Annotated in this window: 51 protein-coding genes, 1 tRNA gene and 2 pseudogenes (2 of these 54 cut by a window edge); 40 read left to right on the top strand and 14 right to left on the bottom strand. The window is 72.1% G+C overall.

The window, feature by feature from the left end; genetic code table 11:
- The 10 genes and pseudogenes from infC to IF20_RS28450 form a co-directional block, all read left to right on the top strand.
- Nucleotides 1-534, top strand: a pseudogene (infC, locus tag IF20_RS28495) (translation initiation factor IF-3) (it extends 116 nt beyond the left edge of the window).
- A 124-nt stretch (nucleotides 535-658) separates the two neighbouring features.
- Nucleotides 659-853: a 50S ribosomal protein L35 gene (gene rpmI / locus IF20_RS28490; RefSeq protein WP_030251934.1), complete on the top strand. Its 195-nt coding sequence runs from the start codon at nucleotides 659-661 to the stop codon at nucleotides 851-853.
- 101 nt (nucleotides 854-954) lie between these two features.
- Complete coding sequence (gene rplT, locus IF20_RS28485) at nucleotides 955-1,338, top strand: 50S ribosomal protein L20 (protein WP_052868221.1); 384 nt, start codon at nucleotides 955-957, stop codon at nucleotides 1,336-1,338.
- Between the two features lie 117 nt (nucleotides 1,339-1,455).
- Entirely contained in the window at nucleotides 1,456-2,310 is an 855-nt protein-coding gene (locus IF20_RS28480) for a TrmH family RNA methyltransferase (protein ID WP_052868220.1), read from the top strand.
- Nucleotides 2,311-2,348: 38 nt separating this feature from the next.
- The gene (locus tag IF20_RS28475; RefSeq protein WP_052868219.1) at nucleotides 2,349-3,509 is read left to right on the top strand and encodes a sensor histidine kinase; all 1,161 of its coding nucleotides are present in this window, start codon (nucleotides 2,349-2,351) and stop codon (nucleotides 3,507-3,509) included.
- Between the two features lie 140 nt (nucleotides 3,510-3,649).
- Complete coding sequence (gene pheS, locus IF20_RS28470; protein ID WP_052868218.1) at nucleotides 3,650-4,777, top strand: phenylalanine--tRNA ligase subunit alpha; 1,128 nt, start codon at nucleotides 3,650-3,652, stop codon at nucleotides 4,775-4,777.
- Complete coding sequence (gene pheT, locus IF20_RS28465; protein ID WP_052868217.1) at nucleotides 4,777-7,302, top strand: phenylalanine--tRNA ligase subunit beta; 2,526 nt, start codon at nucleotides 4,777-4,779, stop codon at nucleotides 7,300-7,302. Before pheS ends, pheT begins: the two co-directional genes overlap by 1 nt.
- Before the next feature lie 256 nt (nucleotides 7,303-7,558).
- Entirely contained in the window at nucleotides 7,559-8,872 is a 1,314-nt protein-coding gene (locus tag IF20_RS28460) for a PP2C family protein-serine/threonine phosphatase (protein ID WP_110944618.1), read from the top strand.
- Between the two features lie 72 nt (nucleotides 8,873-8,944).
- Nucleotides 8,945-10,282: a hypothetical protein gene (locus IF20_RS28455; protein WP_052868216.1), complete on the top strand. Its 1,338-nt coding sequence runs from the start codon at nucleotides 8,945-8,947 to the stop codon at nucleotides 10,280-10,282.
- 50 nt (nucleotides 10,283-10,332) lie between these two features.
- A complete protein-coding gene (locus IF20_RS28450) occupies nucleotides 10,333-10,863 on the top strand; it encodes an NUDIX hydrolase (protein WP_052868215.1) in 531 nt (176 codons plus the stop codon).
- A 67-nt stretch (nucleotides 10,864-10,930) separates the two neighbouring features.
- Here the strand turns inward: IF20_RS28450 and IF20_RS28445 are convergent, their stop codons facing one another.
- Both IF20_RS28445 and IF20_RS28440 read right to left on the bottom strand, forming a co-directional pair.
- Nucleotides 10,931-11,188 (bottom strand): hypothetical protein, encoded by a 258-nt coding sequence (locus tag IF20_RS28445; protein WP_052868214.1) that lies wholly within the window; start codon nucleotides 11,186-11,188, stop codon nucleotides 10,931-10,933.
- Between the two features lie 488 nt (nucleotides 11,189-11,676).
- Nucleotides 11,677-12,534: a 3-hydroxybutyryl-CoA dehydrogenase gene (locus IF20_RS28440; protein WP_052868213.1), complete on the bottom strand. Its 858-nt coding sequence runs from the start codon at nucleotides 12,532-12,534 to the stop codon at nucleotides 11,677-11,679.
- Nucleotides 12,535-12,692: 158 nt separating this feature from the next.
- Here IF20_RS28440 and IF20_RS28435 point away from each other — a divergent pair, with 158 nt between their 5' ends.
- From IF20_RS28435 to IF20_RS28420, 4 genes are all read left to right on the top strand, one after another.
- The gene (locus IF20_RS28435) at nucleotides 12,693-13,988 is read left to right on the top strand and encodes a glycoside hydrolase family 10 protein (RefSeq protein WP_052868212.1); all 1,296 of its coding nucleotides are present in this window, start codon (nucleotides 12,693-12,695) and stop codon (nucleotides 13,986-13,988) included.
- Nucleotides 13,989-14,131: 143 nt separating this feature from the next.
- Nucleotides 14,132-14,329, top strand: coding sequence for a DUF1918 domain-containing protein (locus IF20_RS28430; protein WP_052868211.1), 198 nt, complete (start codon nucleotides 14,132-14,134; stop codon nucleotides 14,327-14,329).
- Nucleotides 14,330-14,431: 102 nt separating this feature from the next.
- Complete coding sequence (locus tag IF20_RS28425; RefSeq protein ID WP_110944617.1) at nucleotides 14,432-14,947, top strand: GNAT family N-acetyltransferase; 516 nt, start codon at nucleotides 14,432-14,434, stop codon at nucleotides 14,945-14,947.
- A gap of 53 nt (nucleotides 14,948-15,000) precedes the next feature.
- Nucleotides 15,001-15,570, top strand: coding sequence for a histidine phosphatase family protein (locus IF20_RS28420; protein ID WP_052868210.1), 570 nt, complete (start codon nucleotides 15,001-15,003; stop codon nucleotides 15,568-15,570).
- Between the two features lie 30 nt (nucleotides 15,571-15,600).
- Here IF20_RS28420 and IF20_RS28415 read toward each other — a convergent pair whose 3' ends face one another.
- Nucleotides 15,601-16,560, bottom strand: a complete 960-nt coding sequence (locus tag IF20_RS28415) for a D-2-hydroxyacid dehydrogenase family protein (RefSeq protein ID WP_052868209.1) — start codon at nucleotides 16,558-16,560, stop codon at nucleotides 15,601-15,603.
- A 259-nt stretch (nucleotides 16,561-16,819) separates the two neighbouring features.
- On the opposite strand from IF20_RS28415, the gene IF20_RS28410 reads away from it, so the two are divergent.
- Nucleotides 16,820-18,043: a beta-ketoacyl-[acyl-carrier-protein] synthase family protein gene (locus IF20_RS28410; RefSeq protein WP_110944616.1), complete on the top strand. Its 1,224-nt coding sequence runs from the start codon at nucleotides 16,820-16,822 to the stop codon at nucleotides 18,041-18,043.
- A 269-nt stretch (nucleotides 18,044-18,312) separates the two neighbouring features.
- A complete protein-coding gene (locus IF20_RS28405; RefSeq protein WP_052868207.1) occupies nucleotides 18,313-19,599 on the top strand; it encodes a bifunctional class I SAM-dependent methyltransferase/N-acetyltransferase in 1,287 nt (428 codons plus the stop codon).
- Nucleotides 19,600-19,743: 144 nt separating this feature from the next.
- Here the strand turns inward: IF20_RS28405 and IF20_RS28400 are convergent, their stop codons facing one another.
- Nucleotides 19,744-20,670: a TIGR03564 family F420-dependent LLM class oxidoreductase gene (locus IF20_RS28400; RefSeq protein WP_052868206.1), complete on the bottom strand. Its 927-nt coding sequence runs from the start codon at nucleotides 20,668-20,670 to the stop codon at nucleotides 19,744-19,746.
- A gap of 270 nt (nucleotides 20,671-20,940) precedes the next feature.
- Here IF20_RS28400 and argC point away from each other — a divergent pair, with 270 nt between their 5' ends.
- The 5 genes from argC (at nucleotide 20,941) to IF20_RS28375 (ending at nucleotide 25,921) form a co-directional block, all read left to right on the top strand.
- Nucleotides 20,941-21,969 (top strand): N-acetyl-gamma-glutamyl-phosphate reductase, encoded by a 1,029-nt coding sequence (gene argC, locus IF20_RS28395; protein ID WP_052868205.1) that lies wholly within the window; start codon nucleotides 20,941-20,943, stop codon nucleotides 21,967-21,969.
- Nucleotides 21,970-22,057: 88 nt separating this feature from the next.
- Nucleotides 22,058-23,209, top strand: coding sequence for a bifunctional glutamate N-acetyltransferase/amino-acid acetyltransferase ArgJ (gene argJ / locus IF20_RS28390; protein WP_052868204.1), 1,152 nt, complete (start codon nucleotides 22,058-22,060; stop codon nucleotides 23,207-23,209).
- Nucleotides 23,206-24,156, top strand: coding sequence for an acetylglutamate kinase (argB, locus tag IF20_RS28385; RefSeq protein WP_052868203.1), 951 nt, complete (start codon nucleotides 23,206-23,208; stop codon nucleotides 24,154-24,156). Before argJ ends, argB begins: the two co-directional genes overlap by 4 nt.
- Complete coding sequence (locus IF20_RS28380) at nucleotides 24,153-25,373, top strand: acetylornithine transaminase (RefSeq protein WP_052868202.1); 1,221 nt, start codon at nucleotides 24,153-24,155, stop codon at nucleotides 25,371-25,373. Before argB ends, IF20_RS28380 begins: the two co-directional genes overlap by 4 nt.
- An 8-nt stretch (nucleotides 25,374-25,381) precedes the next feature.
- Nucleotides 25,382-25,921 carry an arginine repressor gene (locus IF20_RS28375; protein WP_052868201.1) on the top strand — a complete coding sequence of 180 codons (540 nt, stop codon included), beginning with the start codon at nucleotides 25,382-25,384 and terminating at the stop codon, nucleotides 25,919-25,921.
- Nucleotides 25,922-25,967: 46 nt separating this feature from the next.
- Here the strand turns inward: IF20_RS28375 and IF20_RS28370 are convergent, their stop codons facing one another.
- Nucleotides 25,968-26,558 carry a pyridoxamine 5'-phosphate oxidase family protein gene (locus tag IF20_RS28370; protein WP_052868200.1) on the bottom strand — a complete coding sequence of 197 codons (591 nt, stop codon included), beginning with the start codon at nucleotides 26,556-26,558 and terminating at the stop codon, nucleotides 25,968-25,970.
- A 154-nt stretch (nucleotides 26,559-26,712) separates the two neighbouring features.
- On the opposite strand from IF20_RS28370, the gene IF20_RS28365 reads away from it, so the two are divergent.
- From IF20_RS28365 to secD, 3 genes are all read left to right on the top strand, one after another.
- Nucleotides 26,713-27,129, top strand: coding sequence for a globin domain-containing protein (locus IF20_RS28365; protein ID WP_052868199.1), 417 nt, complete (start codon nucleotides 26,713-26,715; stop codon nucleotides 27,127-27,129).
- Between the two features lie 131 nt (nucleotides 27,130-27,260).
- On the top strand, nucleotides 27,261-27,656 hold the full coding sequence (locus IF20_RS28360; protein WP_052868198.1) for a hypothetical protein: 396 nt from the start codon (nucleotides 27,261-27,263) through the stop codon (nucleotides 27,654-27,656).
- Between the two features lie 192 nt (nucleotides 27,657-27,848).
- A complete protein-coding gene (gene secD / locus IF20_RS28355) occupies nucleotides 27,849-30,212 on the top strand; it encodes a protein translocase subunit SecD (RefSeq protein WP_052868197.1) in 2,364 nt (787 codons plus the stop codon).
- 87 nt (nucleotides 30,213-30,299) lie between these two features.
- Here secD and IF20_RS28350 read toward each other — a convergent pair whose 3' ends face one another.
- From IF20_RS28350 to IF20_RS28330, 5 genes are all read right to left on the bottom strand, one after another.
- Nucleotides 30,300-31,781, bottom strand: coding sequence for an amino acid permease (locus IF20_RS28350; RefSeq protein ID WP_052868196.1), 1,482 nt, complete (start codon nucleotides 31,779-31,781; stop codon nucleotides 30,300-30,302).
- Nucleotides 31,782-31,941: 160 nt separating this feature from the next.
- Nucleotides 31,942-33,057, bottom strand: coding sequence for an alanine dehydrogenase (gene ald / locus IF20_RS28345; RefSeq protein WP_052868195.1), 1,116 nt, complete (start codon nucleotides 33,055-33,057; stop codon nucleotides 31,942-31,944).
- A gap of 102 nt (nucleotides 33,058-33,159) precedes the next feature.
- Nucleotides 33,160-33,357, bottom strand: coding sequence for a DUF397 domain-containing protein (locus IF20_RS28340; RefSeq protein ID WP_052868194.1), 198 nt, complete (start codon nucleotides 33,355-33,357; stop codon nucleotides 33,160-33,162).
- The gene (locus tag IF20_RS28335; protein WP_052868193.1) at nucleotides 33,354-33,554 is read right to left on the bottom strand and encodes a DUF397 domain-containing protein; all 201 of its coding nucleotides are present in this window, start codon (nucleotides 33,552-33,554) and stop codon (nucleotides 33,354-33,356) included. The genes IF20_RS28340 and IF20_RS28335 overlap by 4 nt, the downstream gene beginning before the upstream one ends.
- The gene (locus IF20_RS28330; RefSeq protein WP_052868192.1) at nucleotides 33,551-34,372 is read right to left on the bottom strand and encodes a helix-turn-helix domain-containing protein; all 822 of its coding nucleotides are present in this window, start codon (nucleotides 34,370-34,372) and stop codon (nucleotides 33,551-33,553) included. The genes IF20_RS28335 and IF20_RS28330 overlap by 4 nt, the downstream gene beginning before the upstream one ends.
- A 246-nt stretch (nucleotides 34,373-34,618) precedes the next feature.
- Between IF20_RS28330 and IF20_RS28325 the strand changes: the two genes are divergently transcribed.
- From IF20_RS28325 to IF20_RS40585, 3 genes are all read left to right on the top strand, one after another.
- Nucleotides 34,619-36,298, top strand: coding sequence for an AMP-binding protein (locus tag IF20_RS28325; protein WP_052868191.1), 1,680 nt, complete (start codon nucleotides 34,619-34,621; stop codon nucleotides 36,296-36,298).
- Between the two features lie 159 nt (nucleotides 36,299-36,457).
- Complete coding sequence (locus IF20_RS28320; RefSeq protein ID WP_052868190.1) at nucleotides 36,458-37,792, top strand: ammonium transporter; 1,335 nt, start codon at nucleotides 36,458-36,460, stop codon at nucleotides 37,790-37,792.
- A 262-nt stretch (nucleotides 37,793-38,054) separates the two neighbouring features.
- Complete coding sequence (locus tag IF20_RS40585) at nucleotides 38,055-38,183, top strand: hypothetical protein (protein WP_267881144.1); 129 nt, start codon at nucleotides 38,055-38,057, stop codon at nucleotides 38,181-38,183.
- Nucleotides 38,184-38,263: 80 nt separating this feature from the next.
- On the opposite strand, the gene IF20_RS28315 is transcribed toward IF20_RS40585, so the two are convergent.
- Nucleotides 38,264-38,337 (bottom strand) — tRNA-Pro (locus tag IF20_RS28315).
- A gap of 143 nt (nucleotides 38,338-38,480) precedes the next feature.
- Between IF20_RS28315 and IF20_RS28310 the strand changes: the two genes are divergently transcribed.
- From IF20_RS28310 to IF20_RS28285, 6 genes are all read left to right on the top strand, one after another.
- Nucleotides 38,481-38,849: a DUF488 domain-containing protein gene (locus IF20_RS28310; protein WP_052868189.1), complete on the top strand. Its 369-nt coding sequence runs from the start codon at nucleotides 38,481-38,483 to the stop codon at nucleotides 38,847-38,849.
- 115 nt (nucleotides 38,850-38,964) lie between these two features.
- A complete protein-coding gene (locus IF20_RS28305; protein ID WP_052868188.1) occupies nucleotides 38,965-40,161 on the top strand; it encodes an argininosuccinate synthase in 1,197 nt (398 codons plus the stop codon).
- 60 nt (nucleotides 40,162-40,221) lie between these two features.
- Complete coding sequence (gene argH, locus IF20_RS28300) at nucleotides 40,222-41,655, top strand: argininosuccinate lyase (RefSeq protein ID WP_052868187.1); 1,434 nt, start codon at nucleotides 40,222-40,224, stop codon at nucleotides 41,653-41,655.
- A 127-nt stretch (nucleotides 41,656-41,782) separates the two neighbouring features.
- Complete coding sequence (locus IF20_RS28295) at nucleotides 41,783-46,447, top strand: tetratricopeptide repeat protein (RefSeq protein ID WP_052868186.1); 4,665 nt, start codon at nucleotides 41,783-41,785, stop codon at nucleotides 46,445-46,447.
- 93 nt (nucleotides 46,448-46,540) lie between these two features.
- Nucleotides 46,541-47,092, top strand: a complete 552-nt coding sequence (locus tag IF20_RS28290; protein WP_052868185.1) for a TetR/AcrR family transcriptional regulator — start codon at nucleotides 46,541-46,543, stop codon at nucleotides 47,090-47,092.
- Entirely contained in the window at nucleotides 47,089-48,636 is a 1,548-nt protein-coding gene (locus IF20_RS28285) for an MFS transporter (RefSeq protein WP_052868184.1), read from the top strand. The genes IF20_RS28290 and IF20_RS28285 overlap by 4 nt, the downstream gene beginning before the upstream one ends.
- Nucleotides 48,637-48,887: 251 nt before the next feature.
- Here the strand turns inward: IF20_RS28285 and IF20_RS28280 are convergent, their stop codons facing one another.
- Nucleotides 48,888-49,568 carry a lysophospholipid acyltransferase family protein gene (locus IF20_RS28280; RefSeq protein ID WP_052868183.1) on the bottom strand — a complete coding sequence of 227 codons (681 nt, stop codon included), beginning with the start codon at nucleotides 49,566-49,568 and terminating at the stop codon, nucleotides 48,888-48,890.
- 434 nt (nucleotides 49,569-50,002) lie between these two features.
- On the opposite strand from IF20_RS28280, the gene IF20_RS28275 reads away from it, so the two are divergent.
- The 3 genes from IF20_RS28275 (at nucleotide 50,003) to IF20_RS28265 (ending at nucleotide 52,445) form a co-directional block, all read left to right on the top strand.
- The gene (locus tag IF20_RS28275) at nucleotides 50,003-51,151 is read left to right on the top strand and encodes a glycerophosphodiester phosphodiesterase (protein WP_052868182.1); all 1,149 of its coding nucleotides are present in this window, start codon (nucleotides 50,003-50,005) and stop codon (nucleotides 51,149-51,151) included.
- Between the two features lie 140 nt (nucleotides 51,152-51,291).
- Nucleotides 51,292-51,819 carry a sigma-70 family RNA polymerase sigma factor gene (locus tag IF20_RS28270; protein WP_052868181.1) on the top strand — a complete coding sequence of 176 codons (528 nt, stop codon included), beginning with the start codon at nucleotides 51,292-51,294 and terminating at the stop codon, nucleotides 51,817-51,819.
- A 122-nt stretch (nucleotides 51,820-51,941) separates the two neighbouring features.
- A complete protein-coding gene (locus IF20_RS28265) occupies nucleotides 51,942-52,445 on the top strand; it encodes a GNAT family N-acetyltransferase (protein WP_052868180.1) in 504 nt (167 codons plus the stop codon).
- A 75-nt stretch (nucleotides 52,446-52,520) separates the two neighbouring features.
- On the opposite strand, the gene IF20_RS28260 is transcribed toward IF20_RS28265, so the two are convergent.
- Nucleotides 52,521-52,964, bottom strand: coding sequence for a hypothetical protein (locus IF20_RS28260; RefSeq protein WP_052868179.1), 444 nt, complete (start codon nucleotides 52,962-52,964; stop codon nucleotides 52,521-52,523).
- The gene (locus IF20_RS28255) at nucleotides 52,957-53,325 is read right to left on the bottom strand and encodes a hypothetical protein (RefSeq protein WP_052868178.1); all 369 of its coding nucleotides are present in this window, start codon (nucleotides 53,323-53,325) and stop codon (nucleotides 52,957-52,959) included. Before IF20_RS28255 ends, IF20_RS28260 begins: the two co-directional genes overlap by 8 nt.
- 150 nt (nucleotides 53,326-53,475) lie before the next feature.
- On the opposite strand from IF20_RS28255, the pseudogene IF20_RS28250 reads away from it, so the two are divergent.
- The 4 genes and pseudogenes from IF20_RS28250 to IF20_RS28235 all read left to right on the top strand — a co-directional run.
- A pseudogene (locus tag IF20_RS28250) lies at nucleotides 53,476-54,149 on the top strand (HAD-IA family hydrolase).
- A gap of 424 nt (nucleotides 54,150-54,573) precedes the next feature.
- A complete protein-coding gene (locus IF20_RS28245) occupies nucleotides 54,574-55,629 on the top strand; it encodes a methionine ABC transporter ATP-binding protein (RefSeq protein ID WP_052868177.1) in 1,056 nt (351 codons plus the stop codon).
- Complete coding sequence (locus IF20_RS28240; protein ID WP_052868176.1) at nucleotides 55,626-56,408, top strand: methionine ABC transporter permease; 783 nt, start codon at nucleotides 55,626-55,628, stop codon at nucleotides 56,406-56,408. The genes IF20_RS28245 and IF20_RS28240 overlap by 4 nt, the downstream gene beginning before the upstream one ends.
- A 67-nt stretch (nucleotides 56,409-56,475) precedes the next feature.
- Nucleotides 56,476-56,971, top strand: the 5' portion of a protein-coding gene (locus tag IF20_RS28235) for a MetQ/NlpA family ABC transporter substrate-binding protein (RefSeq protein ID WP_052868175.1). Its footprint extends 356 nt past the window's final position; the window shows 496 of its 852 coding nt (coding positions 1-496); the start codon lies at nucleotides 56,476-56,478; its stop codon lies beyond the right edge, outside the window.

Below are 56,971 nucleotides of genomic sequence, written 5' to 3'. Positions count from 1 at the left end.
CTTGCCAAGGCCCTGGAGCTTGCGCAGGAGTACGACCTCGACCTGGTCGAGGTGGCGGCGAACGCCCGTCCGCCGGTCTGCAAGCTCATGGACTACGGAAAGTTCAAGTACGAGTCGGCCATGAAGGCCCGTGAGGCGCGCAAGAACCAGGCGCACACGGTCATCAAGGAGATGAAGCTCCGGCCGAAGATCGACCCGCACGACTATGACACCAAGAAGGGTCACGTCGTCCGGTTCCTCAAGCAGGGTGACAAGGTCAAGATCACGATCATGTTCCGTGGTCGCGAGCAGTCCCGCCCGGAGCTCGGCTTCCGGCTGCTGCAGCGGCTCGCGGAGGACGTCCAGGACCTCGGTTTCGTCGAGTCGAACCCGAAGCAGGACGGCCGGAACATGATCATGGTCCTCGGTCCGCACAAGAAGAAGACCGAGGCGATGGCCGAGGCCCGCGAGGCGCAGGCCGCCCGCAAGGCGGAGCGCCAGGGTGGTGCCCCTGCCGAGCAGGAGCAGGCCGCCGAGGAGCCCGCCGAGGCGTGATCCAGGGGCCCACGCCCCGGAGAGCGCCGGGGTCACCGCCCCGGACACCAATCGAGACATCTGACGCTCCCGTATGCCGGCCCACCGGCCGGCGGGAGCGCCACTGACGAGGAGAGAACGGCGCATGCCGAAGAACAAGACGCACAGCGGCTCCAGCAAGCGCTTCAAGATCACGGGCTCCGGCAAGGTGCTCCGCGAGCGCGCCGGCAAGCGCCACCTGCTCGAGCACAAGTCGTCCAAGCTGACGCGTCGCCTCACCGGCAACGCCGAGATGGCCCCGGGCGACGCCAAGAAGATCAAGAAGCTTCTCGGCAAGTGAGTCGCCGCGCCCCTGACAAGGCGGCGCGCGACCGAGACCGGGACCAGAATCGAACCGGGCCGTGTGCCGACCACCACGGCCCCGCTACAAGGAGTTAACAAGTGGCACGCGTCAAGCGGGCAGTCAACGCCCACAAGAAGCGCCGGGCGATCCTCGAGCAGGCCAGCGGCTACCGCGGCCAGCGGTCGCGTCTGTACCGCAAGGCGAAGGAGCAGGTCACCCACTCCCTCGTCTACAACTACAACGACCGCAAGAAGCGCAAGGGCGACTTCCGTCAGCTGTGGATCCAGCGCATCAACGCCGCTGCCCGCGCCAACGGCATGACCTACAACCGCTTCATCCAGGGTCTGAAGGCCGCCAACGTCGAGGTGGACCGCAAGATCCTGGCCGACCTCGCGGTCAACGACCAGAACGCGTTCGCCGCGCTGGTCGAGGTGGCGCAGAAGGCGCTGCCGAGCGACGTGAACGCTCCCAAGGCTGCCTGAACCACAGCCTGAGGCAGTCGTCGCGCGGACCCGTAGGCCCCGGCCTGCGGGTCCGCCGCCGTTTGCACCCCCGGTACCCCCTCCGTACGCACGTCCCGCAGAAGTGAGCCGCCGCCCATGGGCACCCCCGAGCTGATCTCCCCGCGTTCCGCACGCGTCGCCGCAGCGCGGCGGCTGGCCCGCCGCAACTTCCGCGGCAAGGAGCGCCGGTTCATCGCCGAGGGCCCGCAGGCGGTCAGAGAGGCCGTACGGCACAGCAGCGGCGGCGAGCCGACGCTGATCGAGGTCTTCGCCACGCCCGAGGCCGCCGAGCGCCACGAGGGCATCGTGGCCGCCGCCCGGGACGCCGGGGTGCGGGTGCTGCTCGCCGACGACGACACCATCGCCGACCTCTCGCAGACGGTCACCCCGCAGGGCCTGGTCGGCGTCTGCCGTTTCCTGGACTCGCCCTTCGAGGAGATCCTGGCCGCCCGCCCCCAGCTGGTCGCGGTGCTGGCCAACGTCCGCGACCCCGGGAACGCCGGTACGGTGCTGCGCTGCGCGGACGCCGCGGGCGCCGACGCCGTCGTCCTCACCGACGCCTCCGTGGACCTGTACAACCCCAAGTCCGTACGGGCCTCCGTCGGATCGATCTTCCACCTCCCGGTGGCGGTGGGCGTGCCGGTCGAGCGGGTCGTCGAGGGCCTGCGGGGCGCGGGCGTGCGCATCCTGGCCGCGGACGGCGCGGGCGCCGACGACCTGGACGCCGAGCTGGACGCGGGCACCATGGGCTCCCCGACGGCCTGGGTCTTCGGCAACGAGGCCTGGGGGCTGCCGGCGGAGACCCGGGCGCTGGCCGACGCGGTGGTCCGGGTGCCCATCCACGGGAAGGCCGAGAGCCTGAACCTCGCGACCGCCGCCGCAGTGTGCCTGTACGCCTCCGCGCGTGCCCAGCGGTCGGCCGGAGGGTGCCGCTCCACCGCCGCGGGCTAGTAGGGTTGCGTGCCCAGATCCCGGGAGGGGGTAGCGGGATGAATGTGAGGACTTCCGGCACACGGACATCCGTCGTGGACATCTGTCTCTCGGGTGATCCCGGCGAGAACCCTCCGCTCCCGTACAACCCGGCCGCCACGGCCGACGGGCTGGATCCGGACGAGCTCCCCGACGGCCTCGTGGTGGCCGACGAGACGGGCCGGGTGGTCTGCTTCAACGTCGCCGCCGCGCGGCTGACGGCCGTGGACCCCGCCGACGCGCTCGGGCAGCCCCTGGACGACGCCCTGCCGCTCCAGGACATGGAGGGCCGCCGCTGGTGGCAGCTCACCGATCCGTACGGCGGGCTGGCCATCCGTACCGGCCAGCCGGAGCGCAACCTGCTGCTCGGCGGGCGGGAGCTGCTGGTCTCCGCGCGGTACGTGCGCAGCCGGCCGACCGGACCGGTGCGCCGCCTGGTCGTCACGCTGCGTGGCACCGAGGCGCGCCGCCGTACGGAGCTGAGCCACGCCGAGCTGATCGCGACCGTCGCGCACGAGCTGCGGTCGCCGCTGACGTCCGTGAAGGGCTTCACGGCGACGCTGCTGCAGAAGTGGGAGCGGTTCACCGACGACCAGAAGCGGCTGATGCTGGAGACCGTCGACGCGGACGCCAACCGCGTCACCCGGCTGATCGCGGAGCTGCTGGACATCTCGCGGATCGACTCCGGACGCCTGGAGGTCCGCCGGCAGCGGGTCGACATGATCGCGGCGGTACGGCGGCACGTCCAGGCGCAGACGACGGCGGGGCAGCGGCCCGACCGCTTCCTGATCCGGATGCTGGAGCCGCTGCCCGAGTTGTGGGCAGATCCGGACAAGGTCGACCAGGTGCTGGGCAACCTGCTGGAAAACGCGGTGCGCCACGGCGAGGGGACGGTCACAATCGAGGTGGCGCCCTCGGCGCCCGCTCCGCCCGAGCGGACGAGCACCGGGACGACCGTCACGGTGAGCGACGAGGGCCCCGGCATCCCGGAGGATTCGATGAACCGCGTCTTCACCCGCTTCTGGCGGGGCAGCAAACGCGGCGGCACCGGCCTGGGGCTGTACATCGTCAAGGGCATCGTCGAGGCGCACGGCGGCACGATCACGGTCGGCCGGGCCCCGGCCGGCGGCGCGCAGTTCCGATTTAGCCTGCCCGTCGGCACCCCGGCCTTCATGGCCTGACCGGGTCCGACGGGCGCAGTTCCGATCGGGGCGCCGGTGAGGCGTGGCCGCGGCGCCCCTTAGACTTGACCTTTGGCACCTTTGGCACTCAAGCGTCGGGGGCAAGCCGCGCGCCAAGACCATCGGAAGCACGGGAAGAGATGTCGGCACCGAACAAGTCGTACGACCCTGTTGAGGTCGAGGCCCTGAAACCGGAAGAGATCGAGCGGATGCAGGGCGAGGCACTCGCCGCGTTCGCCGCCGCGAAGGACCTCGACGAGCTCGCCCAGGCGAAGACCGCGCACACCGGCGGGACCTCGCCGCTCGCGCTCGCCAACCGGGAGATCGGCGCCCTGCCCCCGCAGGCCAAGGCGGACGCCGGCAAGCGCGTCGGCCAGGCCCGTGGCCGGGTGAACCAGGCCCTCAAGGCCCGCCAGGAGGAGCTGGAGGCCGAGCGGGACGCCCGCGTGCTGGTCGAGGAGGCGGTGGACGTCACGCTGCCGTACGACCGTGTGCAGACCGGCGCCCGGCACCCGCTCACCACGCTCTCGGAGCGCATCGAGGACGTCTTCGTGGCGATGGGCTACTCCGTCGCCGAGGGCCCCGAGGTGGAGTCGGAGTGGCTGAACTTCGACGCGCTGAACATCGCCCCGGACCACCCGGCCCGCACGATGCAGGACACCTTCTTCGTCGAGTCGGCCGCCGACGGCGACGAGAAGCAGACCGGTGTGGTGCTGCGCACGCACACCTCGCCGGTGCAGATCCGCTCGATGCTGGACCGCGAGCCCCCGCTGTACGTGATCTGCCCGGGCCGCGTCTACCGCACCGACGAGCTGGACGCGACGCACACCCCGGTCTTCAACCAGGTCGAGCTGCTCGCCATCGACGAGGGCCTGACCATGGCGGACCTCAAGGGCACGCTGGACCACATGGTCCGGGCGCTGTTCGGCGAGGGCATGGAGACCCGGCTGCGCCCGAACTACTTCCCGTTCACCGAGCCGTCCGCCGAGATGGACATGGTGTGCTACGTGTGCCGCGGCGCGTCCGTCGGCAACCCGGACGCGCCCTGCCGCACCTGCTCCAGCGAGGGCTGGATCGAGCTGGGCGGCTGCGGCATGGTCAACCCGCGGGTGCTGACGGCCTGCGGCGTCGACCCGGAGAAGTACAGCGGATTCGCCTTCGGGTTCGGCATCGAGCGGATGCTGATGTTCCGCCACAACGTCGAGGACATGCGAGACATGGTCGAGGGTGACGTGCGCTTCACCCGGCCTTTCGGGATGGAGATCTGATGCGGGTCCCGCTTTCTTGGCTGCGGGAGTACGTCGACCTGCCGGCCGGTGAGACCGGTCGTGACGTGCAGGCCAAGCTGATTGCCTCCGGTTTGGAGGTGGAGACCGTCGAGCAGCTGGGCGCCGGCATCGAGGGCCCGCTGGTCGTCGGCCAGGTGCTCACGATCGAGGAGCTGGAGGGCTTCAAGAAGCCGATCCGCTTCTGCACGGTCGACGTCGGCCAGGCCAACGGCACGGGCGAGCCGCAGGAGATCGTCTGCGGCGCCCGCAACTTCGCCGTCGGCGACAAGGTCGTCGTGGTCCTCCCGGGCGCCACCCTGCCCGGCGACTTCAAGATCGCCGCGCGCAAGACGTACGGCAAGGTCTCGCACGGCATGATCTGCTCCGGCGACGAGCTGGGCATGGGCGACGACGGCAGCGGCGGCATCATCGTGCTGCCGCCCGAGGTCGAGGTCGGCACCGACGCCATCGAGCTGCTGCAGCTGGTCGACGAGGTCCTGGACATCGCGGTCACGCCCGACCGCGGCTACTGCCTCTCGATGCGCGGCGTCGCCCGCGAGACCGGCACCGCGTACGGCCTGCCGCTGCGCGACCCGGCGCTGCTGGACGTGCCGCCGCCGAACAGCTACGGCTACCCGGTCAAGGTCTCCGACCCGATCGGCTGTGACCGCTTCACGGCCCGTACGGTCGTCGGCCTGCAGCCGGAGGCGCGCTCGCCGATCTGGCTCCAGCGCCGCCTGCAGAAGGCCGGCATGCGGCCGATCTCGCTGGCCGTGGACGTCACCAACTACGTGATGCTGGAGCTGGGCCAGCCGCTGCACGCCTACGACCGTTCCCTCATCGAGGGCACGATCGGGGTGCGCCGCGCCGAGCCCGGCGAGGAGATCGTCACCCTCGACGGCACCAAGCGCGTGCTGGACGCCGAGGACCTGGTCATCACCGACAACCGCGGGCCGATCGGCCTGGCGGGCGTCATGGGCGGCGCCAACACCGAGATCGCCGACCACGCGGCCGACCCCGAGACCGGTGAGGTGCGGGGCACGACCGAGGTCGTCATCGAGGCCGCGCACTTCAACGCGCTGACCATCGCGCGCACGGCCCGTCGCCACAAGCTGTCCTCCGAGGCGTCCAAGCGCTTCGAGCGCGGCGTCGACCCCGAGGCCGCGTCCGCCGCGGCCCAGCGGACCGTCGACCTGCTCGTACTGCTCGCGGGCGGCACCGCCGAGGCCGGCGTGACGGAGATCGTGGCGCCCAGCGGGCCGCACACGATCACCATCCCGGCGGACCACCCGGACAAGGTCGCGGGCGTGGCGTACGGCCGCGAGACCGTCGTCCGCCGCCTGCAGCAGGTGGGCTGCGACGTGTACGGCCAGGACGAGCTCATGGTCACGGTGCCGTCGTGGCGGCCGGACCTGACCGACCCGAACGACCTCGCCGAAGAGGTCATCCGGCTGGAGGGCTACGAGAACCTGCCCGCCACGCTGCCGACACCGCCCGCGGGCACCGGCCTGACCGAGCGGCAGCGGCTGCACCGCCGGGCCGGCCGCGCGCTGGCAGGGGCCGGGTATGTCGAGGCGCTGAACTACCCCTTCATCGGCGAGACGGTCCTGGACCAGCTCGGCATCGAGGCGGACGACCCGCGCCGCCGCACGGTCAAGCTGGTCAACCCGCTCTCCGACGAGGAGCCCGCGCTCCGTACGACGCTGCTCCCGGGCCTGCTGTCCGCGCTGCGCCGCAACGACGGCCGCGGCTCGCACGACCTGGCGCTCTTCGAGACGGGCCTGGTCTTCCGGCCGACCGGCGACGAGAAGCCGGCCGCCCGGCTGCCCGTCGACCGCCGTCCGACGGACGCGGAGATCGCCGCGCTGAACGGTGCACTGCCCGAGCAGCCGCGCCGCGCCGCCGTGGTCCTCGCGGGCGCCCGCGAGCAGGCCGGCTGGTGGGGCAAGGGCCGCCCGGCGACCTGGGCGGACGCCGTCGAGGCGGGCCGTGTCGTGGCCCGTGAGGCAGGCGTGGAGCTGATCGTCCGCCAGGACCAGCACGCGCCCTGGCACCCGGGCCGGTGCGCCGCGCTGCTCGCCGTCGTGGACGGTGCGGAGGTGCTCGTCGGCAACGCCGGTGAGCTGCACCCGCGCGTCATCAAGGCGCTCGGCCTGCCGGAGCGCACCTGCGCGATGGAGATCGACCTGGACCGCCTGGAGCGGGCCGGCGGCGGCACGGTCCCCGCGCCGCGGATCTCCACCTTCCCGGTCGCCACCCAGGACGTCGCGCTGATCGTCGACTCCGCGGTCCCGGCCGCCGACGTCGAGGACGCGCTGCGGTCCGGCGCCGGTGAGCTGCTGGAGGACCTGCGGCTGTTCGACGTCTTCACCGGCGAGCAGGTCGGCGAGGGCAAGAAGTCGCTGGCGTACGCGCTGCGTTTCCGCGCCCCGGACCGCACCCTGAAGGCCGACGAGGCCTCCGCGGCCCGGGACGCCGCGGTGGCGGCGGCCGTCGAGCGGACGGGCGCGAGCCTGCGCGGCTGAGCGAGCCCACCCCGAGCGGGTGGCGGCACCGGTTCCGACCGGTACCGCCACCCGCTTTTCCGTGCCGGGGCCCGGTCGGGTGACGTCAACGCCACACCTCACTCGTTCGGGTGAGAGGGGAGCGGTGGGTGGCGAGGTCGCCACCGTGTGTGGCCAGAATCGATCACGCCGTGAGGGCGCGTACGCCGCGGCGCCGGGCGGGCGGACGAGGGGCGCAGGCGGACGAGCACGCGACGGTACGGCGAGGGGGACCCGGATGATCCGCACGTGGGCGCGGCGGTGCGGCCGGATCCGCCGCTGCGTTCCGGCGTGGCGCCCCCTGCCGGCGGTGGAGGGCGAGACGTTCCGCGGCTTCGCCCGCCGGCTCTTCGTCCTGGTGCTGCCCGGCCTCTGGGTGGCCGGCGTCCTCGCCTGGGAGCTGGCCGGCCCCGGTGACGGCCGGCCGCTCCAGCTCCTCGCCGCGGCCCCGGCCATCGCCTGCGCGGGTTCCGGCCGCCGGGAGTGCGTGCTGCTCGGCGGGGTGTGCGCCCTGCTGGCGCTGGTGCCGTTCGGCCCGGGCAGCGGGATCGACCCGCCCGCCACCCGGCTGGCCACCTGCGCCGCCGTCCTCACCGTGGTCGCGGCCAGCTATCTGACGGCCGGCCGCCGCGCCCGGCTGCTCCGCGAGCTGGACCGCACCCGTGACGTGGCGGAGGCGGCGCAGCGGCTGGTGCTGCGCCCGCTGCCGGAGCGGCTCGGCTCCGTCCGGGTCGCCGCCGGCCATCTCTCCGCGGGCGAGGGCGCGTTGATCGGCGGAGACCTGTACGACGCGGTGGTGACGCGGTACGGCCTGCGGGTGGTCATCGGCGACGTACGCGGCCACGGCCTTGCGGCGATCGGCACGGTCTCGGTCATGCTCGGCTGCTTCCGGGAGGCCGTGCACGACGAGCCGGCGCTGTCGGGCGTGCTGCGCCGGCTGGACCGCACGCTGGCCCGGCACCTCGCCGAGCGGGCCCGCGCCGAACATCCGGCGTCCGGGGGCGCGGTGCCGGAGGGGGCGGCGGCGGGCGGCCCGGCGGCGGAGGAGTTCGTCACGGTGCTGGTGCTCCAGCTCGCGCCGAGTGGCGAGTTCACGGCGCTGAACTGCGGTCATCCCTGGCCGTATCGGTTCAGCAGTGGCGTGGCCGAACCGGTCGCCGAGGACGACCCGTTGCCGCCGCTGGGCCTGTTCCCGCTGCCGGACCGGCTCCGGCCGCTGGCCGGCCGACTGGCCGACGGCGAAGGGCTGTTGCTCTACACGGACGGTGCGGAGGACGCCCGCGACGCCGACGGTGCCTTCTTCCCGCTCGAAACGGAGCTGCGCGCCTACCTGTCCGGGGAGGTGGCGCCCGCCCCGCGTGCGCTGGTCACGGCCGTACGCGACCGGATCGTGCGGCACGCGGCGGGCCGGCTGACCGACGACGTCGCCCTGCTGGCCCTCGCCCCGGGCCGCCCTCGCGCCGCGCTCGCCGAGGGGCCGCGCGTCCCGGCCCAGGGGGCACCGCGTACCCCGGACGTCCCACGGGGGCAGCACGGTTCACACCCCGTGTGAACTTCCCCTGCCTACGCTGGAGACGAGGCGAAGCGCGCCCGCCGCAGACGACGGCGCGGACCGGAGGGGGCCATGGAGCCCAACACCCTGCTCGATGCGATCCTGGACGAGGCGGGCATCTCGCACGCCGGTCTGGCCGTGCACATCAACCAGCTGGGCCGCCGGCGCGGCCTGACCCTGCGGTACGAACACACCGCGGTGGCCCGCTGGCTGAAAGGACAGCGGCCGCGCGGCCAGGTCCCCGACCTGATCTGCGAGATCCTCAGCGAACGGCTGCACCGCCCGGTCAGCCTGGACGACATAGGGCTGAGCCGGCCCGGCACCCGCCGCGCCGCGGACACCCCGCTCTCCGGCTTCGTCGAGCGGGCCACCGCCCTGTGGCGCTCCGACGAGCAGCAGCGCCCGCACGTCCTCAGCGCGCCCGCGCTCACCGGCACCTCCGCCGTCATGCCCGTCTGGGAGTGGGAGAACCCGCCGGAGGACTCCGACGTCTCGCGCTCCGGCCTGACCAGGGTGTCCATGGCCGACATCGAGATGCTGCGGTCGGCGCGCACGCACTACGAGCAGATGTACCGCAAGGCCGGCGGGGTGGCGACCAGGTCGCGCATCGTCGGCTTCCTCAACACCGAGGCGGCGCCGCTGCTGCGGGGCAGCTACACCGACGCCACCGGCCGCCAGCTGCACCGGGCCACCGGCGGCCTGGTGGCCGTGGCCGGCATCTGCGCGTACGACTCGGACGCTTTCGGGCTCGCGCAGCGCTACTTCCACCAGGCGCTCCGGCTGGCCAAGGCGAGCGGCGACCGGGGGCTCGGCGCGTACATCATCGCCCTGCTGGTGAACCAGTCGCTGTTCACCCGGGAGTACCGCCAGGCGGTCGCCTTCGCCGAGGCGGCGTTGCGCGCGGCGGGGCCGCACATCACCCCGGCGCTGGCCACCGACCTGTACGCGATGCAGGCGAAGGCCTACGCACGGCTGGGCGACGGGACGGGCGCGCTGTCCTGCATCCGCCGGGCCGAGGCCGCGGCGGAGCGGATCCGGCCGGGCCAGGAGCCGGACGAGACGGGGTACGTCCAGCCCGGCCTGGTCAATGTTCAGGTGGCGGAGGCGCTGCTCAGCCTGGGGGACCTCCGGGCCGCGCAGGAGCAGGCGACCGCCGCCGTCGACACCCCCGCGCACGACCGCGGACGGGTGCACCGGCTGGCCATGCTCGCGCACATCGAGTTGAGACAAGGAGAGACCGAGCGTGCCGTGGCCAGTGCGACGCAAATGGCTGAGCTGGCACGGGGCATGGAGTCGCAGCGGTTACGGGACCGCCTGCGGGCGGTACGCGAACTCCTTGCCGAAACCGGAAGCAGCGCCACCGACGCCGCGGCCGACTTGATCGACGAGGCGTTGCGCGTTCCGCTCTGACGGATGGCTCGTGTCCACGTGCCATCTCTACGGCGGAAGGTGGCAGACACGTGCGATGGCAGAACCTCAAGGAGCAGACCGTGTACGAGAACCGCTGGTTCCGGGTCAATCTCGCCGATGTGGAACTCCCGGACGGGCGGCATCTGGACCACTACCTGATCCGTATGCGCGCGGTGGCCGTGGCCACGGTGGTCAACGAGGCCAACGAGGTGCTGCTGCTGTGGCGGCACCGCTTCATCACCGACGCCTGGGGCTGGGAGCTGGCCGCCGGGGTGGTCGAGGACGGCGAGGACGTGGCCGTCGCGGCCGCCCGTGAGATGGAGGAGGAGACGGGCTGGCGGCCCGGCCCCCTCCAGCACCTGATGACCGTGGAGCCGTCCAACGGCCTCACGGACGCCCGGCACCACATCTACTGGTCCGAAGAGGCGGAGTACGTCGGCCACCCCGAGGACGACTTCGAGTCCGACCGGCGCGAGTGGGTCCCGCTCAAGCTGGTGCCGGACATGGTGGCGCGGGGTGAGGTGCCGGCCGCCAACATGGCGGCGGCGCTGCTGATGCTGCACCACCTCCGCCTGGGCTGAGCCTCCCGGCTGGGCTGAGCGCCCCGGCCGGGCCGGCCGCCACTGGCGCGGCCGGCCCGGCCGACGGTCAGGGCGCCAGAACCTGCCACACGGCGACCGCCAGGGCCGCGATCCCGGTGAGTGCGGCGACGGACGGCAGCGGCCACCGTCCGTGTTCGATGCGGGTGAGCCTGCTGTGCAGTTCGTCCGCCTCGCGCTCGTACTGCTCGGTGCGCTGGGCGAGCAGCGCGAGCTGGCCGTCGACGCGAGCCGTGCGCACGTCACAGCAGCGTCTGAGCTCCGCCACGTCGCTGGTCACTGGATCGGTTTCTGGGTGGGCGGTCACGGTCCGCTCCTCATTCCTCTCGATACTCGGTGTTTTTCTTGCTACTGACAGTGAACTCCTTTGGGGAGAGGGACGGGAGAGTGTGCGGGAGGAATATGCGTGTCAACGTCGCACACCCCGTGTGAATCCGGTGGAGCCGACGCCACCGGCGGGGGTGTGCGGGCCGCACACGGGGTGTGAACCGCACACCCGAATCAGGGCGGTTCACACGGTGCCGCGCACGGCGGCGGTGGAGTTGACTCTGAGACGCCACGGGGGCACCAGCCGGCGGACCGGGCGCCCCGCCGGCGGTGTCCGACCGCCGTCCTTCCCCCGAGCGGCGGCGGACGGCCGGACGGCCCACGCCTTCAGACGCCGTCCGGCGCCCCCGTGGAACGACGACGGCCCGTGCCGCTCCGTGAGAGAAGGAGCGGCACGGGCCGGTGCGCGCGTGGGCCGCGGGCCCTTTCAGTACATGGGCCGGGCCCTTCAGTACATGGGCCGGGCTCTCAGTACGGGTAGAAGCCCGAGCCGGTCTTGCGGCCCAGGCGGCCCGCGTCGACCATCCGCTGGAGCAGCGGGGGAGCGGCGTACAGCGGCTCCTTGAACTCCTCGTACATCGAGTCGGCGACCGAGGCGACGGTGTCGAGGCCGATCAGGTCGGACAGCTTCAGCGGACCCATCGGGTGGGCGCAGCCGAGCTCCATGCCGTTGTCGATGTCCTCGCGGCTGGCGATGCCCGACTCGAACATCCGGATCGCGGAGAGGAGGTAGGGGATCAGGAGCGCGTTGACGACGAAGCCGGAGCGGTCCTGGGCGCGGATGGCGTGCTTGCCGAGGTGGTTCTGGACCAGCGCCTCGGCGCGCTTGATCGTCTCCTCGCCGGTGGTGAGCGCGGGGATGAGCTCGACCAGCTTCTGCACCGGGGCCGGGTTGAAGAAGTGGATGCCGATGACCTGCTCGGGGCGGGCGGTCGCGACGGCCAGCTTCACCAGCGGGATGGAGGAGGTGTTGGAGGCGAGGATCGCGTCCGGACGCGTCACCACCTGGTCCAGGACCTGGAAGATCTCGGTCTTGACCTGCTCGTTCTCCACGACGGCCTCGATGACCAGGTCCCGGTCGGCGAACTCGCCCAGGTCGGTCGTGAAGCTGAGGCGGTCGAGCGTCGCGTCGCGCTCGGCGGCAGTGATCTTGCCGCGTTCGGCGGCCTTGCCGAGCGAATTGGTCAGGCGGGTGCGGCCGATCTCCAGGGCCTCGCCGGTGGTCTCGGCGACCATGACCTCCAGGCCGGACCGGGCACATACCTCCGCGATGCCGGCGCCCATTTGGCCGCAGCCGACCACTCCGACGCGTTCGATGTCGGTCACATCGTGCCTTTCGCTGATCTTCGGGACCGGCGGGAGCCGTAAGGGTCCGACGCCCGCCTCGGCCCCGACGTTACTCCGCGCGCTGGTGCGCCGGGGCGGGCGGGGCGGGCATTCTGAGCGTGGAGAGCCTCATTTACCGGACGGATTGGGGTGGTGGCATGCGACGAATAGGAAATTTCACCCGAAGAGGGTTTGCCGTGGCCGCGCTGGGGGTGGCGTCCTCGGCGCTGTGGACACCGGAGGCCGCGGCGAGCACGCCGCGCCGGCACGGCGGAGCCGCCGACACCGCGGACCGCCGCCGGGAGCCGGGGGGCGGGAACAGCCACCGCCCGGAGTTCCGGGGGATGTGGCTGGCCACCGTCGCCAACCGCGACTGGCCCTCGAAACCGGGCCTGACCGCCGCGCAACAGCAGGCCGAGCTGGTGGCCTACCTCGACAAGGCGGCGGCCGCCCGCCTGAACGCGGTGCTCTTCCAGGTCCGTCCCACGGCCGACGCGCTCTGGCCCTCGCCCTACGAGCCGTGGGCGCAGTACCTCACCGGCGTCCAGGGCCGCGACCCCGGCTGGGACCCGCTGGGCTGCGCCCTCCGGGAGGCGCACGAGCGCGGCCTGGAACTGCACGCCTGGTTCAACCCGTACCGGATCGCCAACCACGCCGACCCGTCGAAGCTGATCGCCACCCACCCCGCCCGGCTGCACCCCGACTGGGTGCTCTCCTACGGCGGCAAGCTCTACTACAACCCCGGCCTGCCCGAGGTCCGCGCCTTCGTCCTCGACGCGATCATGGACGCGGTACGCCGCTACCCCGTGGACGGCGTGCACTTCGACGACTACTTCTACCCCTATCCGGTGGCGGGCCGGACGCTGAACGACGACGCGGCCTACGAGGCGCACGGCGGCGCCTTCCCGGACCGGGCGAGCTGGCGCCGGGACAACATCGACCGGCTGGTGCGGGAGCTGGGGGAACGGGTACGCGCGACCCGGCGCACCGCCCGCTTCGGGGTCAGCCCGTTCGCCGTCTGGCGCAACAAGGCCACCGACCCGACCGGCTCCGACACCCGAGCGGGCGTACAGACGTACGACGATCTCTACGCCGACACCCGTAAGTGGGTCCGCCAGGGGTGGATCGACTACATCGTTCCGCAGGTCTACTGGAACATCGGCTTCGCCGCCGCCGACTACGCCGAGCTCGTGCCGTGGTGGGCGCGGACCGTGGACGGCACCCGGGTGCACCTCTACATCGGCGAGGCGCTCTACAAGGCGGGCGACCCGGCCCAGCCCGCCCCCTGGCAGGATCCGGCCGAACTCTCCCGCCACCTCACCTTCGACGACCGCTACAAGCAGGTGCGCGGCAACGTCTACTTCTCCGCCAAAGAAGTGGCCACGGACCCCACCGGGGCGATGGCCCGCGTGGTGGCCGACCACTACCCCTCCCGGGTGCGGCCACCGCGCTGAGCCGGCCGCGACCGGCGCCAGGAACGGCCGCCGGCCCTAGACTGACCACAAGGGCGCGGCCCCGGCAGTACGGGCTCGCGTCCCCGACGACTGCGACCGGTGCGACCGGGCGCACCCCGACCATCCGGATGGAGGTCACCCCCATGCAGGCCAAGGAAGGCGACCGATTGCTGATGCACGGCAGGATCGTCGGGCAGCACGACAGGGTTGCCGAGGTGGTCGAAGTGCTCGGCGAGGGCGGGACCCCGCCGTACCGTGTCCGCTTCGAGGACGGCCACGAATCGATCATGTCGCCCGGTCCCGACACCGTCGTACGCCACCAGGACCTGGCGGCCGACTGACGGCGACCGAGCGCAACGGGGCCCGACGACCTTTGCCGGGCCCCGTTCCCGCGCCGCCGAAAATCCGTCGACGCTCCCGGGCCCGTCTGCCAGGCTCCCGCCATGATCGAAACCGCTGACCGGACGTACCCGGCCCCCGACGGCCACGAGATCTCCACCGACCCCGCCCGCCTGGACCGCCCCTTGGTCCACCACTGGCTGTCGACGGACGCGTACTGGGCGCTCGGTAGGGACCGTGAACGCCAGGAGCGGGCGATCGACGGGTCGCTCAACTTCGGGGTGTACGAGACGGCGTCGGGCCGCCAGGTCGGGTACGCCCGGGTGGTCACCGACCACGCCACCTTCGGCTGGCTCTGCGACGTCTACATCGACCGCGCCGCGCGCGGCAGGGGGCTGGGCGCGGCACTGGCCACCGCCGTCCGCGACCACCTGGCGCCCAGCGGCCTGCGCCGGATCATGCTCGCCACGGAGGACGCGCACGGCGTGTACGAACGCGTCGGCTTCCGGCGGATCACGGACCCGGAGAAGTGGATGGCGCTCGCCGTCACGGAGGCTGCCGCGGCCGGTCCCGGGGCGGAACATCACACTCCGGCGGTCGATAGCGAACTTGCCCAGTAAATATGTGAGTTGAGGGGGGTTCACAGCGGCATCGGCGCTCTTACCATCACCGAATGACTGTTCGCCTCACGCTGGTCGCTGCCGGGCGCAGCTCCTCGTTGCTCGAAGCCCGCTTCGACGACGACCGGCCGCTGGACACGATGGGGTGGCACGAGGTCGAGCGGGCGGCCCCCGCGCTCAGCCCGCTGGCCGCCGCCGAGCTGCGCTACTGCTCGCCGGCTGCCCGCAGCCGCGAGACCGGCGAGCTGCTCGGCTTCACCCCGCTGGTCCAACCCGCGCTACGCGATTGCGACATGGGCCGGTGGCGCGGGCGCACGCTGCGCGACGTGGCGGCCGCCGAACCCCAGGCCGTCGACGCCTGGCTGGCCGACCCGCGCGCAGCGCCGCACGGCGGCGAGTCCCTGCTGGCATTCATCACGCGCATCGGCGGCTGGCTGGACACCCGCCCGGTGGGCGACGGCGGCAGCGTCCTCGCCGTCGCCGAGCCGGGCGTCATCCGCGCCGCCGTCATCTACGCCCTCCGCGTCCCGCCGCACGCCTACTGGCGCCTGGACGTGCTCCCCCTCTCGGTCACCACCCTGCACGGCCACCCGCACTCCTGGACGCTGGTCCTGTCGTCCTGAGCGCCCGCCGGACCGGCCGTCCGCCGGCCCTCAGCCCAGCCGCCGCACCGGCTCCCCCGCGAGGAACGCCGCGATGTCCGCCACCGCCTGCCGGAAGTACCCCTCGTAGTTCCGCCGCGTCACATAGCCCAGGTGCGGGGTGGTCAGCAGGTTCGGCAGCGACCGGTACGGGTGGTCGGCCGGCAGCGGCTCCTGGTCGAACACGTCGGTCCCGGCGCCCGCGATCCAGCCCTCGCGCAACGCCGTCGCGAGCGCGTCCTGGTCGACGATCGCGGCCCGTGAGGTGTTGACGAGGTACGCCGTCGGCCGCATCCGCTTCAGCTCGGCCTCGCCGATCAGCCCCCGCGTACGCTCGCCGAGCACCAGGTGCACGGAGACGAAGTCGCTGCTCTCCAGTAGATCTTCGAGGGAGGCGGCCCGCCGTGCCCTCGCCTCTTCCGCCCGCTCGTCCGTCAGGTTCCGGCTCCAGGCCACCACGTCCATCCCGAAGGCCTGCCCGACCGCCGCAACCCGCGCACCGATCTTCCCGAGGCCCAGCAGGCCGAGGCGCCGCCCGTACAGGTCGGCCCCCACCGTGCTCTGCCACGGCCCGCCCGTCCGCAGGGCGGTGTTCTCCCGGACCACGCCGCGCGCGAGGCCCAGCAGCAGTGCCCAGGTCAGCTCCACCGGCGGCTCGGAGTTGCTGGCCGTCCCGCACACGGTCACGCCGTGCCGGGCCGCCGCCGCCAGGTCGATCGAGGCGTTGCGCATACCGGAGGTGATCAGCAGCCGCAGGCGGGGCAGGCGCGCGAACAACTCGGCGGGGAACGGCGTCCGTTCGCGCATCACGACGAGGATCTCGCAGTCCTCGATCGTCTCGACGAGCCGGTCCCGGTCGCCGATGTACTCGCGTACCACCCGCACGTCGACCTCGTCCGCCACCGCGCCCCAGTCCGCCATGGACAGCGCGACTCCCTGGTAGTCGTCGAGCACCGCACACCGCAGCTTCATCTTCCGCCCCTCCTGCCGCCGACGCTCCGTGCCGGCCAGTCTCTCCCACCGCCGCCCGGCGGCCCCGCGCGGCACCTGTCGATCTTGTCCTTCGATATGGCGGAACCTTACAATCCCCACCCGCTCGACTCGGTTGATTGCGGTACCTGTCGTGCGGCAAATCGCTTGGGAAGGTGGCAGATGACCCGACGGCCCATCCCGCAGTCGAGACGATCGTCCGCGTGGTGTGTTGTCTCTCCACTACAAAGGGGGCTCGTCCATGCGTATGGACACCGACAACGTTCTGATCACCGGCCTGGGCGCCACCACCCCGCTCGGCGGGGACGCCGTGTCGACCTGGGCCGCGATGCTCGCCGGCCGCTCCGGCATCGGCCCCCTCCAGGAGGAGTGGGCGGCGCAGCTGCCCGGGCGGATCGCGGGCCGGCTCGCGACCGAACCCACCGAGGTGCTGGACCGGGTGCAGGCCCGCCGGATGGACCGCTGCGAGCAGGTCGCGCTGGTCGCGGCGCGCGAGGCGTGGGCCGACGCGGGCGCGCCCGACGTGGACCCCGAGCGGCTGGCCGTGGTGATCGGCACGGGCACCGGCGGCGCGCTGACCATGCTGGGCCAGGACGACGTCCTGGAGGCCTCCGGCGTACGGCGGGTGTCGCCGCACACCGTGCCGATGCTGATGGCCAACGGCCCCGCCGCCTGGGTCAGCATCGAACTCGGCGCCCGCGGCGGCGCCCACACCCCGGTCAGTGCCTGCGCGTCCGGTGCCGAGGCGATCGCCATGGGCGCGGACCTGATCCGGCTCGGCCGCGCCGACGTGGTCGTGGCGGGCGGCGCCGAGGCGTGCGTCTGCGCGCTGACGATGGCGGGATTCGCGCAGGCCAAGGCGCACTCGACGCGTAACGACGCGCCGCAGCGGGCCTCCCGCCCGTTCGATGTGGACCGGGACGGGTTCGTCATCGGCGAGGGGGCCGCGGTGGTCGTCCTGGAACGGGCGGAGTTCGCCGCCGCGCGCACCGCCCGCGCGCACGCCACGCTCGCGGGGGCCGGCATCACCTCGGACGCCTTCCACATCACGGCGGCCCACCCCGAAGGCCAGGTCCGCGCCATGCGCCGGGCGCTCTCCGACGCCGGTCTCGCGCCGCAGGACATCGGGCTCGTGCACACCCACGCGACGTCCACGCCCAAGGGGGACCTGGCCGAGGCGCAGTCGGTGACGGAGGCGGTGGGCACCCACCCGGCCGTCACCGCGACCAAGTCGATGACCGGTCACCTCTTCGGCGCCGCCGGCTCCCTCGGCGCGCTGGCGACGATCCTCGCGGTACGGGACGGCGTCGTCCCCGCGACCCTCAACGTCGACACCCTCGACCCGGAGGTCAAGCTCGACGTCGTGACCGGCGCCGCGCGCCGCACCGCCGTAGGCGCGGCCCTGACCAACTCCTTCGGCTTCGGCGGCCACAACGCGTCGCTGGTCTTCACCCCGGCCCCCTGACGGCGGCCCGCGCGCCCCGGTCGCCCGTCCCGCCGTATCCCGGCGGGGCGACCGGGGCGCGTGCTAGCGTCGGCTCGTAGACCGAGCGCTTGAGCGAGTCTTGAGCGAGTGGGGAGGAGGTGGGTCGATGACTGTCGTGGAGACCGCCGCTGTGCGCGGCGCCCGGGCCATCCTCACCTCCCGGGTCCCGGCCTGACCCGCGTCACCCGTCCGGTGCCGTCGGGCACGCCCCCGTGCGTACCGGGACCCTGATCACAAGGGTTTCCACGTTGTCTCGTTCTTCTGCTGATCCCTCCCCCGACGCCGTCACCGAGGCGTTCTTCGCCCTGCACCGCGGGCTGCCCCGGCAGGGCCCCGGGTCGGACGACACCACCCGGCGGCTGCTCCGGCTGGCCGGACCGCTGCCGGCGCGCCCGCGCGTACTGGACGTGGGCTGCGGCCCCGGCCGCTCCGCGCTGTTGCTGGCCGCCGAGGTCGGCGCGCACGTCACCTGCGTCGACCTGCACCAGCCGTTCCTGGACGAGCTGACCGCCGCCGCCTCGCGCCGCGGCCTGGCGGCGCGGATCACCGCGGTCCACTGCTCGATGGACCGCCTGCCCTTCCCCGACCATGCCTTCGACCTGGTCTGGGCCGAGGGTTCGGCGTACCTCATGGGCTTCGAGGCGGCGCTGCGGAGCTGGCGCCGGCTCGTCGCGCCGGGCGGCGCCCTGGTCGTCACCGAGCCCGAGTGGTCCGTCCCCGACCCGTCCCCGCGGGCGCGGGCCTTCTGGGACGCCACGTACCCGCTGCGTACGGCCGCGGGGAACACCGCGCTCGCCGAGGCCGCCGGCCACCGGGTCGTCGCCCGGCTGCCGCAGCCGGACGGCGACTGGTGGGCGGAGTACTACGACCCGCTCGCCGAGCGGATCGCCGCCGCCGACCTCGCACGGCCCGGCATGACGCAGGCCGTCGCCGCAGCGCGGGAGGAGATCGCCCTCCGCCGGGAGCACGGCGGCGAGTACGGCTACGCGGGCTACGTCCTGCGGCCTCACCCGAGCCCCGGGGCCGCCTCCGGATGGCGCACCCGTCCCGAGACGCCTCGGGACGCCGCGGCCGTCCGCGCGATCGACCTGGCCGCCTTTCCCACCGCGGAGGAGGCGGACGTCGTCGACGCGCTGCGTGCCGATCCCGGCGCGTGGCTCGACGGGCTGTCGTGGGTGGCCGAGGCTGCCGACGGCACGCTCGCCGGGCACGCGCTGCTCACCCGCTGCCACGTCGGCGGACACCCCGCGCTCGCGCTCGCACCCGTCGCGGTGGACCCCGCCCACCAGGGCAAGGGCGCCGGTTCGGCGGTGGTCCGGGCCGCGCTCGATGCCGCCCGGGCGGCGGGGGAGCACCTGGCGGTGGTCCTGGGCCACCCCGGCTACTACCCCAGGTTCGGCTTCGCGCCGGCCTCTCGCTGGGGCATCGGGGCGCCGTTCGAGGTGCCGGACGAGGCGATGATGGCCCTCCCGCTGGACGCGGCCCGGCCGGTACCGGGCGGAGTGATCCAGTACCCGGCGGCCTTCGGGGTCTGACGCGGTGACGGTGCCGTGCCGGGGCTGACGCGGTGAACGCGCCCGGTGACCGGCGGGCCCCGCCGGTCACCGGGCGCGGCGGCACCCTCGGCCCACCTGCCACCGGCCCCGCCGGATCAGCCCCCTGCCACCGGCCGCGGCCCCTCAGCCCGTCGCCAGCTCCCCCAGGAGCTGCCAGGTGCGGCGCCGGCCGGCGTCTCCGGTGAGCTCCGTGCCCGCGAAGATCACCTCCGTGGCGCCGGCGTCGCGGTAGCGCCGTACCTCCGCGGCGACCGTGCGCTCGTCGCCGATCACGGCCACGTCGGCCGCCCGCTCGGCGCCGGAGAGTTCGATGACCCGGGCGTAGGAGGGGATCTGCTCGTAGAAGGCGAGCCGCTCGGCGGCCGTCTCGCGCACCGCGTCGGCGTCGTCGGTGACCACCCCGTGCACGAGCGCCACGATGCGGGGCGCGGGCCGTCCGGCGGCCTCCGCCGCCGCGGTGACGGCCGGGACGATGTGCTCGGCCAGGGCGCGCGGCCCGGCGAGGTACGGCAGGATGCCGTCCGCCAGCTCCCCGCTCGCCCGCAGCGCCTGCGGACCCATCGCGGCGACGAGCAGCGGCACGCCGGTGTCCGCGCCCGGTACCCGTGCGGGGATCGGGGTGGCAGCGGTGAGCAACTCGCCGCGGAAGTCGGCGCTGCCGGTCTCGGTGAGCTGCCGCAGCGCGGTGAGGAACTCCCGCAGGCGGGCGACGGGCCGTTCGAACGGGATGCCGAAGCCGCCCTCCGTCAGCAGCTTCGTGCCGAGGGCGAGCCCGAGGTGGTAGCGGCCGTGGGTGGCCGCCTGCGCCGTCAGGGCCTGGCTCGCGACGGTCAGCGGGTGGCGTCCGAAGACGGGGATCGCGGACGTGCCCACCTGGAGGCCGGGGGCCGCGCGCCCGGCGATCGCCGCGAGCTGCGGCGAGTCGGCGCCGAGGGTCTGCCCGAACCACACGGACCGCAGTCCGGCGGCCGCGGCCTCCTCGGCCAGCCGCACACTGGCGTCGATCTGGTTGTCGTAACCGGTCGCGTCGATTGCTGCTCCCACAGTCATGCTCCCGAGAACCGCCCCCGCCCCGGCCCCATTCCGTCCGCATGTGACGGCTTCTTGTCAGTCGCGTGAAGCAGTCCGGTTGTCGGTCGTGGGAAGTCGTGGGAAGCAGTCCGGTTGTCGGTCGTGGCAGTGGGCCGGGGCCCGGTCCCGGAACCGCGCGGCGTACCGGAGCCGCACCGGCACCGTCGCCCCCTTCCCCGCATCCTCCTGCATGACGTTGCATAAAACTTCACTGGTCCGTATAGTCATGCCATCGATGAGGAGGATTCGATGACTGTACGAGCGGCGGTGGCCGGGGCCAGCGGGTATGCGGGCGGGGAAGTCCTGCGTCTGCTGCTGGCGCACCCCGAGGTCGAGATCGGGGCGCTGACCGGGAACTCCAACGCCGGACAGCGACTCGGCGCGCTCCAGCCGCACCTGCTGCCACTGGCGGACCGGGTGCTGGAGCAGACCACCACCGAGGCGCTGGCCGGGCACGACGTCGTCTTTCTCGCGCTGCCGCACGGGCAGTCGGCGGCCGTGGCCGAGGAGCTGGGCCCGGACGTGCTGGTCGTGGACTGCGGCGCCGACTTCCGGCTGACCGACGCGGCCGACTGGGAGAAGTTCTACGGCTCGCCGCACGCCGGCACCTGGCCGTACGGCCTCCCCGAGCTTCCCGGGGCGCGCGCCGCGCTGGAGGGGTCCAAGCGCATCGCCGTCCCGGGCTGTTACCCCACCGCCGTCTCGCTCGCGCTGTTCCCGGCGTACGCCGCCGGGCTGGCCGAGCCGGAGGCCGTGATCGTCGCGGCGTCCGGCACCTCGGGCGCGGGCAAGGCCGCGAAGCCGCACCTGCTCGGCTCCGAGGTCATGGGCTCGATGAGCCCGTACGGCGTGGGCGGCGTGCACCGGCACACCCCCGAGATGATCCAGAACCTCAGCGCCGCGGCCGGCGAGCCGGTCAGCGTCTCCTTCACGCCGACCCTCGCGCCCATGCCCCGCGGCATCCTCGCGACCTGCACGGCCAAGGCGAAGCCGGGCCTGACGGCCGAGGACCTGCGGGCCGCGTACGAGAAGGCCTTCGCCGACGAGCCCTTCGTGCAGCTGCTGCCCGAGGGCCGCTGGCCGGCGACCGCCGCCGTGTACGGCTCGAACGCGGCGCAGTTGCAGGTGGCGTACGACGAGGCGGCGGGGCGGATCATCGTGATCGCCGCGATCGACAACCTCGCGAAGGGTACGGCCGGTGGCGCCGTACAGAGCATGAACATCGCCCTCGGGCTCCCCGAGGACACGGGACTTTCCACGATCGGAGTCGCGCCGTGAGCGACGCACGCGCAGCCGCCGGACGGCAGACGGCGACGAGGCCCGCACCGCTGCGCTGCGCGGGCGGAGAAGCGAACAAGGAGATGCAGTGAGCGTTACGGCAGCCAAGGGATTCACGGCGGCGGGCATCGCCGCCGGGATCAAGGAGAACGGGAACGCGGACCTCGCCCTCGTGGTGAACACCGGTCCGCGACTGGCCGCCGCCGGCGTCTTCACCGCCAACCGCGTCAAGGCGGCGCCGGTCCTCTGGTCCCAGCAGGTGCTCAAGGCCGGACAGGTCGGTGCCGTGGTGCTGAACTCCGGCGGCGCCAACGCGTGCACCGGGCCGAAGGGCTTCCAGGACACCCACGCCACCGCGGAGAAGGTCGCCGAGGTGCTCGGTCAGAACGCCGGCGAGGTCGCGGTCTGCTCGACCGGGCTGATCGGCGAGCTGCTGCCGATGGACAAGGTGCTGTCGGGCGTGGAGAAGGCCGCCACCGAGCTCAGCTCGCACGGCGGCGAGAAGGCCGCCATCGCGATCAAGACCACCGACAGCGTGCACAAGACCGCGGTCGCCGAGCGCGGAGGCTGGACCGTCGGCGGCATGGCCAAGGGTGCGGGCATGCTCGCGCCGGGGCTGGCCACGATGCTCGTCGTGCTCACCACCGACGCCGACGTGCCGGCCGAGGACCTGGACAAGGCGCTGCGCGGGGCGACCCGTACGACCTTCGACCGGGTGGACTCCGACGGCTGCATGTCCACCAACGACACCGTGCTGCTGCTCGCCTCGGGCGCGTCCGGCACCACCCCGGCGTACGAGGAGTTCGCCGAGGCCGTGCGGGAGGTCTGCGACGACCTCGCGCGGCAGCTCATCGGCGACGCCGAGGGCGCCAGCAAGGACATCCGCATCGAGGTGATCAACGCGGCGAGCGAGGACGACGCCGTCGAGGTCGGCCGGTCCATCGCGCGGAACAACCTCCTGAAGTGCGCCATCCACGGCGAGGACCCGAACTGGGGCCGGGTGCTGTCCGCCATCGGCACCACCTCCGCCGCCTTCGAGCCGGACCGGCTGAACGTCGCGATCAACGACGTCTGGGTCTGCAAGAACGGCTCGGTGGGGGAGGACCGCGACCTGGTCGACATGCGCTACCGCGAGGTCAGGATCACCGCCGACCTCGCCGCCGGGTCCGAGTCCGCGGTCATCTGGGCCAACGACCTCACCGCCGACTACGTCCACGAGAACAGCGCGTACTCGTCATGAGCGAGCAGTCCACCCCCGCAGGCTCGGGGGCCACCCGCAAGCACACCGCGCTGCCCAAGGCCCGCATCCTCATCGAGGCGCTGCCCTGGCTGACCCGGCACCACGGCAAGACCGTCGTCATCAAGTTCGGCGGCAACGCCATGATCGACGAGGAACTGAAGGCCGCCTTCGCGCAGGACGTCGTCTTCCTGCGCCACGCGGGACTGCGCCCGGTCGTCGTGCACGGCGGCGGCCCGCAGATCAGCAAGCAGCTCGACGCGCTCGGCATCGCGTCGGAGTTCAAGGGCGGGCTGCGGGTCACCACGCCCGAGGCCATGGACGTCGTCCGGATGGTGCTGGCCGGACAGGTCCAGCGGGAGCTGGTCGGGCTGCTCAACCAGCACGGGCCGCTCGCCGTCGGCATGACCGGCGAGGACGCCCACCTGATGACCGCCACCAAGCACTACGCCGACATCGACGGCGAGCTGGTCGACATCGGCCGGGTCGGCGAGATCACCGCCATCGACCCCGGCGCCGTCCAGGCCCTGCTCGACGACGGCCGCATCCCGGTGATCTCCTCGGTCGCCCGGAGCGCCGACGACGGCCACGTCTACAACGTGAACGCCGACACCGCCGCCGCGGCGCTGGCCGCCGCGCTGAACGCCGAGACGCTGATGGTCCTCACCGACGTCGAGGGCCTGTACGAGGACTGGCCGCACAGCGACGAGGTCATCTCCCGGCTCACCGCCACCGAGCTGGAGAAGCTGCTGCCGGACCTGGCCAGCGGCATGGTGCCCAAGATGCGCGGCTGCCTGCACGCGGTACGCAACGGCGTGCACACCGCCCGGGTGATCGACGGGCGCGTCCAGCACTCCATCCTGCTGGAGATCTTCACCGACGAGGGCATCGGCACGATGGTCCTCCCGGACGCCAAGGACGTAACCACCGACGAGGGGGCAGCGGCATGACGGACGGCGCGACCAACACGGACCTCACCCGGCGCTGGCAGGGCGCCATGATGGACAACTTCGGCACGCCCCGCATCCCGCTGGTGCGCGGCGAGGGCACCAAGGTCTGGGACGCCGACGGCGCCGAGTACCTGGACTTCCTCGGCGGCATCGCGGTCAACGCCCTCGGCCACGCCCACCCGGCCGTCGTCCGCGCCGTCTCCGACCAGGTCGCCACCCTCGGCCACGTCTCGAACTTCTTCGTCGCCGAGCCCACCGTGGCGCTCGCCGAGCGGCTGCTGCGGATCGCCGGCGGCCGGCCGGGGCGGGTGTACTTCTCCAATTCCGGCGCCGAGGCCAACGAGGCCGCCTTCAAGATCGGCCGGCTGACCGGCCGGACCCACATCGTCTCCACCGTGGGCGGCTTCCACGGCCGCACCATGGGCTCCCTCGCGCTGACGGGCCAGCCCACCAAGCAGGACCCCTTCCGACCGCTGCCCGGCGACGTCACATACGTCCCGTACGGCGACACAGAGGCGCTGCGAGCCGCCGTCACCAACGAGACGGCCTTCGTGATCCTGGAGCCCCTCCAGGGTGAGAACGGCGTCGTCGTGCCCCCGGCCGGATACCTGCAGGCCGCCCGCGAGATCACCAGTGCCACCGGCACCCTGCTCGTCCTGGACGAGATCCAGACCGGCATCGGCCGGACCGGGCACTGGCTGGAGTCGCAGGCCCATGGCGTCGAGGCCGACATCGTCACCCTCGCCAAGGGCCTGGGCGGCGGCCTGCCGATCGGCGCCACCCTCGCGTACGGGAAGGCCGCCGAGCTGCTCACGCCCGGCGCGCACGGCTCCACCTTCAGCGGCAACCCGGTCGTCTGCGCCGCCGCACTGGCCGTCCTGGACACCATCGAGGCGGACGGGCTGCTGGAGCGCGTGAAGCAGACCGGGGAGCGGCTGCGGGCCGGGATCGAGGCCCTGGGACACCCGCTGGTCGGCTCGGTCCGCGGCGCGGGCCTGCTGCTGGGTATCGTCTTGAGCGGGCCGCACGCGCAGGAAGCGCAGCAGGCCGCACAGGACGCAGGCCTCCTGGTGAACGCCGTCGCGCCGGACGTGGTCCGGCTCGCGCCGCCGCTGATCGTCTCCGACGCTGAAGTGGATACGTTCCTCCGGAAGCTCCCCGGCGTCCTCGACGCGGCCGGCGAGGCGGCCGACGGGGAACGACGAGCCGGAGACTGACGAAGACCATGACCGAGGCGCAGGACAACGATTCGCTGCACGGCCCTGCCGTACCGCAGACCCGGACCGCCCGGCACCGCCGGATCGTGGACATCCTCAACCGCGATCCGGTCAGGTCGCAGAGCCAGCTGGCCAAGCTGCTGGCCGACGACGGGCTGAGCGTCACCCAGGCGACGCTCTCCCGCGACCTGGACGAGCTGGGCGCGGTGAAGATCCGCAACACCAACGGTGAGCTGATCTACGCGGTGCCCAGCGAGGGCGGCTTCCGCACGCCCAAGGCGCCGCTGGGCGAGTCGGCCAAGGAGGAGCGGATGCGCCGCCTCTCCGGCGAGCTGCTGATCTCCGCGGAGGCGTCGGCGAACCTGGTGGTGCTGCGCACCCCGCCCGGCGCGGCCCAGTTCCTCGCCTCGGCCATCGACCAGGCCGAACTGCACGTCATCCTCGGCACCATCGCCGGCGACGACACCCTGCTGCTCATCAGCCGCGACCCGGACGGCGGCCAGGCGCTCGCCGACCACCTGCTCCGACTGGCCCAGAAGACCGGCTGAGCCGGCACCCGCACGGCCCGCTCCCTCCCGGGGCGGGCCGTGCGGGTCAGGGGGCCGACAGCGGCGGCAGCGGCAGGGGCAGGCCCGGCAGCCCGTCGATGCTCTGCGCGACGTGCTCCTTCTTGCGGAAGTACGCGTCCAGGCTGTCGTCGGTCTCGCGCGCGAACCGCGAGCGGTGCAGCGGCCGGTCCTCCTCGTACGTCATGAACGGCACGGCGTAGCCGCAGGTGTCGCGGACCGGCTCGGCGGAGACGACGATGACCGCGCGCAGCCCGTGCGCGGCGCCGTCGACGCCGGGGAAGCGGGCGAGCAGCTCCGCCCACCGCGGGTCGTCGCGGAAGACCGGTTCGCCGCGGCCGTGCACGCGGACTATGGTCGGCGGGCCCTCGAAGGCGCACCACATCAGCGTGATGCGGCCGTTCTCGCGCAGGTGCGCGATGGTCTCCGCGTTGCTGCCCGCGAAGTCCAGGTACGCGACGGTGCGGTCGTCCAGCACCGCGAAGGGCCCGGACAGGCCCTTGGGCGAGAGGTTGACCGTGCCGTCCCCGGACAGCGGCGCGGTCGCGACGAAGAAGATCTTCTGCGCCTCGATGAACGCGCGCAGCCTGCCGTCGATGCGTTCGTAGACCTTTCCCATACGGCTCAGTACCCGCTCACCACGCGGCAGTTGGGGGCCATGCCGAATTCGCCCGGCCCTCACAGCGGCGGCGGCACGGAGGTGAGGGAGCGCTTTCCTCGGCGTCACCGAAGACGCGGAACCGTCGAAACGCGGCGTTCCTACCGTCCCGTGCATGACCTTCGACCTCACGCTCATCAAAAGCAGTTACGCCGCCGTCGAGCCGCACGGAACCGCCGTGACGAAGTACTTCTACGAGCACCTCTTCACGCACCACCCGGAGGTGCGGCCGCTCTTCGCCCGGCACCTGGAGGAGCAGGAGGACCGGCTCTGGAACGCGATCGGCGGGCTGGTGGCCAACCTGGAGGACACCGACACCGTGGTCCGCATCCTTCAGGGGCTCGGCGCCCGGCACGCCGGGTACGGCGCACGCCCCGAGCACTTCCCCGCCGTCGGCGCCAGCCTCCTCGCCGCCCTGGCCCACTTCGCGGGGGACGCCTGGACCCCCGACATCGAGGCGTCCTGGGCGGCGCTGTACGACACCGTCACCGCCGTGATGACCGACGCCATGGCCACGGCCGGGGCCGCCTGACGAGCAGAGCCGGGCCCCGGCCCGGCGGGCTCCCAAAACCGCCCGGCCGTGGCAGAGTGTGCCGGACACCCGCCCGGGTACGGCGAGCAGCCGGCACACCCCGGGCGGCGGGTCGGACGGGAGGGAGCAGCATGGACCGGCGGATGCGGCCGGCGACCGCCCTGCGGGCACTGCTCGCGACCCTCGCGCTCGTCCTCGGCGGACTGAGCCCCACCGCCGCGGCGGCCACCCCGCCCCCGCACGCCGACGGCGCCCCGTACGCCACCACGTACCCGGCCGGGCCCCCGCACGCGCACGACGGCTCCGCGCACTCCGCGCAGCTGCATGCCGTCCTGCGTACCGCCGGCCGCTCCGCACCGGCCGAGCAGCACGTGGCCCACCCGGTGCCCGGGCTCGGCCCGGTCGGCCGCTTCGCACCCCGACTGCCGGCCCTCGCCCGGCCGCCGGCGCGCGGGGGCCCCGCCGACCGGCAGCAGTGCTGCGTGGGCCTGCGGCCGGCCCGCGCCCCGCCCCTCTCCAGCAGGTGACCACCTCCCACCACGGCACGCCCCTGACCCGGCCACCGGCCGCGCGGGCGTCCGCCGTGCGTCCCGCCGCGCCCGTACGCACCGGCCGCGGCGTTCCCCACCGTGCCCGCACGCCCTCGCGTACCGGCACGGATCCCCGCCGCGCCGGTACGCAACCGAGCACGCGGCACCGCCTGCTGGAGGCCCACGCCCATGAACCGCGCTTCGAGGCTGCGCGCGCTGCTCGCGCTCGCCGTCCTCGCCCTGTCGCTCTACCTCACCCTCACCCAGTCGCCACGCCTCGGACTCGACCTCCGCGGCGGCACGCAGCTCGTCCTGGAGACCCGCGACACCCCCACCACCAAGGCCGGCCGGGAGGCCACCGACCGCACGCTGGAAGTCCTGCGCCGCCGCGTCGACGGCCTCGGCGTCTCCGAACCGAACCTCGCCCGCTCCGGCGAGAACCGCATCGTCGTCGAACTCCCCGGCCTCCAGGACCCGCGCGAGGCCGCGCAGGTCCTCGGCCGCACCGCCCAACTCACCTTCCACCCCGTACGCTCCACCGATCCCGCCGACTCCCGGCAGCAGGGACCCAAGGACGAGCGCACCCTGCGCGACGAATCCGGGCAGCCGCTGCGGATCGGCCCGGCCGCGCTGACCGGCGAACAGGTCGACGGCGCCGAGGCCGGCTTCGACGCCGAGCGCGGCAGCGGCTGGTACGTCTCCGTCGACCTGCGCGGCACCGGCGAACGCAAGTGGGCGCAGCTCACCGGCGAGGCCGCCTGCAAGCCGGCCGGCGACCCGGCCCGCCGCGCCGCCATCGTCCTGGACGACAAGGTCATCTCCTCCCCGCAGGTCAACGAGTCGGTGGCCTGCGGCACCGGCATCACCGGCGGCGCCACCCAGATCACCGGCAGCTTCACCCAGCAGGAGGCCCAGGACCTCGCGCTGCTCATCAAGGGCGGCGCCCTGCCCGTACCCGTCGAGCTGGTCGAACAGCGCACCGTCGGGCCGACGCTTGGCGCCGACGCCATCGAGGCCAGCGCCCGGGCCGCCGTCATCGGCATCACCCTGACCGCACTCTTCATCATCGTCGTCTACCGGCTGCTCGGCGCCCTCGCCGCGCTCGCCCTGGCCTGCTACGCGCTCATCTCCTACGCCGCGCTGCTGGCCCTCGGCGCGACCCTCACCCTCCCCGGCCTCGCCGGTTTCGTGCTGGCCATCGGCATGGCGGTGGACGCCAACGTCCTCGTCTTCGAGCGGGCCAGGGAGGAGTACGCGATGACCGGCCGCAAGCGGAAGCGGGGCGGCGGCCCGGCCGACGCCGCACGGCCCGGCATTCGTACCGCCCTCACCGCCGGCTTCCGCAATGCCTTCAGCGCCGTCGCCGACTCCAACATCACCACCCTGCTCGCCGCCGGCCTGCTGTTCTTCTTCGCCTCGGGCCCGGTACGCGGCTTCGGCGTCACCCTCTCCCTCGGCGTCCTCGCCTCGATGATCAGCGCCCTGGTCGTCACCCGCGTCCTCGCCGAATTCGCCGTCGGCCGGGACCTCGTACGGGCCGCGCCGCGGATCACCGGGCTGGCGAACGAGGGCCTGGTCCGCACCTGGCTCACCCGCCGCTCGCCCGACCTGATGCGCCACCGGCGCCGCTGGCTCGCCGGCTCCGCACTCGTCCTCGTCCTCGCCGCCGCCGGCATCGGGCTGCGCGGCCTGAACTTCGGCGTGGAGTTCACCGGCGGGCGGATGGTCGAGTACGCCACCGCCACCCGGGTGGAGCCCGGCGCGGCGCGTACGGCGCTCGCCGACGCCGGCTTCCCGCGCGCGGTGGTGAACTCCTCGGGCGACGGCGACCTCACCGTACGCACCGAGAAGCTGACCGCCGCCCAGGAAGGCGAGATTCGGGCGGCCGTCGCCGGGCTGGGCGGGAAGACCGAGAAGGTGCGGGACGAACTGGTCGGCCCGAGCCTGGGGGACGAGCTGCGGCGCAACGCGCTGATCGCCCTCGGCGTGGCGCTGCTCGCCCAGCTCGGCTACCTCGCGGTCCGCTTCCGCTGGACCTTCGGCACCTCGGCGGTGGCCGCCATGGCACACGACGTGCTGATCCTGGTCGGCATCTTCGCCTGGCTCGGCAAGCCCGTGGACGGGGTGTTCCTGGCGGCCCTGCTCACCGTCATCGGGTACTCCGTCAACGACTCCGTCGTGGTCTTCGACCGGGTACGCGAGCTCTGGGGCGCCGACCGCCGCGCACGGTTCGACCGGATCGCCAACTCCGCGATCCTGCAGACCCTGCCGCGCACGGTGAACACCGGCATCGGCGCCGTCCTCATCCTGGCGGCGCTCGCGTTCCTGGGCGGTGACACGCTCACCGACTTCGCGGTGGCGCTGCTCATCGGCATCGGCGTCGGCACGTACTCGTCGCTGTTCACGGCCATGCCGCTGGCGATCTCGCTGGAGGCCCGCAGCGCGGCGCCGCCGCCTCGGCCGGTCACGCGCCGTAGGCCCGCCCCGACCCGGTCGGGGCAGCGCCGCCGGGCGGGCGCGAGCCGCGCGGACGACACCGGCGCCGTGGTCTGACCCGCTGCGCCACCGAGGGCGCGGGCCGTCACCCGCACGGCCCGCGCCCGTTCCGCCTCAGCACCGATGCCCTCAGGACCGGCGCCCTCAGGACCGACGCTCCGCCTCCGAGGCCGACAGCGCCGTGGCACCCGACCCCGGCACCCCCGCGGGCGCGGCGCCGGCCGCTTCGTCTGCGGGCCCGCCCCGGCCGCGCCGCCGGTACGCGCGCACGCCGTACGCCGCGAGCACGACCACGAGCGTGACGGCGCTGGCCGCGAAGTCCATCCGCGTCGAGGGCAGTACGGCCATCGTGACGATCACCACCGCCATCGCGGCCACCGTGAACCAGCTCAGGTACGGGTACCACCACATCTTCAGCTGGAGCGACGCCGGGTCCTCGCGCTCCAGGCGGCGGCGCAGCCGCAGTTGGGAAAGGGCGACGAGCAGGTACACGAAGAGGGCGACCGCGCCGTAGGAGTGCACGATGAAGGAGAAGACCGCATCCGGCGAGACGTACGCGATGATCACCGAGACGTAGCCGAGCGTCGTCGCGAGGAGGATCGCGCGGCGCGGCACACCCCGCCTGCTCAGCTTGGTCAGGCCGTGCGGCGCGTCGCCGTTCCCGGTGAGCGCGAAGACGATGCGGGAGGCGCTGTAGAGCCCGGCGTTGAGCGAGGAGAGCACGGCGACCAGGATCAGGACCCGCATCAGGGTGCCGGCGGCGGGGATGCCGATCGCCTGGAGGGCCGCGACGTACGGACCGTCGGCCACGTCCGGGTCGTTCCACGGCACGATCGCGATGACCAGAAAGATCGAGCCGACGTAGAAGAGCAGGACGCGCACGACGACGGACTGGGTGGCCTTGGCGACGTTCTTGCGCGGCTCGCTGGACTCGGCGGCGGCCAGCGCGGCGATCTCGGCACCGGTGAAGAAGCCGACCGCGGGAATGACGGCGGCGAGCACCGGGCCGATGCCCTGCGGCGCGAATCCGTGGTGCGCGGTCAGGTTCGACGCGTCGGCGTGCGCGCCCGGCCACAGCCCCAGGACGAAGACGAGACCGACGACGAGGAATACGGTGATGGCGGCGACCTTGATGGAGGAGAACCAGTACTCGAATTCTCCGAAGGATTTCACCGAGAACATGTTGACCGCGGTGAGGACGACCATCAGGCAGAGACTGATGACCCACAGTGGCACACCCGGCAGCCAGACGTGCAGCTGACCGGCGCCGGCCACCGCCTCCAGGGCCACCACATTCACCCAGAAATACCAGTAGAGCCAGCCGATGGTGAATCCGCCCCAATCGCCCAGGGCGAGACGCGCATAGGCGTAGAAGGAACCGACCGAGGGCCGGGCCACCGCCATTTCGCCGAGCATCCGCATGACCAGGATGACCAGCCCGCCGGCCAGTATGAACGAGATGACGGCGGCCGGCCCGGCGTCCTCGATGACCACGCCGCTGCCGACGAAGAGCCCCGCGCCGATGACACCGCCGAGGGCGATCAGCCGCATATGACGCTGTTTGAGTTCGCCCCGCAGCCCCGATCTCTCGGGGGTTTCGGTGGCTCCGGTGTTCTTCTCTCCCACGGGTTCCCAATTTCGTCGAATGGAGCGGCGATATCGCGGTACCAGGGGAGCCTAGAACGCGGACGTGGCGTCGGTGTTGCAGGCGGGTTGCGTGGCGATCGGCCGGCCGTACGCCAAATCGGCCGGCCGTACGCCAAAAGGGGCGCGGGCCGGCCGTGTCTCAGACGAGAACCTCGTCCACGTCCACGTACTTCAGGTCGTGCGCCTCGGCCACCGGCTCGTAGGTGACCTGGCCGCCCACCACGTTGATGCCCCGCTTGACGGCCGGATCGGCGGCCGCCGCGGCCGCGAGGCCGTGGTCGGCGATGGCCAGGACGTAGGGCAGGGTCACGTTGGTCAGCGCGTACGTGGAGGTGTTCGGAACCGCGCCCGGCATGTTCGCGACGCAGTAGAAGACCGAGTCGTGCACCCGGTACGTGGGGTCGGCGTGCGTGGTCGGCCGGGAGTCCGCGAAGCAGCCGCCCTGGTCGATGGCGATGTCGACCAGAACCGAACCCTCCTTCATCCGGGCAACCAGCTCGTTGCTGATCAGCTTGGGCGCGCGGGCGCCGGGCACCAGCACCGCACCGATGACCAGATCCGCCTCCAGCACCGCCCGCTCCAGCGCGAACGCGTTGGAGGCGACGGTCCGGATACGGCCCTGGTACATCCGGTCGGCGGCGCGCAGCTTCTCGATGTTCAGGTCCAGCAGCGTGACGTCGGCCCACATGCCGGTGGCCACGGCCACCGCGTTCATGCCGGAGACGCCGGCGCCGACGACCACGACCTTGGCGGGCAGGGTGCCGGACACCCCGCCCATCAGCACGCCCCGGCCGCCGGCGGCGCGCATCAGGTGGTACGCGCCGACCTGCGGGGCCAGCCGGCCCGCGACCTCCGACATCGGGAACAGCAGCGGCAGCGAGCCGTCCGCGGGCTGCACCGTCTCGTACGCGACGCCGGTGATCCCGGACTCCAGCATCGCCTGCGTGCACTCCTTGGAGGCCGCCAGGTGCAGATACGTGAAGAGCAACTGCCCCTCGCGCATCCGGTGATACTCCTCGGCAACCGGCTCCTTGACCTTCAGCACCAGGTCGGCGGTGTCCCACACCTGATCGGCGTCGCGCAGAACGGTGGCCCCGGCCGCGGCGTACTCCCCGTCCGGGATCGAGGACCCGGCACCGGCGTCCCGCTCGACGTACACGGAATGACCGTGCCGGACCAGCTCGTGCACGCCCGAGGGCGTGATGGCCACCCGGTACTCGTGGTTCTTGATCTCGCGCGGGATTCCGACCTTCACGGAGCCTCCTGTCGGTAGCCGGGACCCGGTCACGATCCCGCCGGCCGACCACTCACGCCAAGGCGAATCCGGTCAATTCGATGGAGGGGGCGCGGCCGCCTCTCAGTCGGACCGTGCCGTCACCGCGTGAGCGAGAAAGTCGGCCCACGATGCGTACGAGACGCGCAGCTCGGCCCCGCGTATCCGCTTGGAGTCGCGTATATGGACGGTATCCGTGCCGGGCACCACCGCGACCTCGACGCAGTCGCCGCCGCTCGTGCCGCTGTGACTGCTTTTGAACCAGACGATTCGGCTGGTCATCGCTGTCCGGCCCCGGCCCTCACGTATACGAGGAAGTCGGCCCACGAGGCGTGCGAAACGCTCAGCCGGGGCCCGCGTATGTCCTTTGAGTCGCGCACGTGGACGGTCTCTGTGTGGGAGGCCGCGGCTATTTCGATGCAGTCGCCGCCGTTGGTGCCGCTGTAGCTGCTCTTGACCCAGACCAGTTCGGTGCTCATAGCTCCCCTGCCAGGCGATCGATGAGGGCCGCGGAATCCTCCGTACTGAGGGCCCGCGCCCGCAGCATGCCATAGCAGAGCGACAGTTCACTGACTCGTGCGCGGTCGAACACCAACGTGCTGATGCCGTGGGATTCGAGGTAGACAGCCTGTCGGTGGTCCGAGGTCTCCAGGAACACCATCGGCCCCCCGTTGAGTCCGCTGTGCGTGGGCCGAGTGGTCGGCATGATCTGGACGTCAACGTTGCGCAGCTGCCCGCAGTCCCGCAGCCCTTCGAGCTGGCCCTTCATGACCGACGCGACACCGGCAGCCCGGCGCAGCGCCGCCTCCTCAATCACGAATGCCAGCGCGAGCGGCGGTTTCTTGCGCGTGAGCAGGGCTTGTCGAGCCATGCGGGCGGAGACGTGCTGTTCGACAGCCTCGTCGTCCAGTGGCGGGTAGTGCGCCTCCAGCAGTCCACGCGCGTACTCCTCGGTCTGGAGCAACCCGGGGATCAGCAACGGGTCGTAGGAGAACCGGCTCACCGCCTCCGTCTCCAGCAGCGCGAAGTTCTGGAAGAACGCGGGGAACTTGGCCAGTTCGACCTGCGGTTGCAGCGTGCGGAGCGTGCCGTCCGCGTCCAGCACGCTCTCCACCGCCTCGGTGAATGCGGCCTTCGCGGGACGGCGGCCCTGCTCGACCGATGCCACGAGTTCGTACGAATAGTCCACCGACTCCGCGAGTTGCTGTTGCGTCAGGCCGGCCCGCTCGCGGAAGAGCTTCAGCAGCTTGCCGTAGCCGACCCAGATGGCCGGTCGTTCGCCGTTCTCGTTCGCCATTCGGCGAGGTTATGCGCAGCACGCATTCCGTCACTCTCCGAAGTTGTCAATTGTCACTGGCACGTTCGAAGTCGAGCGGGTTGCGGCTCAGCTTGATCGGGTCTCCGCGGCGGCAACCGACACCGACCTGTTGACGGTTGGTTGAAAGCTGATTCACAGTGGCCAGCGCGACGTCGGCCCGAGCGGTTGGCCGGTGCCTGGCGGGTGCCCCTTGGCGTGCTCCGTGAGTGAGGAAGGCGCGATGCTATGACCGACGTCACGACCAGCGCGTACCGGGAGCGTCCCTGGCTGGCGCGGTATGCCGAGGGGGCGCCGGCCGACATCACCCCCGAGCACCCCACCCTGCTGCACGCCTTCCGGGCGTCCGTCGCGCGCAGTCCCGGCACCGAGGCGATCCGCTACTTCGACGGCGTCCTCACCCTCGCCGAGCTGGACGCCGCGTCCGACGCGCTCGCGGTCGCGCTGGCCGAGCGCGGCTTCGCGCCGGGCGACCGGCTCGCGCTGTACGTGCAGAACGACCCCGCGTTCGTCATCGGCCTGCTCGCCGCCTGGAAGGCCGGCGGCGCCGCGGTCGCCGTCAATCCGATGAACAAGGCCCGCGAGCTGACGTACCTGCTCACCGACTCCGGCGCGAGTGCGCTGCTGTGCCTGGACGAGCTGTACGAGAGCGTGGCCAGGGGCGTCATCGGCGGCGGCGCCACGCAGGTCGCCACCGTCGTCACCTGCTCGCCGCTGGACTGGCAGACGCGCGATGACCCGCGGCTCTTCGACGGCGTGCGGCGGACCCGTCCGCGGGGCACGCTCGACCTCCGCACCCTCGTCGGGCAGTACGCGGGCCGGGCCCCCGAGCCCGCGGCCCCCGCCCCCGGTGACGTCGCCGTCCTCACCTACACCTCCGGTACGACCGGCGAGCCCAAGGGCGCACTGAACACGCACGGCACGATGCTCTTCAACGCCTGTACGTACCGGGAGTGGATGCGGCTGACCAGCGAGGACAGCATCCTGGGTGTGGCGCCGCTGTTCCATATCACCGGGCTGATCGGGCATCTCGCGCTCGCCCTGCTGCTGCCCTGCCCGCTGGTCCTCGCCCACCGCTTCCACCCCGGCGTCGTGCTGGACGCGCTGCGCGAGCACCGGCCGACGTTCACGGTCGGCGCCATCACCGTCTTCATCAGCCTGGCCGGCGCCCCGGACGCCACCCGGGAGGACTTCGCCTCACTCCGCGTCGTCTACTCCGGTGGCGCGCCCATCGCCCCGGCCGTCACCGAGCAGTTCGAGAAGGCGACGGGGCGGTACATCCACAACATCTACGGGCTGACGGAGACCAACTCGCCCACGCACGCCGTCCCGCTCGGCGCGCAGGCGCCCGTCGACCCGGAGTCGGGTGCCCTGTCGGTGGGTGTGCCGGTCTTCAACACGGTCGTGCGGATTCTCGACGAGGAGGGGGCGGAGGTGCCGGTCGGGGAGATCGGTGAGATCGCCACGTCGGGGCCGCAGGTGGTGCCGGGGTACTGGAACAAGCCCGAGGCCACGGCCGCGGCGCTGCCGGGCGGTGAGCTGCGTACCGGGGACGTCGGCTTCATGGACGCCGAGGGCTGGTTCTACCTCGTGGACCGCAAGAAGGACATGATCAACGCGGCCGGGTACAAGGTGTGGCCGCGCGAGGTGGAGGACGTGCTGTACGGGCATCCGGCGGTCCGGGAGGCGGCGGTGGTCGGCGTGCCGGACGCGTACCGGGGCGAGACGGTGAAGGCGTTCGTGTCCGTCAAACGGGGCGAATCCGTCACCGAGGAGGAGCTGATCGGGTACTGCAAGGAGCAGATGGCGGCCTACAAATACCCGCGCTCCATATCCTTCCTGGATGATCTGCCGAAAACGGCCACGGGCAAGATCCTGCGCCGGGAACTGCGGGACGTGCGCGCCTGACACCGCACGGTCACACCGGACCGGGCCAGGGAAACGCCGAGGTAACGCGAAACATCGTCGAAACGTCGATGTTCGAGACCGGAAATTGCGGCGGGTCACTCTCTTCCCTGGCCCGGCGTCGCCCCCTGTCACCCCCGCCGGGCGGGAAGGTTGACACACATGCCTGCCGGAATCGACTCCGGAGACACCGCCTGGCTGCTGGCAGCCACCGCCTTGGTCCTGTTGATGACGCCGGGCCTGGCGCTTTTCTACGGCGGCATGGTGCGTTCCAAGAGCGTGCTGAACATGCTGATGATGAGCTTCGTCGCGATCGCCGTCGTCACCGTCGTCTGGCTCGCGATCGGATACAGTCTGGTCTTCGCCCCGGACACCGGCGCCGGGCTGATCGGCGGCCTGGACCACCTCGGGATGCACGGTATCGGTCCGAAGAGCGTCACCGGACACGTACCGACCGCCCTCTTCGCCGCCTTCCAGCTCACCTTCGCGATCCTCACCGTCTCGCTGATCAGCGGTGCCATCGCGGACCGCGCCCGCTTCGGCGCGTGGGTGGCCTTCGCCGCCCTCTGGACGCTGCTGGTGTACGTACCGGTCGCGCACTGGGTCTTCGCGCCCGGCGGCTGGATCCTGGACAAGCTGGGCGCGCTGGACTTCGCGGGCGGCACGGTCGTCGAGGTCAACTGCGGCGCGTCCGGCCTGGCCCTCGCCCTCGTCCTCGGGCCGCGCCTCGGCTTCGGCAAGGAGGCGATGCGCCCGCACAGCCTGCCGCTGGTGATCCTCGGTGCCGGGCTGCTGTGGTTCGGCTGGTTCGGCTTCAACGCCGGGTCGGCGGTCGCCGCGGACGGCAAGGCGGCCATGGCGCTGCTGAACACTCAGGCCGCGGGCTGCACCGGCCTGCTCGGCTGGCTGCTGGTGGAGAAGCGCCGGGACGCGCACGCCACCACCCTCGGCGCGGCCTCCGGCGCGGTCGCGGGCCTGGTCGCCATCACCCCGTCCTGCGGTTCGGTCGGCATCTGGGGCGCTCTCGCCATCGGCCTGGTCGCCGGCGTGGTCTGCTCGTACGCCGTGAACTGGAAGTTCCGCTTCGGCTACGACGACTCCTTGGACGTGGTGGGCGTCCACCTCGTCGCCGGCGTCATCGGCACCCTGCTGATCGGCTTCTTCGCGACCTCGGCCATGACCGACGGCCCGGCCGGCCTCTTCTCCGGCGGCGGAGCGGGGCAGCTGCTCAAGCAGCTCGTCGCGGTCCTCGCCACCGGCGCCTACGCCTTCCTCATCACGTACGCCCTCGGCAAGGCCATCGACAAGGCCATGGGCTTCCGTGCCGATCCGGACCACGAGCGGACCGGCCTGGACCAGACGATCCACGCCGAGACCGCCTACGACCACGGCGTCCTCGGCCACGGCACGGTCGGCCGCCGCGACTCCGCCGGCCACCTGCCCGGCGGCGCCACCACCACCCTCGTGCACCGCGCGGACCGGGAGCCGGAGGACTGAGCCGGGAAGGCACGGAGGGGCGCGCCGGCATCCACGCCCAGGGCGTCGGCTACGACGTCCACGAAGCGGACGGCGGCAAGGTCGGCAGGAATCCCGACTCCGCCACCGGCCCGGACGGCGGCCGCCGCACCTACGTCTGGCGGTGCGACGAGGAAGGCACGTTCTTCTTCGGCGACCTCGCCGACCTGCGCGGCGCGACCTGGACCGACCCGGTCACCGGCGGACCGCTGGCGTCCGGCCGCGGGTCGGCTCCCTCGGGGCGTTGAGCCCCGGCAGCGTACGGACCCTGAATCTGACGGCCGGCGGTCCCGGCGACTACGCGTACCGCAGCGGCGTGCTGCGCTGGCCCCTGTCGGAGGGGGTGTGGGGCCTCATCCGCGTCCGCGGCTGACCTGGTCCGTACGGCCGCAGTAGGCCGGAAACGCCTCAGGGGCCATCCGAAGATGGCCCCTGAGCTGCGAAAACACCGTGTCGGGACGACAGGATTTGAACCTGCGACCCCTTGACCCCCAGTCAAGTGCGCTACCAAGCTGCGCCACGTCCCGGTGCTCGCCGTCCGTCCGGGCGGGCCCGGTCGGTGCGTGCAGAAGAAAAATACCTGTCCGGGGCCCGGAATCCAAAACCGGGGGTGGGCGGGGCGCGGTCCGAGGTGCGGGCGCCGCGGTGCGTGCGGTGTTTGAATGCGGCCATGAGCAAGCGCGTAACGGTACGAATGCGGCGTGTGTACGACGCGGTGGACCCCGACGACGGGGCCCGGGTGCTGGTGGACCGGCTGTGGCCGCGCGGGTTGGCGAAGGACGCGGCGCGGCTGGACGAGTGGCTGAAGGACGTCGCGCCCTCGAACGAGCTGCGCAAGTGGTACGGGCACCGGGAGGAGGCGTACGAGGAGTTCGCCGAGCGGTACCGGGCGGAGCTCGCGGACGAGCCGGGGAGCGGGGCGCTGGAGCGGCTGCGGGAGATGGCGGCGGACGGGCCGGTCACCCTGCTCACGGCGACCAAGGAGCTGGACCTCAGCCACGTGACGGTGCTGGAGGACGTGCTCCGGCACCGCTCCTGAGGGGCGGAAACGGCCTGTCGGCGGCCTGCTGTCCCCTCTCTGACCTGCTGCGTTGACGAAACATACGGAGTACTGCATAGTTATACCCATCAGTGCATGGATTGAGGAGGACACCGTGACCGAGCGCGTCGTGCTCGCCTACTCGGGCGGTCTGGACACCTCCGTCTGCATCGGCTGGATCGCCGAGGAGACGGGCGCCGAGGTCATCGCCGTCGCGGTGGACGTAGGCCAGGGCGGCGAGGACCTGGACGTCATCCGCAAGCGCGCGCTCGCCTGCGGTGCGGTCGAGGCCGAGGTGGCGGACGCCAAGGACGAGTTCGCCGACGAGTACTGCCTCCCGGCGATCCAGGCCAACGCGCTCTACATGGACCGGTACCCGCTGGTCTCCGCGCTCTCCCGGCCGGCCATCGTCAAGCACCTGGTCGCCGCCGCGAAGAAGCACGGCGCGACAACCGTCGCGCACGGCTGCACCGGCAAGGGCAACGACCAGGTCCGCTTCGAGGCCGGCATCTCCTCCCTCGCCCCCGACCTGAACTGCATCGCCCCCGTCCGCGACTACGCGATGACCCGGGACAAGGCGATCGCCTTCTGCGAGGAGAAGAACCTCCCGATCGCGACGACCAAGAAGTCGCCGTACTCCATCGACCAGAACGTCTTCGGGCGGGCCGTGGAGACCGGCTTCCTGGAGGACATCTGGAACGCGCCCATCGAGGACGTGTACGAGTACACCGCCGACCCGGCCGCGCCGCGCGAGGCCGACGAGGTCGTGATCACCTTCAAGGAAGGCGTGCCGGTCGCGATCGACGGCACGCCCGTCACCGTCCTCCAGGCCATCCAGCAGCTGAACGAGCGGGCCGGCGCCCAGGGCATCGGCCGGATCGACATGGTCGAGGACCGGCTGGTCGGCATCAAGTCCCGCGAGGTCTACGAGGCCCCCGGCGCGATCGCCCTGATCACCGCCCACCAGGAGCTGGAGAGCGTCACCGTCGAGCGCGAGCTGGCCCGCTACAAGCGGCAGGTCGAGCAGCGCTGGGGCGAGCTGGTCTACGACGGCCTGTGGTTCTCGCCGCTCAAGCGCGCCCTGGACGGCTTCGTCGCCGAGGCCAACCAGGCCGTCTCCGGTGACATCCGGATGACCCTGCACGGCGGCCGCGCCGTCGTGACCGGCCGGAGGTCCGACCAGTCGCTGTACGACTTCAACCTGGCCACGTACGACACCGGGGACACCTTCGACCAGTCGCTGTCGAAGGGCTTCATCGAGATCTTCGGCATGTCGAGCAAGATCGCCGCGCGGCGCGATCTGCGGGCGTAGCCCGACGGAACCTGGCCCGAACCGGGCCGGTCGTCTCTCATCACCTACGAGGAGCAGCAAGTGAGCAACGGCAGCAACGGCGACGTCCGGCTCTGGGGCGGCCGCTTCGCCGACGGACCGGCCGAGGCCCTCGCCAAACTGTCCGCGTCCGTCCACTTCGACTGGCGGCTGGCCCCGTACGACATCGCCGGTTCGCGCGCCCACGCCCGCGTGCTGAACAAGGCCGGACTGCTCACGGACGACGAGCTGACCCGCATGATCGCCGGCCTCGACCAGCTCGAACGCGACGTCGCCGACGGCTCGTTCGTGGGCACCATCGCCGACGAGGACGTGCACACCGCGCTGGAGCGCGGCCTGCTGGAGCGGCTGGGCCCCGACCTGGGCGGCAAGCTGCGCGCCGGCCGGTCCCGCAACGACCAGGTCGCGACCCTCTTCCGGATGTACCTGCGGGACCACGCCCGGATCCTCGGCGGCCTGCTCGCCGAGCTCCAGGAGGCGCTGGTGGGGCTGGCCGAGGCGCACCCGGACGTCGCGATGCCCGGCCGTACGCACCTTCAGCACGCCCAGCCGGTCCTCTTCGCGCACCACGTCCTCGCGCACGTCCAGGCGCTGTCCCGGAACGCCGAGCGGCTGCGTCAGTGGGACGACCGCACGGCCGTCTCGCCGTACGGCTCGGGCGCGCTGGCCGGCTCCTCGCTCGGCCTGGACCCCGAGGCGGTCGCCGCCGACCTGGGCTTCGAGCACGGCTCGGCGGGCAACTCCATCGACGGCACGGCGTCCCGTGACTTCGTCGCGGAGTTCGCCTTCATCACCGCGATGATCGGCGTGGACCTCTCCCGGATCGCCGAGGAGGTCATCATCTGGAACACGAAGGAGTTCTCCTTCGTGACCCTGCACGACGCCTTCTCCACCGGCTCCTCGATCATGCCGCAGAAGAAGAACCCGGACATCGCCGAGCTGGCGCGCGGCAAGTCCGGCCGCCTCATCGGCAACCTGACGGGCCTGATGGCGACCCTCAAGGCCCTCCCGCTCGCGTACAACCGGGACCTCCAGGAGGACAAGGAGCCGGTCTTCGACTCCTGCGACCAGCTGGAGACCCTGCTGCCGGCCTTCACCGGCATGATGGCCACCCTGACCGTCAACCGCGCGCGCATGGAGGAGCTGGCCCCGGCCGGCTTCTCGCTGGCCACCGACATCGCGGAGTGGCTCGTCAAGCAGGGCGTGCCGTTCCGTGTCGCGCACGAGGTCGCGGGCGAGTGCGTCAAGGTCGCCGAGGCCGAGGGCAAGGAGCTGGACGACCTCACCGACGAGCAGTTCGCGAAGATCTCCGAGCACCTGACGCCCGAGGTCCGCACCGTCCTGAACGTCCCCGGCGCGCTCGCCTCCCGCAGCGGCCGCGGCGGCACGGCCCCCTCGGCGGTCGCCACCCAGCTCGCCGAGGTCAAGGCGGACCTGGCGACACAGCAGGCTTGGGCGACGGCCAAGCAGAAGTAACCCCTGAGGTACCTGCGGTACCTCCCTCCGCGGTAGCCGGGAACGCGGGCAGCAGCTGAGTAGCCGCTGTCGGTGGTCCCGGCTACCGTGGTTTCCACCATGGAGAACCGGCCACCGGCCATGGGGGATGAACGGGGGAGTTCATGGAAACGGGGAGAACAGGCACGCTTCCGGAAACGGCCCCGGCTTTGATACGGCCGTCCTGCGCAGACTGCGGGAGGACTGCCGGTTCGACCGGGCCGAGGAGCTGATCGACCGCCGGCTGGCGGAATGTCCGGCTGACCGGGATGCGCTGCACGAGCTGGGCAGGGTACGGCTGGGGCAGGGGCGCCCGGGCGATGCGCTGACGTTGTTCGACGGCCTGTTGACGGCCGATGAGGCCGGGGACGAGTCACGGCAGTCGGCTGCGGCTTGGCGGATCGCGTGCCTCGACCGGCTGTTCCGTTACGACGAGGCGTTCGCGGCGGCCGAGGAGGCGTGCACCCGCTTTCCTGACGGGCGGGACGTCCACAGGGCGACGGCCAAGCTGTATGCGGGGCGCTGGCGGTACGAAGAAGCGCTGCGGCACTACGAGCGGGTGCTGCAAGGGCATCCGGGCGATCCGTCGACGCTGGCGGATCGGCTCGGGGCGCTGGGTGATCTCGGCCGCTGGGACGAGGTCAAGCTGCGGGCGACGGAGGCCGCGGAGCTCTGCCCGGAGGAGCCGGAGCTGCTGGCCGACTGCGCGCTTGCGCTCATCGACGCGGGCGACCGGGACGCGGACCGGGCCGTGGGGCTGGTGGACCAGGCGCTGCGGGTGGATCCGGAGCACGGGTGGGCTTTGGAGGCCCGGGTTCACGTCCTCGGCATCGTCAATCGCTGGGACGAGGCCGAGCGGGCAGCCGTGGACGGACTCGCCGTCCGGCCACGACTGCCCGGACTTCTGTGCCGGTCCAGCAGGCTTTCCCTTCACCTCGGCCGTACTGATGAGGCTTTGGAGCGCGCGCGGCGGGCGTCGGAGCTTGATTCGCACCACTCTGTGGCCCGGCAGCGGGAGATCGACGCACTGGTCCATGCAGGACGGCACGCGGAGGCGGTATCCGCGGCGGAGGGCTTCCTCATGAGGAGGCCGGTGGACCCGGGCCGCTGGATGAAGCTGGCGTCCACCTTGAAGGCACGGAATCCGGAGCAGGCCTTGGAAGCCTGTGATCGCGGACTGCACCATGACCCGGAGCATCTTCCGCTGCTGAGCGAGCGATGCGATGTGCTGGCGGAGCTGGGGCGCTGGGAGGAGGCGGCGATCGCGGTCTGCCGGGCCTGCGAGGCGTACCCGTCGCGTCCGCAGCCCTGGACCCTGCGCGGTTGGCACTCGGCGCGACGCGGTCGCACGGATCAAGCACTGGAGGCGTTCGCCAGGGCACGGGACAACGATCCGCATTGGTTCGCGGCCCTCTCCGGAGCGGCGTTCACGCTGCGCATCGCACATCGCTGGAACGAGGCGGAGACCGGTGTCCGAACCTTCTGCGATGCGTATCCCTACAGTGCCACTCCGCATGTGCTGCTCGGGCGGCTCCGCTGGGCCCAGGACCGGGACGACACGGCCCTGGTGGCATTGGAAGAGGCCGTGCGGACGGATCCGTGGCACGGTGAGGCACTGGCCCTGCACGTCGCGGGCCTGCGTTACTGCGGCCGCCTCCAAGAGGCGCGGGAGGCCGCCGAGGAAGCTCTGCGTCGGCGGCCCCAGGACGTCCCGCTTCAGGTGGAACTGGCCGGCACGCTGGCGAGGCTGAACCAGCTGGAGGAGGCGCTCGACGTCACCGATGCGGCGCTGCGCATGCAACCCGCGCACGAGAGAGCTCTGCAGGAGAGACTGGTCCTGCTGCGGTGCCTGAAGCGGATGGACGAGGCCGAGGCAGCGGCGCGAACCCTGCTGGCAGCACACCCTCGCAGCGCCTCGGCCCTGTTGGTCGTCGAAGAGGTGTGGACCGACCGGAAGCGGCTCGAAGACGGCCTGCAGTGCGTGGAACGGGCGCTGGCCGCGCAGCCGGGACATCCCAGCGCTTGGGAGCGGCGGATCGGGTTGCTGGAACACCTCAACCGGCTGGACGAAGCGGTGCAGGCGGGTTTGGAGGCAGTCGAATTGCTCCCGGAGCGCGCGGACCTCCGGATGTGTACGGCCTCCGCACTCACTGCCCGTGGCCGCCCGCAGGAAGCGCTCGATCAGTACGACCATGTGCTGCGACAAGGGCCTGAGCATGTGGGCGCCCTGAGGGGCCGAGTGGAGGCACTGTCCGACCTGAGGCGGGGGGAGGAAGCCGAGGAATGCGCCCGGCAGGCCGTCCACCGGCTTCCGGAGAATGCCGAACTGAGGGTGGCGCTGGGCGAGGTGTTGGACGCCCGGCACCGACCGGACCTGGCTCTGGAAGAGTTCGCCGAGGCTTCCCGGCAGTCACCCGACCTGGTACGGCCGTATGTCTGCGCCATGTTCGCGCTGGCAGACCTCGGCCGCTTCGCGGAGAGTGAAGAGGTGGCGCGCACGGCCTTGGACAAGAGCTCGAACCCCGCTGACATCCGCGTGCACCTGGGACAGCTGTTTCGCTACCAGGGTCGGGCGGAAGACGCGCTTCGCGAATTCGACGAAGCGCTGCGCATCGAGGCGGATGCGGAGTGGGTGTTCCGGAATCAGGCGACAGCACTGCGCGATCTGCGTCGGTGGGCCGAGGCGGAACAGGCCGCCCGGCGGGCGGTGACAGTGGACGCCGGAGAGGTCCGGTGTTATTTGGCGCTCGCCGAGCTGTACGCGGGCATGGAGCGCGCGGAAGAGTGGTTGGCGGCGTCCGAGCGCGCTGTCGAGCTCCATCCCTACGACCCCTTCGTCTTACGGCGGCACTGCGATGCGCTGCAGGAGCTGGGGCGCTGGACGGAAGCCGAGTCGGTCGCGCGGGAGGCGATCCGGACCCGTCCGGACGATCTGGATCTCCGCGTGGAGCTGGCCAGACTGCTGGGACAGCGCCGTCGTGACCAGGAGGCCTTGGCGGCCGTCGACGAGGCGCTGCGGAGGGACCCCGACCATCTGTGGGCGTTGCGGGTCCGTTCCCACCGGCTGCGTGTGCTCGCCCGGCACGACGAAGCGACAGAGCAGGCCCGACGGGTCGTGCACCGCCATCCCGGGTGGGCCGACGCACGCTTCCTGCTGGCCACCGCGCTGCACGCGCAGCATCAGTACCGCGCGGCACTGGCCGAATGGGAGCGAGGACGGCACACCGCTCCGCACGACACCGACGCACTCGTCGGCATGTCCGGCACGCTCTGCGCACTGCACTGCTACGACGAGGCCGAACGGCTCGTCCGCGGTGCCTGGGAACGGCAGCCGCACGAGTGGGCTTTCGGGACCGAGCTGGCCTATGTCCTGGCGGACAGGAAGGCGTTCGACGAGGCTGTGGAGCTGTTGGCGGAGATGCGGAAGAGCGCGGTGGGACTGCAGGAGAAAGCAATGGTCCTGTCGTGCCTTGGCGACATCGAGCTGACGCGCGGCCGCAACGAGGACGCGCTGCGGTTCTTCGAGGAGGCCGCGAGCCTCGACCCGGAGGACGAGGACTACGTGATCGGGCAGGCCTGGGCCCGGCTGCGGCTCGGCAATCCGGAGGTTCCGCGCGGAGCGGTGGACTTGTTCGAGGCTGACCGGCTGTGCCGGGAGGCGTTGCGCGAGGCGTCCGGCGACTCCGCCGGCAGTGCGCTCGTCTGCCGCGGCATGGTGGCGTACCGGGAGAAGCGGATGGCGGAGGCCGAGGCGCACTTCCGGCACGCCGTCACGGTGTGCCCGTACGGCGCGGGCCATACCGACCTCGGTGCGCTCCTCGTACAGCTGGCCCGCTACGACGAGGCCGAGCCCGTGCTGCAACGGGCCGTGGAGCTGGATGCGTACAACGTCCACGCCCTGGTCGAGCTGGGCAACCTGCATCTCCAGCGGGCGGAGTCGGCCAGCGCCCCGGAGGCGGCGGGCGCGCTCGGGGAGCGGGCCGCCGACGAGTTCAGGCGGGCGCTTCGGCTGCAGCCGGACAGCCGGAGTGCCGCGATCGGCCTGTGCCTGTCGCTGGTGCGCGCTTCGGGAGCGCTCGGTGACGCGGAGGACGTGCTGCGCCAGGCGCTGTGCTGCAGCCGGAAGTCGGCGGACCGGCATGCGCTGCACCTCGCGCTGGCGCGGCTGCTCGTGTACGCCGGGGACGCGACGAAGCGCGGCGTACTGTACGAGGACGCGCTGAGCGAAGCGGAGGCCGCGCTGGACGCGGACGAGCGGGATGCCGAGGCGCACTACGTGGCGGGAGTGGCCGAGCAGAAGCTCGCGGCCGACACCAGTGCCATGAGGCTGCGCGCGCTGCACCGGGTGCGCGCCGTGGGGCACTTCCGACGCTGCGAGCAGCGCGCCGGCGGGCACGTCGAGGCGCAGCGGGCGCGTCGGCTGCTGGACCAGGAATCGGCGCCGGCCCGCAGTGGCTGGCTCGGCAGTGTGGTCCTCGTGACGGTGTCCGTCCTGATCCTGCTGACGACCTGGGTGGCTTTCCTGATCGGCGAGCGGGTGACCGTCGTCATGGTCAGTACCCTCACGCCGCTGCTCGTCGGCCTGGTGGTGCTGGGGCTCGTCATGCCGGCGCTGGTACGGGTCAAGCTGCCCGGCGGGATGGAGGCCGACCTCTCGGCGAGTCTGCAGCAGATCTCCCAGGGGCCGGCCGGTGAGGTGAGTGCTGTGGTGCTGCGTCTGCCGGCCGGATCGGGGCCGGTGGGGGAGCTGCCGGGAGCTACACCGCCGGCGTGACGGCAGAGGCTCCCCTCGCGCCCTTGCACGGCGCGATGATACCTGAGTCTTTCTAATGAGACACCTATGTCTCATTCGGGTACTCTCTGTCTCATGGCTGTGGATCGAGATCGCGTACTGAAAGATGCCGCCGCCCTGCTCACCCGGAAGAGCACCGCTTCGATGGATGACATCGCGCGGGCCGCCGGGATCAGCCGGGCGACGCTGCACCGGCACTTCGCGGGCCGGGACGCGCTCATCCGGGCGCTGGAGGAGCTGGGGATCAGGGAGTCCGGGCAGGCGCTGGACGCCGCCCGGCTGGAGGAGGACGACGCCGAGGCCGCGCTGCGCCGGCTGATCGCCGAGATCGAGCCGGTCGCCGGGGTACTGGCGTTCCTCTACACCGAGAACCAGCTCTTCGAGGGCGAGGAGATCAACGAGGGGTGGACGGGGCTCGACGCCCGGATACACGCGCTGTTCCGGCGGGGTCAGGAAGAGGGGATCTTCCGCATCGACCTCACCCCGGCCTGGCTGACCGAGGCGCTGTACGGGCTGATGTGCGCGGGCGCCTGGTCGGTGCACGAGGGCCGGCTGGCCCGCGCCGACCGTAACCACTCCATCGCCGAGCTGCTGCTCGGCGGCGTACGAAGGGAGAGCACCCGATGAGCGGGGCGACTGCCGTGGGGGCGGCGGAGCAGCGGACGGAGGAACAGCCGCGCCCGGGGCGCTGGCTCGCGCTCGGCGTACTGGTCCTGGCGGTGCTGCTGGTCGGCGTCGACGCCACCGTGCTGGGCCTGGCCGCGCCGTACCTCAGCGAGGACCTGCGCCCGTCGGGCACCCAACTGCTGTGGATCGGCGACGTGTACTCGTTCGTCATCGCCGGTCTGCTGGTGTCGATGGGCAGCCTCGGCGACCGGATCGGGCGCAAGAAGCTGCTGCTGACCGGGTCGGTGGCGTTCGGCGCGATGTCGGCGCTGGCGGCGTACGCGACGACGCCGGAGATGATGATCGCGGCGCGGGCCCTGCAGGGCGTGGCCGGCGCGACGCTGATGCCGTCCACCCTCGCGCTGATCCGCAACCTCTTCCACGACCCGCGCGAGCGCAGCCTGGCCGTGGGTGTCTGGGGCGCGGCGGCCTCCGCGGGGACGGCCGTCGGCCCGGTGCTCGGCGGCTTCCTGCTGGGCCACTTCTGGTGGGGCTCGGTCTTCCTGATCAACCTGCCGGTGATGGTGGTGCTGGTCGCCGTCGGCATCAAGGTGCTGCCGGAGTCCCGCAATCCGAAGCCGGGGCCGTGGGACCTGGCCAGCGTCGGGCTGTCGCTGGTCGGCATGATCGGCGTGGTCTACGCGGTGAAGGAGGCGGCGGCGCACGGCATCGGCGTCGGGGTGGTCGTCGCGGCGGTCATCGGCGTGCTCGCGCTCGTCGGCTTCGTCCGCCGCCAACTGCGGCTGCCCACGCCGCTGCTGGACATGAAGCTCTTCGGCAACCGCGGCTTCTCCGGCGCCGTACTGGCCGACCTGCTGACCATCCTGGGCCTGGCCGGGCTGCTGTTCTTCCTGTCCCAGTTCCTGCAGATGGTGCAGGGCCGCTCGCCGCTCAACGCGGGGCTGGTCGAACTGCCCGCCGCCGTCGGCGCGATGGGCGCGGGGCTGGCCGCGGGGCACGTCGCGCGCCGGCTGTCGGTGCGGGCGGTGGTCTCCGGCGGGCTGGTCCTGGTGGGGCTGGGGCTCGGCGCGTGCGCCTGGGTGAGCGCCACCACCGGGACGCCGGTGCTCGGCACCATCCTCTTCGTGGTCGGTGTCGGCGCGGGCTTCTCCTTCACCGTCACCGCCGACGTGATCCTCTCCAGCGTGCCGAAGGAGCAGGCGGGCGCCGCCTCCGCGGTCTCCGAGACGGCGTACGAACTGGGCTCCGCGCTCGGTATCGCACTGCTCGGCTCGGTGGTCACCGGCGTCTACCGGAACTTCACGGCGCCCGAGGGCGTGCCGGGCGAAGCGCTCGGCGCGGCCCGCGAGTCGCTGGGCGGCGCGGTGGAGACGGCGGGTGACCTGCCGCACCGCGCGGGCGAGGCGCTGCTGCACGCCGCGCAAGGGGCGTTCACCGACGGCATGGAGACGGCGGCCGTGGTCGGCGGCGTCATCTCCCTGTCCGCCGCGGCCGCCGCGTGGATACTGCTGCGCGGCCACCGGCTGGACGGCGGCGACGCCTGAACCGTCGCGGCGAACGTGCGGGGAGGACGGTGACGCGGGCCACGCCGTCACCGAGCCCGGGCAGTCGCCGACCCCGGGCAGTCACCGGCGTCGTCCTCGCAACGGCCCGTTCCCGGGCAACGGCCCGTTCTCAGACAACAGGCCGCCCCCAAACAACAGGCCGATCCCAGACAACAGGCCGAACGGGCCGGTCCCACGCAGCGGGCCCCCTGCCGCACATCGCGGCAGGGGGCCCGGGAGTTGGCGGAGCGTCAGGCGGCCTTGGCCTTGGTGGCGTACACGTCGACGTACTCCTGGCCCGACAGGCGCATGACCTCGCTCATGACCTCGTCGGTGACGGCGCGCAGGACGTAGCGGTCGCGGTCCATGCCGTCGTACCGGCTGAAGTCCAGCGGCGCGCCGAAGCGGCAGGTCACCGGCGCGACGCGGGGCATGCCCTTGCCGCCGGGCTGGACCTTGTCGGTGCCGATCAGCGCGAACGGGACGACGGGCGCGCCGGTCATCAGCGTCAGGCGGGCGATGCCGGTACGGCCCCGGTACAGGCGGCCGTCGGGGGAACGGGTGCCCTCGGGGTAGATGCCGAAGAGCTTGCCCTCCTCCAGGACGCGGCGGCCGGTCATCAGCGCGGCCACGCCGCCGTGCCCGCCGTCCCGGTCCACCGGGATCATGCCGGCGGTGGTGAAGAACCAGGCCATCAGGCGGCCCTTGACGCCCTTGCCCTTGACGTACTCGTCCTTGGCGATGAAGTACACCTGACGCTTGGTCCGCCGCTCCACGATCAGCGACAGGAACAGCGAGTCGATGAAGGTGACGTGGTTGCCGGCCAGAATCACCGGTCCGCTGCCTGGGATGCCGTCGAGTCCCTCGACCTTCGGGCGGAACAGGACACGCATGACGAATCCGAGAATCGCCTTCAGCAGCATGCGGGACAACGGGTCCTCCGGGTTGACTGGTCAGTGCAGGAGTCTGCAGGTGAGGACGATACTCGCGGCCCAACCTCGATCGCACATCGGGTTCATGCGATCGATACGCAGAGTTGACACGCCCTTCCTGTGCGTCACGGGTGGTTAACCGGCCCGCCATGCGACGAACACAGGGGACGCGGCTACTCCGCCTGCGCGACCGATGATGCGTACGAAGATCAGCGCACGACCGGAAAACGGCGCCCCTGACCTGTGGAATGCCGCCCGCCGCACGGGCCCGCCGTGGGACGGATGCGCCTCCGGCCGAGCCCAGGAATCCCATACGTCACTCGCGTTCACCCGCGTGTTCGGACGGATGTCCCCCACCGGAAAGGTGTACGGGCCTAACATCGGCCCCGCACCGGCAGGTGCGGCACATCACAGGAGTTTGAGGAGTCGGGGACATGGACAAGGCGCAGCGACCCGGGCGACGGACCGTACTGAGCGTTGCGGCGCTCGGCGCCGGAGCGGCGGTGCTGGGCGGCGGGGCCGGTACGGCCGTCGCGGCCGGGCGCGGACACGGCAGCCACAGCAACGGCGAACTGCCCTTCCCGCTGGTCGTCGGCCACCGCGGCGCAAGCGGCTACCGCCCCGAGCACACCTTCGGCTCCTACCAGCTCGCGCTGGACATGGGGGCCGACGTCATCGAGCAGGACCTCGTCCCCACCAAGGACGGCCACCTGGTCTGCCGCCACGAGAACGACATCACGGCCACCACCGACGTCGCCGACCACCCGGAGTTCGCCGGCCGCAAGACCACCAAGACGGTGGACGGCGTGAAGCTCACCGGCTGGTTCACCGAGGACTTCACGCTCGCCGAGCTGAAGACGCTGCGCGCCAAGGAGCGCATCCCGCAGACCCGGCAGCACAACACCCTTTACAACGGCCGCTGGGACGTCCCGACCTTCGAAGAAGTGCTGCAGTGGGCCGAGCGCGAGGGCCGCAAGCGCGGCCGCCACATCTGGCTGCACATCGAGACCAAGCACCCCACCTACTTCCGCAAGCTGGGGCTCGGCCTGGAGGAGCGGCTCACCAAGCTGCTGCGCCAGTACGGCCGGCACAAGAAGAACTCCCCGAACTTCCTCCAGTCCTTCGAGCCGTCCAGCATCCAGCGGCTGGACAAGCTCGTCGACTGCCCGAAGGTCGTGCTGCTCGGCACGCTCAAGGACCAGCCGTGGGACTTCAAGGAAGCCGGTGACAAGCGCACCGTCGCCGACCTGGTCAAGCCCGAGGGGCTGCGCTGGATCGCCTCCTTCGCGCAGGGCATCGGCCCGGACCTCACCGTGATCATCCCGCGCACGTCGGACGGCAAGCTCGGCAAGCCGTCCTCGGTGGTCAAGGACGCGCATGACGCGGGCCTGGTCCTGCACCCGTACACGGTCCGCAACGAGAACACCTTCCTGCCGGTCGACCTGCGCAAGGGCAGCGACCCGAACGCGTACGGCGACTCCCTCGCCTACTTCAAGGCGCTCTTCGCCACCGGCATCGACGGGCTCTTCTCCGACAACCCGGACACCGCGCTGCTGGCCGCCGCGGAGTTCCGCAAGAGCTGACCGGCCCGGAGCGCGCGACGGGCGGGCCCGGGGTGGTGTCCCCGGCCCGCGCGTCGCCCGGCCGCACCGTGCACCCACGCGGGGCACGACCGCGTTGACCCGGCGAAACCACGGGCCCGCGCGGCGCTGTCGGCGCAGGTATGACGGACCGCGACCGCGAACTGATCACCGCGCTGCGCCCGCTCCTCACCGCGGAGGCGGCGGCCGAGGCGCCCGCCGCCGGGGCCGACGCCGAGGACATCGAGCAGGACGTGTGGGCGCGCCTGCTCCGGTACACCCGAACGGCCGGTCCGCCGGCCGATCCCGCGCGCTGGCTGCGCCGGGCCGTTCGGGCCGAGGCCCGCGGCGCCCTGCGGCGGTCCCGCCGCGAGATCCCCTACGACCCGACCGGCGCCCAGCCGCGGGTCGACGCCGTCGCCGAACCGCTCGTCCTCGATGCCGAGCGGCGCCGCGCGCTGCTCGCCGTGGCCGGACAACTCCCCGGTCGCTGCCCCGCGTTGCTACGCGCCCTGTTGTCCGGGACGGATCCGACCTACCGTGAGATCTCATCTGAGTTGGGAATGTCACAGGGGAGCATGGGGCCGCTCCGTTCCCGTTGTCTGGGATGTCTGCGCAGAATGCTGACGGCGGAGGTTGGAGTTCCTGAACTCCGGGGAAAGGAGCGATGACCCCGCCATGGCGGCGCCGCGCATCCCGTGGTGCCATCAAGTCAGGGCAGATCCGTCCGGGCGCCGCACCTCACCCTCATGGCGCCCGGGCTCACCGAACCGAAAAGGGGAGGCCAGCACGCATGGGCATGAGCGTGACCATCTCTGCGGCGACCGACGCGGACGCCGAGCAGATCCTCAAGCTGCAGTACCTGTGCTACCAGTCCGAGGCCGCGCTGTACGACGACTACTCGATCGAGCCGCTCACGCAGACGTTCGATGAGTTGCGTGCGGAGATGCGCGACGGCTGCGTGGTGGTCGCCCGCCTCGGCGACGAGGTCGTCGGCTCGGTGCGGGGCGCGGTCGACGCGGACGGCGTGGGCAGCATCGACAAGCTGATCGTGCATCCGCGGATGCAGCGGCACGGGCTCGGCAGCCGCCTGCTGTCCGCCGTCGAGGAGCGGCTGTCCGCCGAGCACGGCGTCACCCGCTTCCGCCTCCTCACCGGCCACCGCAGCGAGGGCAACCTCCGGCTGTACCGCAGCCGCGGTTACGCCCAGGTCGGCACCGAAGAGGTCAGCCGCCGGCTCAGCCTGATCACGCTGGAGAAGGACGCGTCGGCGCAGAAATACGTCGCGAGCGCCTGAGCCTTCCCACAGCAGTGCCGCGGGCCCCGTACGTGCATCCGCACGTACGGGGCCCGCGGCCGTGAGCGGAGGGGGTCAGCCGGCGCGGCGGCCGCGGCGCAGCCAGAGCAGTCCGGTGACCGGCAGGAAGACGGGGATGAAGAGGTAGCCGTAGCCGTAGCCCGACCAGACCGTGGCGTCGGGGAACGCGGACGGCTCCAGCAGCGTCCAGGTGCCGACGCCGAGCACGCCCAGCAGCTCCAGGCAGCAGCAGACCAGCCCCACCCTGCGTGCCGCCTCGCCGCCGCGCACCAGTGAGAAGAGGATGACGGCGTACACCACGGCGGAGACCGCCGACAGGATGTACGACAGCGGCGCCTTGTCGTACTGGGCGATCAACTGGTACGCGGCCCGCGAGGCGGCGCCGACGGTGAAGACGCCGTACAGCCAGACCAGCAGCCGGCCGGGGCCCGAGCCCAGCGAGAGACGGTCGCCCTTGGCGGGCGCGGGCTTCGTGGTGGTCGTCGCGGGCTCAGCCATGGCCGCCTCCCCAGATGTCGTACAGCCGTACCTCCAGCACGGCCAGCACCACGCCGCCGGCCGCCACGGTCACCGAGCCCCAGCGGGTCCGCTCGGACAGCGACAGGAATCCGGCGGCGGGCACGCAGGCCGCGGCGCCGATCAGATAGGCGAGGAAGATCGCCGTACCGTCATCGGGCTTCGCGCCGCCCGCCAGCTGGACAACGGCGACCACCAGCTGCACGAGGGCGAGCAGCGAGACGACGGCCATCCCGATGAAGTGCCAGTCCTTGGTCGGCTCGTCGCGGTACGCGGCGAAGCCGCACCAGGCGGCGAGAACGAGGGCGGTCACACCGACCGTGACCGTCAGCGCGTCGATCACCGGGACCTCCGCACGGCGGCGCGGCAGTGCGCGGCGGGGCTGTGGGGCATGCCCTCGACTTTAATCGGCCCCCGAGGCGAGTCCGCGCGCGGGCCCGGCCTCGCGCCCTGCGCCGCACGCCACCTGCGGTACCGCGTACCCTCGGCGACCATGAAGCTCTCGGTTGACGCCCTCCTGTTCGACAACGACGGCACGCTCGTCTCCTCCATGGACTCGGTGCGGCGCTGCTGGGGCCGGTGGGCCGAGGAGTACGGCGTCACCGAGGCGTTCGCCCGCGTCGAGCTGCACGGCCGGCCCGCCGCCGACATCGTCGCCGACCTGCTGCCCGCGGAGCGCATACCGGAGGCGCTGGCCCGCATCGAGGAGCTGGAGACCGAGGACGCGGACGGCGTGGTGCTGCTGCCCGGTACCCGTGAGCTGCTGGACTCTCCCCCAAGCTCTGAAGGAGCAGGGGGGACCCCCATCCGGCCGACCGCTGGGCCGTGGTCACCTCCGCCACCCGCAAGCTCGCCGAGGCCCGCCTCGCGGCCGTCGGCATCCGCCCCAAGCACCTGATCACCGCGGACGACATCACCCGCGGCAAGCCCGACCCCGAGCCGTTCCTCCTCGCCGCCCGGCACCTGGGCGTCGACCCGGCCCGCTGCGCCGTCTTCGAGGACGCGCCGGCCGGGCTCGCGGCGGGCCGTGCGGCCGGCGCGAAGACCGTGGCGTTGACCACAACGGCCCCGGCCGAGGAACTGGTGGCCGACGTGATCGTCCCCGACCTGTCGGCGGTGTCCGCGCAGGCCACGGCGGACGGAGTGGAGATCACGACAGCGGACTGAGCCGCTGTCCACGGACTGATCAGGCCCGTCCGTAATCCGGACAGGCTTGATCGGTCCGTACGCCTGTCTGGTTTACTGGCCATCATGACCACGACGAGCTGCCGCACCCCTGCGACCGAGGCGCACAAAGCGCCCGGTGCTCGTCGCATGTGTCGAATGTGTGACCGCTGAGGGCCCCCGCCTGAGCCTCGCGCCCCGAAGCGAGACCCGCTGCCATGCGCCGGACGACCCGTACAGACGCGCCCCGTACCTCCCGTACGCCGGGCCTCCGTACGCAAGCCCCCCGGCCGCCCCGCGTCACCGGACCCCGGACCCGGGCGCCCTGCCGCCCGCGTGCCTCCGCGATCCCCATGCCGCACCCCGCAATGAATGCCCCGTGCCCGGCGGACGAGCCGCCGAGCACTCAACCGTGACGGATATCCCTGTGATCACCACAACAGGCCTCACCAAGGTCTACCGATCGGGTGACCGCGAGGTCACCGCGCTGGACGGCGTCGACCTGCACGTCCGCGAGGGCGAGGTGTACGGCGTCATCGGCCAGAGCGGCGCCGGCAAGTCGACGCTCATCCGCTGCGTGAACCTCCTGGAGCGCCCCACCTCCGGCACGGTCACCGTGGCCGGCCAGGACCTCACCGCGCTCGCCGGCAGCGGCCAGCGGGCGAACCCCGCGCTCCGGGCCGCGCGCAGCCACATCGGCATGGTCTTCCAGCACTTCAACCTGCTGTCCTCGCGCACCGTCCAGGACAACATCGAGTTCCCGCTGGAGATCCTGAAGGTCTCCCGCCGCGAGCGCCGCCGCAAGGCGCTGGAGCTGCTGGACCTGGTCGGCCTCGCCGACAAGGCCAAGGCGTACCCCGCCCAGCTCTCCGGCGGCCAGAAGCAGCGCGTCGGCATCGCCCGCGCCCTCGCCGGCGACCCGAAGGTGCTGCTCTCCGACGAGGCCACCAGCGCCCTGGACCCGGAGACCACCCGCTCCATCCTCCAGCTGCTGCGCGACCTCAACCGGCAGCTGGGCCTGACCGTCCTCCTCATCACGCACGAGATGGACGTCGTGAAGTCCATCTGCGACTCCGCTGCCCTCATGAAGGGCGGCCGCGTCGTCGAGCAGGGCACCGTCTCCGAGCTGCTGGCCACCCCCGGCTCCGAGCTCGCCACCGAACTGTTCCCGGTCACCGGCGACGCCTCGGCCGACGACCGCACCGTCGTGGACGTCACCTTCCACGGCGAGGCGGCCACCGAGCCGGTCATCTCCACCCTCTCGCGGACCTACAACGTCGACGTGTCGATCCTCGGCGCCGCCATGGACACCGTGGCCGGCAAGCAGATCGGCCGGATGCGCATCGAGCTGCCCGGCCGCTTCGAGGACAACGTCGTACCGATCGGCTTCCTGCGCGAGCAGGGCCTGCAGGTGGACGTCGTGGAGCGGGGCACGCCGAACGCGGCGTCCGCGGCCGTGCTGACCAAGGAGGTCGCGAAGTGAGCTGGAACGCGATGCGGGACGTGCTGTCCATCGCGACCCTGGACACCCTGTTCATGGTCTGGTGGTCCACGGTGTGGGCCGTCATCGGCGGCCTGCCGATCGGCATCCTGCTGGTCCTCACCGGTCCGGGCAGGCAGCTGCAGAACTCCCCGGTGAACAAGGTGCTCGGCGCGATCGTCAACATCGGCCGCTCGATCCCCTTCCTGATCCTGATCATCGCGCTGATCCCCTTCACGCGGTACCTGATCGGCACGGCCAGCGGTCCCAGCGCCGCCGTCGTCCCGCTGGCGATCGGCGCGATCCCCTTCTTCGCCCGCCTGGTCGAGACGGCCGTCCGCGAGGTGGACGGCGGTCTGGTGGAGGCCGCCCAGTCGATGGGCGGCGGCACCTGGACGATCATCTTCAAGGTGCTGCTGCCGCAGGCGCTGCCCTCGTTGATCGCCGGCCTCGTCAACACGATCGTCACGCTCATCAGCTACTCCGCGATGGCCGGCGCGGTCGGCGCCGGCGGCCTGGGCAGCGTCGCGATCACCTACGGCCAGCAGCGCAACGACATGCGTTTCGTGGGCGTGACCGTGGTACTGATCGTCATCATCGTGACCGTCATCCAGCTGATCGGTGACCTGGTGGTCCGCCGGCTGAGCGCCCGCGGCTCCCGCGCCTCGGCCCCCGTACGCCTCCTGAAGTCGCCGAAGTCCCGCACCGCGGCACCGGACCCCGAGCCCGAGGCCCGCGCCGACACGGCCAAGGTCCGCGAGACCGCGGACGAGGCCGCCTGAGCCACCGACCCCCTGGAGCCCGGACCCTTTGCCGGGCGGAACACCACCTGTAAGGAAGGCACTCTTCGTGCGCAACACCGTCAAGCTCACCGGCGCCGTCGCGGCCGCCGCCGCGCTCACCCTCGCCCTCGGCGCCTGCAGCGCGCCCTCCGACCCGGACGTCGACCGCTCCGACAGCGCGAGCAGCCCGCTCGTCGTCGGCGCGACCTCCGTCCCGCACGCCGAGATCCTGGAGTACGTCAAGAAGGACCTGGCGCCCAAGGAGAAGCTGAAGCTGGACGTCAAGATCTACGACGACTACCAGCTCATCAACCCGGCCACCAAGGACAACACCCTCGACGCGAACTACTTCCAGACGAAGGAGTTCCTCGACGACTGGAACAAGAAGAACGACGGCGACATCGTGCCCGTCGCCAACGTCCACGTCGAGCCGATGGGCCTGTACTCCAAGAAGCACAAGAGCCTCTCCGACCTGGGTTCCGGCGACACCATCGGCGTGCCCTCGGACGCGCCCAACCAGGCTCGCGCCCTGAAGCTGCTCGACAAGGAGGGCGTCATCGAGC

Origin of the sequence: Streptomyces niger (assembly GCF_000718305.1) — a bacterium.
Lineage (GTDB): Bacteria > Actinomycetota > Actinomycetes > Streptomycetales > Streptomycetaceae > Streptomyces > Streptomyces niger.
Note: the sequence above shows the minus strand (reverse complement) of the source record. Positions and strands in the feature narration are given on the sequence as shown.

Coding starts and splice junctions, on each gene's coding strand:
- IF20_RS28270 (WP_052868181.1), top strand. CDS start 51,292: ATGACGGACCGCGACCGCGAACTGATCACCGCGCTGCGCCCGCTCCTC.
- IF20_RS28275 (WP_052868182.1), top strand. CDS start 50,003: ATGGACAAGGCGCAGCGACCCGGGCGACGGACCGTACTGAGCGTTGCG.
- IF20_RS28380 (WP_052868202.1), top strand. CDS start 24,153: ATGACGGACGGCGCGACCAACACGGACCTCACCCGGCGCTGGCAGGGC.
- IF20_RS28375 (WP_052868201.1), top strand. CDS start 25,382: ATGACCGAGGCGCAGGACAACGATTCGCTGCACGGCCCTGCCGTACCG.
- IF20_RS28370 (WP_052868200.1), bottom strand. CDS start 26,558: ATGGGAAAGGTCTACGAACGCATCGACGGCAGGCTGCGCGCGTTCATC.
- IF20_RS28340 (WP_052868194.1), bottom strand. CDS start 33,357: ATGACCAGCCGAATCGTCTGGTTCAAAAGCAGTCACAGCGGCACGAGC.
- IF20_RS28455 (WP_052868216.1), top strand. CDS start 8,945: ATGGAGCCCAACACCCTGCTCGATGCGATCCTGGACGAGGCGGGCATC.
- IF20_RS28420 (WP_052868210.1), top strand. CDS start 15,001: ATGACTGTTCGCCTCACGCTGGTCGCTGCCGGGCGCAGCTCCTCGTTG.
- pheT (WP_052868217.1), top strand. CDS start 4,777: ATGCGGGTCCCGCTTTCTTGGCTGCGGGAGTACGTCGACCTGCCGGCC.
- IF20_RS28400 (WP_052868206.1), bottom strand. CDS start 20,670: ATGACTGTGGGAGCAGCAATCGACGCGACCGGTTACGACAACCAGATC.
- pheS (WP_052868218.1), top strand. CDS start 3,650: ATGTCGGCACCGAACAAGTCGTACGACCCTGTTGAGGTCGAGGCCCTG.
- IF20_RS28430 (WP_052868211.1), top strand. CDS start 14,132: ATGCAGGCCAAGGAAGGCGACCGATTGCTGATGCACGGCAGGATCGTC.
- IF20_RS28360 (WP_052868198.1), top strand. CDS start 27,261: ATGGACCGGCGGATGCGGCCGGCGACCGCCCTGCGGGCACTGCTCGCG.
- argC (WP_052868205.1), top strand. CDS start 20,941: ATGACTGTACGAGCGGCGGTGGCCGGGGCCAGCGGGTATGCGGGCGGG.
- IF20_RS28335 (WP_052868193.1), bottom strand. CDS start 33,554: ATGAGCACCGAACTGGTCTGGGTCAAGAGCAGCTACAGCGGCACCAAC.
- IF20_RS28415 (WP_052868209.1), bottom strand. CDS start 16,560: ATGAAGCTGCGGTGTGCGGTGCTCGACGACTACCAGGGAGTCGCGCTG.
- IF20_RS28410 (WP_110944616.1), top strand. CDS start 16,820: ATGCGTATGGACACCGACAACGTTCTGATCACCGGCCTGGGCGCCACC.
- IF20_RS28325 (WP_052868191.1), top strand. CDS start 34,619: ATGACCGACGTCACGACCAGCGCGTACCGGGAGCGTCCCTGGCTGGCG.
- IF20_RS28460 (WP_110944618.1), top strand. CDS start 7,559: ATGATCCGCACGTGGGCGCGGCGGTGCGGCCGGATCCGCCGCTGCGTT.
- IF20_RS28265 (WP_052868180.1), top strand. CDS start 51,942: ATGGGCATGAGCGTGACCATCTCTGCGGCGACCGACGCGGACGCCGAG.
- rpmI (WP_030251934.1), top strand. CDS start 659: ATGCCGAAGAACAAGACGCACAGCGGCTCCAGCAAGCGCTTCAAGATC.
- IF20_RS28480 (WP_052868220.1), top strand. CDS start 1,456: ATGGGCACCCCCGAGCTGATCTCCCCGCGTTCCGCACGCGTCGCCGCA.
- IF20_RS28320 (WP_052868190.1), top strand. CDS start 36,458: ATGCCTGCCGGAATCGACTCCGGAGACACCGCCTGGCTGCTGGCAGCC.
- IF20_RS28330 (WP_052868192.1), bottom strand. CDS start 34,372: ATGGCGAACGAGAACGGCGAACGACCGGCCATCTGGGTCGGCTACGGC.
- IF20_RS28295 (WP_052868186.1), top strand. CDS start 41,783: ATGAACGGGGGAGTTCATGGAAACGGGGAGAACAGGCACGCTTCCGGA.
- IF20_RS28285 (WP_052868184.1), top strand. CDS start 47,089: ATGAGCGGGGCGACTGCCGTGGGGGCGGCGGAGCAGCGGACGGAGGAA.
- IF20_RS28365 (WP_052868199.1), top strand. CDS start 26,713: ATGACCTTCGACCTCACGCTCATCAAAAGCAGTTACGCCGCCGTCGAG.
- IF20_RS28260 (WP_052868179.1), bottom strand. CDS start 52,964: ATGGCTGAGCCCGCGACGACCACCACGAAGCCCGCGCCCGCCAAGGGC.
- IF20_RS28425 (WP_110944617.1), top strand. CDS start 14,432: ATGATCGAAACCGCTGACCGGACGTACCCGGCCCCCGACGGCCACGAG.
- IF20_RS28310 (WP_052868189.1), top strand. CDS start 38,481: ATGAGCAAGCGCGTAACGGTACGAATGCGGCGTGTGTACGACGCGGTG.
- IF20_RS28290 (WP_052868185.1), top strand. CDS start 46,541: ATGGCTGTGGATCGAGATCGCGTACTGAAAGATGCCGCCGCCCTGCTC.
- IF20_RS28475 (WP_052868219.1), top strand. CDS start 2,349: ATGAATGTGAGGACTTCCGGCACACGGACATCCGTCGTGGACATCTGT.
- secD (WP_052868197.1), top strand. CDS start 27,849: ATGAACCGCGCTTCGAGGCTGCGCGCGCTGCTCGCGCTCGCCGTCCTC.
- IF20_RS28435 (WP_052868212.1), top strand. CDS start 12,693: ATGCGACGAATAGGAAATTTCACCCGAAGAGGGTTTGCCGTGGCCGCG.
- argB (WP_052868203.1), top strand. CDS start 23,206: ATGAGCGAGCAGTCCACCCCCGCAGGCTCGGGGGCCACCCGCAAGCAC.